Origin of the sequence: Novosphingobium sp. FSW06-99, from assembly GCF_001519065.1 — a bacterium.
GTDB lineage: Bacteria > Pseudomonadota > Alphaproteobacteria > Sphingomonadales > Sphingomonadaceae > Novosphingobium.
In genome coordinates, this window is the sequence record NZ_KQ954260.1 from 47129 (window position 1) to 104661 (window position 57533).

The 57533-nt window shown below is 64.5% G+C and carries 52 protein-coding genes (1 of these 52 cut by a window edge); 36 read left to right on the plus strand and 16 right to left on the minus strand.

All coding sequences use genetic code 11. From position 1 onward, the window contains the following. Positions 1 to 1015, plus strand: a 1015-nt coding sequence (locus AQZ49_RS16210) for a GlxA family transcriptional regulator (RefSeq protein ID WP_369819149.1), incomplete at its 5' end; no start/stop codon positions are given. After that, a complete protein-coding gene (locus AQZ49_RS16215) occupies positions 1015 to 1659 on the plus strand; it encodes a response regulator transcription factor (protein ID WP_067617913.1) in 645 nt (214 codons plus the stop codon). The genes AQZ49_RS16210 and AQZ49_RS16215, both read left to right, overlap by 1 nt. Here the strand turns inward: AQZ49_RS16215 and AQZ49_RS16220 are convergent. Next, a complete protein-coding gene (locus AQZ49_RS16220; protein ID WP_067617916.1) occupies positions 1653 to 2027 on the minus strand; it encodes a response regulator in 375 nt (124 codons plus the stop codon). The two genes, AQZ49_RS16215 and AQZ49_RS16220, sit on opposite strands and share 7 nt — an antisense overlap. 130 nt (positions 2028 to 2157) lie before the next feature. Between AQZ49_RS16220 and AQZ49_RS16225 the strand changes: the two genes are divergently transcribed. Continuing rightward, positions 2158 to 3891, plus strand: coding sequence for a sensor histidine kinase (locus AQZ49_RS16225; RefSeq protein WP_067617919.1), 1734 nt, complete (start codon positions 2158 to 2160; stop codon positions 3889 to 3891). Here the strand turns inward: AQZ49_RS16225 and AQZ49_RS16230 are convergent, their stop codons facing one another. The 3 genes from AQZ49_RS16230 to AQZ49_RS16240 form a co-directional block, all read right to left on the minus strand. Further along, positions 3892 to 4551 carry an HD domain-containing protein gene (locus tag AQZ49_RS16230; RefSeq protein WP_067617922.1) on the minus strand — a complete coding sequence of 220 codons (660 nt, stop codon included), beginning with the start codon at positions 4549 to 4551 and terminating at the stop codon, positions 3892 to 3894. It abuts the gene before it with no gap. Between the two features lie 256 nt (positions 4552 to 4807). Further along, positions 4808 to 7951 carry an efflux RND transporter permease subunit gene (locus tag AQZ49_RS16235; RefSeq protein WP_067617925.1) on the minus strand — a complete coding sequence of 1048 codons (3144 nt, stop codon included), beginning with the start codon at positions 7949 to 7951 and terminating at the stop codon, positions 4808 to 4810. Continuing rightward, positions 7948 to 9060, minus strand: coding sequence for an efflux RND transporter periplasmic adaptor subunit (locus AQZ49_RS16240; RefSeq protein ID WP_067617929.1), 1113 nt, complete (start codon positions 9058 to 9060; stop codon positions 7948 to 7950). The genes AQZ49_RS16235 and AQZ49_RS16240 overlap by 4 nt, the downstream gene beginning before the upstream one ends. 258 nt (positions 9061 to 9318) lie before the next feature. On the opposite strand from AQZ49_RS16240, the gene AQZ49_RS16245 reads away from it, so the two are divergent. After that, entirely contained in the window at positions 9319 to 10770 is a 1452-nt protein-coding gene (locus AQZ49_RS16245) for an efflux transporter outer membrane subunit (protein ID WP_067617932.1), read from the plus strand. Between the two features lie 32 nt (positions 10771 to 10802). Here AQZ49_RS16245 and AQZ49_RS16250 read toward each other — a convergent pair whose 3' ends face one another. From AQZ49_RS16250 to AQZ49_RS16265, 4 genes are all read right to left on the minus strand, one after another. Then, a complete protein-coding gene (locus AQZ49_RS16250) occupies positions 10803 to 12161 on the minus strand; it encodes an Nramp family divalent metal transporter (RefSeq protein WP_067617935.1) in 1359 nt (452 codons plus the stop codon). A gap of 3 nt (positions 12162 to 12164) precedes the next feature. Continuing rightward, positions 12165 to 13571 carry a class II fumarate hydratase gene (gene fumC, locus AQZ49_RS16255; protein WP_067617938.1) on the minus strand — a complete coding sequence of 469 codons (1407 nt, stop codon included), beginning with the start codon at positions 13569 to 13571 and terminating at the stop codon, positions 12165 to 12167. 171 nt (positions 13572 to 13742) lie between these two features. Next, the gene (locus tag AQZ49_RS16260; protein WP_067617941.1) at positions 13743 to 14171 is read right to left on the minus strand and encodes an organic hydroperoxide resistance protein; all 429 of its coding nucleotides are present in this window, start codon (positions 14169 to 14171) and stop codon (positions 13743 to 13745) included. Between the two features lie 26 nt (positions 14172 to 14197). Beyond that, positions 14198 to 15217, minus strand: coding sequence for an alpha/beta hydrolase (locus AQZ49_RS16265; protein ID WP_067617944.1), 1020 nt, complete (start codon positions 15215 to 15217; stop codon positions 14198 to 14200). Positions 15218 to 15331: 114 nt separating this feature from the next. On the opposite strand from AQZ49_RS16265, the gene AQZ49_RS16270 reads away from it, so the two are divergent. Next, positions 15332 to 15778 carry a MarR family winged helix-turn-helix transcriptional regulator gene (locus AQZ49_RS16270; protein ID WP_067617948.1) on the plus strand — a complete coding sequence of 149 codons (447 nt, stop codon included), beginning with the start codon at positions 15332 to 15334 and terminating at the stop codon, positions 15776 to 15778. 348 nt (positions 15779 to 16126) lie between these two features. On the opposite strand, the gene AQZ49_RS16275 is transcribed toward AQZ49_RS16270, so the two are convergent. Next, positions 16127 to 16540 carry a nuclear transport factor 2 family protein gene (locus AQZ49_RS16275; RefSeq protein ID WP_067617951.1) on the minus strand — a complete coding sequence of 138 codons (414 nt, stop codon included), beginning with the start codon at positions 16538 to 16540 and terminating at the stop codon, positions 16127 to 16129. 359 nt (positions 16541 to 16899) lie between these two features. On the opposite strand from AQZ49_RS16275, the gene AQZ49_RS16280 reads away from it, so the two are divergent. The 9 genes from AQZ49_RS16280 (at position 16900) to AQZ49_RS16320 (ending at position 26557) form a co-directional block, all read left to right on the plus strand. Then, positions 16900 to 19704 carry an ATP-binding protein gene (locus AQZ49_RS16280; protein ID WP_067617953.1) on the plus strand — a complete coding sequence of 935 codons (2805 nt, stop codon included), beginning with the start codon at positions 16900 to 16902 and terminating at the stop codon, positions 19702 to 19704. A gap of 178 nt (positions 19705 to 19882) precedes the next feature. Then, positions 19883 to 21010, plus strand: a complete 1128-nt coding sequence (locus AQZ49_RS16285) for a sensor histidine kinase (protein WP_255355428.1) — start codon at positions 19883 to 19885, stop codon at positions 21008 to 21010. Beyond that, entirely contained in the window at positions 21003 to 21434 is a 432-nt protein-coding gene (locus tag AQZ49_RS16290) for a response regulator (RefSeq protein WP_067617960.1), read from the plus strand. Before AQZ49_RS16285 ends, AQZ49_RS16290 begins: the two co-directional genes overlap by 8 nt. 12 nt (positions 21435 to 21446) lie before the next feature. Then, entirely contained in the window at positions 21447 to 23582 is a 2136-nt protein-coding gene (locus AQZ49_RS16295) for a hybrid sensor histidine kinase/response regulator (protein ID WP_067617963.1), read from the plus strand. After that, positions 23560 to 23943, plus strand: coding sequence for a response regulator (locus tag AQZ49_RS16300; RefSeq protein WP_067617966.1), 384 nt, complete (start codon positions 23560 to 23562; stop codon positions 23941 to 23943). Before AQZ49_RS16295 ends, AQZ49_RS16300 begins: the two co-directional genes overlap by 23 nt. Continuing rightward, on the plus strand, positions 23940 to 24251 hold the full coding sequence (locus AQZ49_RS16305) for a hypothetical protein (protein WP_067617969.1): 312 nt from the start codon (positions 23940 to 23942) through the stop codon (positions 24249 to 24251). Before AQZ49_RS16300 ends, AQZ49_RS16305 begins: the two co-directional genes overlap by 4 nt. After that, complete coding sequence (locus tag AQZ49_RS16310; RefSeq protein ID WP_067617972.1) at positions 24251 to 24655, plus strand: response regulator; 405 nt, start codon at positions 24251 to 24253, stop codon at positions 24653 to 24655. The genes AQZ49_RS16305 and AQZ49_RS16310 overlap by 1 nt, the downstream gene beginning before the upstream one ends. A gap of 226 nt (positions 24656 to 24881) precedes the next feature. Further along, positions 24882 to 25970: an ATP-binding response regulator gene (locus tag AQZ49_RS16315; protein WP_197411089.1), complete on the plus strand. Its 1089-nt coding sequence runs from the start codon at positions 24882 to 24884 to the stop codon at positions 25968 to 25970. A 44-nt stretch (positions 25971 to 26014) separates the two neighbouring features. Then, positions 26015 to 26557, plus strand: a complete 543-nt coding sequence (locus tag AQZ49_RS16320) for a response regulator (RefSeq protein ID WP_067617977.1) — start codon at positions 26015 to 26017, stop codon at positions 26555 to 26557. A gap of 22 nt (positions 26558 to 26579) precedes the next feature. Here AQZ49_RS16320 and AQZ49_RS16325 read toward each other — a convergent pair whose 3' ends face one another. Continuing rightward, on the minus strand, positions 26580 to 28901 hold the full coding sequence (locus AQZ49_RS16325; protein WP_067617980.1) for a TonB-dependent receptor: 2322 nt from the start codon (positions 28899 to 28901) through the stop codon (positions 26580 to 26582). A 251-nt stretch (positions 28902 to 29152) separates the two neighbouring features. Here AQZ49_RS16325 and AQZ49_RS16330 point away from each other — a divergent pair, with 251 nt between their 5' ends. From AQZ49_RS16330 to AQZ49_RS16345, 4 genes are all read left to right on the plus strand, one after another. After that, on the plus strand, positions 29153 to 30559 hold the full coding sequence (locus AQZ49_RS16330) for an MFS transporter (RefSeq protein WP_197411090.1): 1407 nt from the start codon (positions 29153 to 29155) through the stop codon (positions 30557 to 30559). 144 nt (positions 30560 to 30703) lie between these two features. Next, positions 30704 to 31648 carry a GlxA family transcriptional regulator gene (locus tag AQZ49_RS16335; protein ID WP_067617986.1) on the plus strand — a complete coding sequence of 315 codons (945 nt, stop codon included), beginning with the start codon at positions 30704 to 30706 and terminating at the stop codon, positions 31646 to 31648. Beyond that, on the plus strand, positions 31645 to 32187 hold the full coding sequence (locus AQZ49_RS16340; protein ID WP_067617989.1) for a helix-turn-helix domain-containing protein: 543 nt from the start codon (positions 31645 to 31647) through the stop codon (positions 32185 to 32187). The genes AQZ49_RS16335 and AQZ49_RS16340 overlap by 4 nt, the downstream gene beginning before the upstream one ends. 167 nt (positions 32188 to 32354) lie before the next feature. Next, complete coding sequence (locus AQZ49_RS16345) at positions 32355 to 33080, plus strand: hypothetical protein (protein ID WP_156428350.1); 726 nt, start codon at positions 32355 to 32357, stop codon at positions 33078 to 33080. Here AQZ49_RS16345 and AQZ49_RS16350 read toward each other — a convergent pair. Continuing rightward, positions 33058 to 33960: a LysR family transcriptional regulator gene (locus AQZ49_RS16350; protein WP_082701847.1), complete on the minus strand. Its 903-nt coding sequence runs from the start codon at positions 33958 to 33960 to the stop codon at positions 33058 to 33060. The two genes, AQZ49_RS16345 and AQZ49_RS16350, sit on opposite strands and share 23 nt — an antisense overlap. A gap of 258 nt (positions 33961 to 34218) precedes the next feature. On the opposite strand from AQZ49_RS16350, the gene AQZ49_RS16355 reads away from it, so the two are divergent. Together AQZ49_RS16355 and AQZ49_RS16360 are read left to right on the plus strand one after the other, a co-directional pair. Beyond that, positions 34219 to 34584: a hypothetical protein gene (locus tag AQZ49_RS16355; protein ID WP_156428351.1), complete on the plus strand. Its 366-nt coding sequence runs from the start codon at positions 34219 to 34221 to the stop codon at positions 34582 to 34584. Continuing rightward, positions 34581 to 35033, plus strand: coding sequence for a MarR family winged helix-turn-helix transcriptional regulator (locus tag AQZ49_RS16360; RefSeq protein WP_067617999.1), 453 nt, complete (start codon positions 34581 to 34583; stop codon positions 35031 to 35033). Before AQZ49_RS16355 ends, AQZ49_RS16360 begins: the two co-directional genes overlap by 4 nt. A 7-nt stretch (positions 35034 to 35040) precedes the next feature. On the opposite strand, the gene AQZ49_RS16365 is transcribed toward AQZ49_RS16360, so the two are convergent. Next, the gene (locus AQZ49_RS16365) at positions 35041 to 35298 is read right to left on the minus strand and encodes a hypothetical protein (RefSeq protein WP_067618002.1); all 258 of its coding nucleotides are present in this window, start codon (positions 35296 to 35298) and stop codon (positions 35041 to 35043) included. Between the two features lie 255 nt (positions 35299 to 35553). Here AQZ49_RS16365 and AQZ49_RS16370 point away from each other — a divergent pair, with 255 nt between their 5' ends. From AQZ49_RS16370 to AQZ49_RS16380, 3 genes are all read left to right on the plus strand, one after another. Then, positions 35554 to 36252, plus strand: coding sequence for a pirin family protein (locus AQZ49_RS16370; protein ID WP_067618005.1), 699 nt, complete (start codon positions 35554 to 35556; stop codon positions 36250 to 36252). A gap of 66 nt (positions 36253 to 36318) precedes the next feature. After that, positions 36319 to 37236 carry a pirin family protein gene (locus AQZ49_RS16375; RefSeq protein ID WP_067618382.1) on the plus strand — a complete coding sequence of 306 codons (918 nt, stop codon included), beginning with the start codon at positions 36319 to 36321 and terminating at the stop codon, positions 37234 to 37236. Between the two features lie 12 nt (positions 37237 to 37248). Beyond that, entirely contained in the window at positions 37249 to 37680 is a 432-nt protein-coding gene (locus AQZ49_RS16380) for an OsmC family protein (RefSeq protein ID WP_067618007.1), read from the plus strand. Positions 37681 to 37726: 46 nt separating this feature from the next. Here the strand turns inward: AQZ49_RS16380 and AQZ49_RS16385 are convergent, their stop codons facing one another. Continuing rightward, positions 37727 to 38596, minus strand: a complete 870-nt coding sequence (locus tag AQZ49_RS16385; RefSeq protein WP_231739278.1) for a VOC family protein — start codon at positions 38594 to 38596, stop codon at positions 37727 to 37729. 547 nt (positions 38597 to 39143) lie between these two features. Between AQZ49_RS16385 and AQZ49_RS16390 the strand changes: the two genes are divergently transcribed. From AQZ49_RS16390 to AQZ49_RS16425, 8 genes are all read left to right on the plus strand, one after another. Beyond that, the gene (locus AQZ49_RS16390; protein ID WP_067618388.1) at positions 39144 to 39980 is read left to right on the plus strand and encodes an alpha/beta fold hydrolase; all 837 of its coding nucleotides are present in this window, start codon (positions 39144 to 39146) and stop codon (positions 39978 to 39980) included. Between the two features lie 63 nt (positions 39981 to 40043). Continuing rightward, complete coding sequence (locus AQZ49_RS16395) at positions 40044 to 40700, plus strand: hydrolase (protein ID WP_067618009.1); 657 nt, start codon at positions 40044 to 40046, stop codon at positions 40698 to 40700. A 61-nt stretch (positions 40701 to 40761) separates the two neighbouring features. Next, positions 40762 to 41028, plus strand: coding sequence for a XapX domain-containing protein (locus tag AQZ49_RS16400; RefSeq protein ID WP_067618011.1), 267 nt, complete (start codon positions 40762 to 40764; stop codon positions 41026 to 41028). Positions 41029 to 41058: 30 nt separating this feature from the next. Continuing rightward, positions 41059 to 42912, plus strand: coding sequence for an amidohydrolase (locus AQZ49_RS16405; RefSeq protein ID WP_067618020.1), 1854 nt, complete (start codon positions 41059 to 41061; stop codon positions 42910 to 42912). Next, on the plus strand, positions 42909 to 43328 hold the full coding sequence (locus AQZ49_RS16410; RefSeq protein WP_067618023.1) for a DoxX family protein: 420 nt from the start codon (positions 42909 to 42911) through the stop codon (positions 43326 to 43328). The genes AQZ49_RS16405 and AQZ49_RS16410 overlap by 4 nt, the downstream gene beginning before the upstream one ends. Then, positions 43325 to 44713, plus strand: coding sequence for an alginate export family protein (locus tag AQZ49_RS16415; protein WP_082701848.1), 1389 nt, complete (start codon positions 43325 to 43327; stop codon positions 44711 to 44713). The genes AQZ49_RS16410 and AQZ49_RS16415 overlap by 4 nt, the downstream gene beginning before the upstream one ends. A gap of 31 nt (positions 44714 to 44744) precedes the next feature. Further along, positions 44745 to 45437, plus strand: a complete 693-nt coding sequence (locus AQZ49_RS16420; protein ID WP_067618031.1) for a YoaK family protein — start codon at positions 44745 to 44747, stop codon at positions 45435 to 45437. A 107-nt stretch (positions 45438 to 45544) separates the two neighbouring features. Continuing rightward, a complete protein-coding gene (locus AQZ49_RS16425) occupies positions 45545 to 46174 on the plus strand; it encodes a response regulator transcription factor (RefSeq protein WP_067618033.1) in 630 nt (209 codons plus the stop codon). A gap of 23 nt (positions 46175 to 46197) precedes the next feature. Here the strand turns inward: AQZ49_RS16425 and AQZ49_RS16430 are convergent, their stop codons facing one another. Further along, complete coding sequence (locus tag AQZ49_RS16430) at positions 46198 to 50319, minus strand: trifunctional serine/threonine-protein kinase/ATP-binding protein/sensor histidine kinase (RefSeq protein ID WP_067618038.1); 4122 nt, start codon at positions 50317 to 50319, stop codon at positions 46198 to 46200. Between the two features lie 261 nt (positions 50320 to 50580). On the opposite strand from AQZ49_RS16430, the gene AQZ49_RS16435 reads away from it, so the two are divergent. Then, a complete protein-coding gene (locus AQZ49_RS16435) occupies positions 50581 to 51180 on the plus strand; it encodes a helix-turn-helix domain-containing protein (protein WP_067618040.1) in 600 nt (199 codons plus the stop codon). A 13-nt stretch (positions 51181 to 51193) separates the two neighbouring features. Here AQZ49_RS16435 and AQZ49_RS16440 read toward each other — a convergent pair whose 3' ends face one another. Together AQZ49_RS16440 and AQZ49_RS16445 are read right to left on the minus strand one after the other, a co-directional pair. Beyond that, positions 51194 to 52375, minus strand: coding sequence for an MFS transporter (locus AQZ49_RS16440; RefSeq protein ID WP_067618042.1), 1182 nt, complete (start codon positions 52373 to 52375; stop codon positions 51194 to 51196). Then, complete coding sequence (locus tag AQZ49_RS16445; protein ID WP_067618045.1) at positions 52372 to 53508, minus strand: alkene reductase; 1137 nt, start codon at positions 53506 to 53508, stop codon at positions 52372 to 52374. The genes AQZ49_RS16440 and AQZ49_RS16445 overlap by 4 nt, the downstream gene beginning before the upstream one ends. 409 nt (positions 53509 to 53917) lie before the next feature. Here AQZ49_RS16445 and AQZ49_RS16450 point away from each other — a divergent pair, with 409 nt between their 5' ends. From AQZ49_RS16450 to AQZ49_RS16465, 4 genes are all read left to right on the plus strand, one after another. Next, entirely contained in the window at positions 53918 to 55351 is a 1434-nt protein-coding gene (locus AQZ49_RS16450; RefSeq protein ID WP_067618047.1) for a PAS domain-containing sensor histidine kinase, read from the plus strand. Further along, positions 55348 to 56004: a response regulator transcription factor gene (locus AQZ49_RS16455; RefSeq protein WP_231739279.1), complete on the plus strand. Its 657-nt coding sequence runs from the start codon at positions 55348 to 55350 to the stop codon at positions 56002 to 56004. The genes AQZ49_RS16450 and AQZ49_RS16455 overlap by 4 nt, the downstream gene beginning before the upstream one ends. A 200-nt stretch (positions 56005 to 56204) precedes the next feature. Continuing rightward, positions 56205 to 57485 (plus strand): cytochrome c, encoded by a 1281-nt coding sequence (locus AQZ49_RS16460; RefSeq protein ID WP_067618049.1) that lies wholly within the window; start codon positions 56205 to 56207, stop codon positions 57483 to 57485. Then, positions 57482 to 57533: the 5' end (the start) of a (2Fe-2S)-binding protein gene (locus AQZ49_RS16465; RefSeq protein ID WP_067618052.1), read on the plus strand. It continues 425 nt past the right edge of the window; the window shows 52 of its 477 coding nt (coding positions 1-52); its start codon is at positions 57482 to 57484; the stop codon falls past the right edge of the window. The genes AQZ49_RS16460 and AQZ49_RS16465 overlap by 4 nt, the downstream gene beginning before the upstream one ends.

The following is a 57533-nucleotide window of genomic DNA, read 5'->3' on the forward strand; positions in this document are numbered from 1 at the left end:
GGCCATGCCTGAAAGAACGATCGCTCTTGTCATACACGATGGGGTTCAGGCGCTTGATGTCGCCGGGCCGCTCGATGTGTTTGTGGAAGCGAACGAATCTGTCGGCGCTGATCAGCGCTATGTGATCCGCGTGGTCGGTCCGGATCGCGGCGTGGTCCATGCCTCCAACGGGCTGGCGATGGTGCCCGATCTGGGCTTTGCCGAGGCCGGTTGCGCGTTCGACACCGTGCTGGTGGCAGGCGGGCCGTCGCTGCCCGCGCAACAATCGACCGATCCGGCCATGTTGGCCTGGCTGTGCGACTGGGCGGTGCGTGCCGGGCGCTATGGATCGATCTGCACCGGTGCGTTTGTACTGGGCCGGGCGGGGCTGCTCGATGGCAAGACGGTCAGCACGCACTGGAAACATGCCGACCGGCTGGCGCGCGAATTTCCCGCCGCGATCGTCGAACCCGATCGCATCCATGTGCGCGACGGGCGCCTGATCACGTCGGCGGGGGTGACCGCGGGGATCGATCTGGCGCTTGCGCTCGTGTCCGAAGACCACGGCGCCGACGTCGCGCTGGCTTGCGCGCGGCAACTGGTGGTCGTGGCGCAGCGCCAGGGCGGCCAGTCGCAGTTCAGCCCGATGCTGGTGCGCCCCGCGCCGCCCGGTTCGGCGCTGGCGCGTTTGCATGACCATGTGCAGCATCACTTGCGCGATGCGCTGCCGATCGAACGGATGGCAGCGGTCGCCGGGGTCAGCCCGCGCAGTCTGGCGCGGCTTTTTGCCGAGGAACTGGCCACCACACCGCACGAATTCGTGTTGAACGCGCGTATCGATCTGGCACGCAATCTGCTGGAAAGCAGCGATCTTCCGCTCAAGCGGATTGCATTCGAGTGCGGCTTTGGCAATGCGGAACGCATGCGTGCGGTGTTCCAGCGGCGGCTGGGTATCAGCCCGTTGGCCTATCGCGGCAGTTTTCCGGCTTCACCGCGCCCGGCGGCGACCCCTCCCTCGAAAATGGCAAGGCCGTGATGGACCAGTTGGCGACGATCCACATCATCGACGATGATGACAATGTCCGCACTTCGCTCGATCTGCTGCTGCGGTCGGCGGGGTATCGCACGCGGCTGTATGGCGCGCTCGATGATTTCGCGCCGGCCGAGGCGGGGCAGGACCTTGGCTGCATCCTGCTCGATGTGCGCATGCCGGGTGCCAACGGGCTGGAATTTCACGAAGCACTGGCGCGGCAGGGCACGCGGCTGTCGGTGATCATGATGACCGGGCACGGCGATATCCCGATGTCGGTGCGCGCGATGAAGGCCGGGGCGATCGATTTCCTGCCCAAACCGTTCGAAACCGACCAGATGCTCGATGCGGTCGCCACCGCGCTGGAACGCGATCGCGAACGGATCGAACAGACCAGTTCGCAGGCCGATCTGCACGACCGGTTTGCCTCGCTCAGCATGCGCGAGCGGCAGGTCATGGCGTTGGCCACGGCCGGGCGGATGAACAAGCAGGCGGCGTTCGAGCTTGGGCTGAGCGAGATCACCGTCAAAGTCTATCGGCGGCTGGCGATGCGCAAGATGAATGCCAGGACGCTGGCCGATCTGGTGCGCATGGCCCAGACGCTGGGCCTGACACCCGAAAGCCTGGCCCGTGAAGTGCCGGATCAATGATCCCGATCGAGCGCGCTTGCGACACATTCGACCAGCGCGTCGGGTTCGAACGGCTTGTTCAGCAGACCCCACGGGTTGCTGGCGCGCGCGCGCTTCAGCACGTGGTCTTCGGCGCGGGCGGTCACCAGGATGACCGGCGTGCCGGGCGCCATCGCGTCGATCCAGTGTTTGAGGTCGACGCCGTCCATCCCCGGCATCTGGATATCGGTGATCACGCACAGCGCCGCGGCTATCGCACCCGACGCCAGAAAATCTTCGGCACAGCCGTGCCCGCTCGTGCAATAGCCGCACGAGCGCAGCAACTGGTCGATTGCTGTGCGCAAGACCTCGTCATCTTCTACAATCGCGATCAACGGCCCGCTGGCCATGAGCCTTTGTCCTTCCAGTCACGGCGGTCCTCCTGCCGTGTCTTGCCGCCCTGCCACCGCCGGGGGCAAAGGCCAATTATACATACGTGTCGCGATTTCGGATCAACGACAGACACCACGGAGCAATCGTTTGGACGCTGATCCCACCGGTGCGCCGGACGACCTGTTGCAGCGGTTGCGCGACAGCGAATACCGCTACGCCAACTTGTTCAATGCGGTCCCCGCCTGTTTCTGGGAAATCGATTTTCGCCAGGGTGGTGCCATGCTCGATGCGTTCGGGCTGACCGATCGGGCGGCCCTGGCGCACTGGCTTGGCGATGGCGCCAATGTCCGCGCACTGCTGCGGGCCTCACGCGTGGTCGATTGCAACCAGCGCGCGGCAGACGTGTTCGGGCGGGGTGACAAGGCCGAATTGCTGGACACGATCGCGCCGTTCTGGCCCGAGGCCAGCTATCCGGTGTATACGCAATCGCTCGGTGCGTTTCTGGCCGGAGAGCCCAGCTTTTCCGCCGAAACGGTGATGACCAACCTGACCGGCGAACGCCGCGACGTGCTGTTTACGGCCTGTTTTCCGGCCGAACTGGCGCGCGATGCGACAATGCTGATCGGCATCGTCGATCTGACGCAGACCAGGCGCGTGACCAACGCCTTGCGTCTGGCCAATATCCGCGCCGAAACGCTGGCCGAGGCGCAGGCCTTTTCGTTCTGGCAACTCGATACCAGCGCCACCAATCGCATGATCGCGGATTTGCGCGCACAAGGCGTGACCGATCTCGGCGCCTATATGCAGGCGCACCCCGAATTCGTCGAAGCCGCGATCGATGCCACCATCGTCACCGACATCAACCAGAAAAGCGTCGAACTCTATGGGTTGAAGGACAAGACCGAGGCGATCGGCAAAAGCATTCGCAGCTATTGGCTGCCGGGCCGGTTTGAAGCGATCATGGGCAGTCTGGAGGCGGGTTTCAACGGCAAGCCCCAGTACCAGAAAGTGACCCAGACCTGCACCGCCGACGGGCGGGTGCTGGACTGCCGGTTCTGGATGGCCGCGCCGATGGAAATGCGCGCCAGCGGGACGGTCATGGTGGCGATCCAGGATCTGACCGAGGAAAATGCCGCGCGCCGCGAAATCGAACGCTTGCGCGAAGGGCTGGCCCATGCCGGGCGGGTGCTGATGCTGGGCGAATTTACCGCCTCGATCGCGCACGAGATCAACCAGCCGTTGACCGCGACGCGCGCTGCGGCATCGGCGGCGCAACGCTGGCTGGCGCAGGACCCGCCCAATCTGGAACAGGCCGCTGCTGCATTGGCCAATATCGCCCAAAGCGCGCACCGCGCCGGGCAGATCATCGATCGCGCGCGGGCAATGGCGATGCGCCATCAACCCAAACGCACGCTGGTCGACGTGCGCGATCTGGTTGCGGAAACCATCGCCTTTGTTGACCGCGAATTGCAGGTGGCAAGGGCGCGCGCGGTGGTCTCGATCGCCCCTGTTATCCCCGATATCGTGATCGACCGCACCCAGATCCAGCAAGTGCTGGTCAATCTGCTGATCAATGCGTTGCAGGCGATGGACCAGGCACAGTCACCGACACGCACCATCGAAGTGACCGTCCGGCCCGAAGGCGTCGACAAAGTCGGCTTTTGCGTGCGCGACAATGGGCCCGGGCTCGATCCCGCCACGATCGACCGCCTGTTCGATCATTTCTTCACGACCAAGCACGAAGGGATGGGGATCGGCCTGACGATCTGCCAGTCGATCATCGAAGCCCACGGCGGACGGATCGTTGCGCGCAATGTGGTGGGGGGCGGGGCGGAATTCAGCTTTGCGCTGGGCACCTCGCCCCCCGCCGGCGACGTGTGATCAGGCCGCCCAGCGCGACCCGCGGATCACGCTGCAGAAGTTGCCCTTGACGAACGTCGGGTCCTTGTCGGCGATGACATCGCCCTTGACGTTGCCAAAGGTGGTGTCGGGACGGTGCTTGATACCGTCATAGAACGCCTGGATGATGTCTTCCTTGAAATGGGCACTGCGCGGAAACGCCGCCACCACGGCTTCGCGCATGGTATCGGCATAGTCCCCGTAAGTCAGTCCGAGCACGTCCATTTCAACCCCGGCGGTGGTGAGCGCGATCACCGGGTGCATGAATTCTGGCACGCCGGGCGTGGTGTGCAGCGCGATTGCGGTCCACACCGTGTCGAGATCGGATTGGGGAATGCCGTGGCTGCGCAGGAAATCGCGCGCGGCGAAGGCGCCGTCGACTTCGAAACGATGATCGTGGCTGGCATGGTCGTGCATCAGGCCCAGATCGTGGAACATCGCGGCGGCATAGAGCAGTTCGGCATCGAAGGTCAGGCCACGCTGTTTTCCGGCCAGCGCACCGAACAGATAGACCCGGCTGGAATGGTTGAACAACAGTTCGGTTTCGTTGTCGCGGACATAGTCGGTAATCGCCCGACCCAGTGCGCTGTCAGGGATTTTCACGCCGTCGATTCCGGCTTTTATGTCAATGTTCGTGGCCATCTTGGTCTCCAATCCTGGTGTGCAGACTGCCGAAAGGTCACCACGTCGGCAGAACGGGCGAAGTTTATCTGTTCGGCGCGATGTTCTATTCTTGCAGATATGCTGAAATGGCTCTGCGCCAACACCGCCGATATTGCGGTTTTCCTGCACGGATACAACGCGGGCGATGCCCCAAATATTGCCAAAGAGCCCAGCTTTCATGCCAACAGCAAACGGGTCGTTCGCGGGGAGCAGGCGCGCCTGCTCCCCGCATGGGTCAGGCCAGCAGCGGCTCGCCGACCGGGGCATGATCGTGGTGCGGAACCGCGCCATCCACGTTTTCGGCCGGGGGCTCTATCCGGAACCACATGGCATAGAGCGGTGGCAGAAAGATCAGCGTGAGCGCCGTGCCGCCGATCGTGCCGCCGATCAGGGTATAGGCCAGCGAACCCCAGAACACCGAGAACGTCAGCGGGATGAACGCCAGCACCGCCGCCAGCGCGGTCAGGATGACCGGGCGGGCCCGCTGGACCGTCGCCTCGACAACCGCGTGATAGGGTGAATACCCGTCATGCTCGTTGGCGTGGATCTGGCCGATCAGGATCAGCGTGTTGCGCATGATGATCCCGGCAAGCGCGATGATCCCGAGGATCGTGTTGAACCCGAACGGCTGGTGAAAGATCAGCAGGGTCGGGACCACGCCAACCAGGGCCAGCGGTGCCGTCAGCAGCACCATGGCCATGGCCGACATCGACCGCAGCTGGAAGATGATCACCACCATCATCAGGATCAGCATGACCGGGAACACGGCCGCCAGTGCGACATTGGCCTTGGCCGATTCTTCGAGCGCGCTGCCGGTTTCGATTTTGTAGCCGTCGGGCAGGCTCTTCACGAGGGGCTGGATATCCTTGATCACCTGGTTGGCCACGTCGGGCGGTTGCAGATCGTCGGCCACGTCGCCTTCTATGGTGATGGTCACCAGCCGGTCGCGACGGTGCATGATCGGGCTTTCGTCACGAATGTCGATATGGCCGATCTGGTCGAGCGGAACGCGCTGGCCATTGGCACCCTGGAATGTGAAGGCGTGCAGCTTGGCCGGATCGAGCCGGTCCGAACCGCCCGAACGCGCAATCACTTCGACCTGGCGGATATCTTCACGCACCACGCTGACCGGAACGCCCGTGAGCAGGAACTGCAATTGCTGGGCGGCATCGTGCGAGGACAGACCGATGGCGTGCAGACGGTCCTGATCGAGCACGAAATGTGTCGACGGTACGCGTTCGCCCCAGTCGGAGTTGACCTGCCGCATGCCCTTGTTGGCCAGCATGATGGTTTGCAGCTTGCCGGCGATCTCGCGCACGGTCGCCTCGTCCGGGCCCATCACCCGGAATGACACCGGGAAGTGCGAATAGGGGCCGAACACCAGCTTGGTTACGCGGATCCGTGCTGCGGGGGCCAGTCCCTGCGCCGCGGCCTGCCGTGCGCGCGCGATCAGCGCCTCGCGTTCCTTTTCGCTGCCGGTCAGGATGACCAGCTTGGAAAACGACGGATCGGGCAATTCGGGTGACATCGCCAGATAGAAGCGTGGCGGGCCCTGGCCGATATAGCTGGTGACAATCTTGGCCTCGGGCTGCTTTTTCAGCCAGGCTTCGACCGCGAGCACGTTCTGTTCGGTCTGGTTGATGCTGCTGCCTTCGGGCATCTGCACTTCGAGCAGCACTTCGGGCCGGTCGGACATCGGGAAGAACTGCTGTTTGACCAGGCCCATGCCTACAAATGCGACCAGAAAGATACCGACCACCCCGGCCACGACTTTTTTGCGGTTGTGGACGGTTCGGGCGATCAGGCGGCGCAACCGCTGGTAATTGGGTGTGCCGTAGATCGCCTCGTGGCCGCCCTGGATGGCCTTTATCGCGGGCAGCAACTTGACCCCGAGATAGGGCGCGAACACCACCGCGACGACCCACGAGGCAAGCAGTGCGAACATCACCACCCAGAAAATGTTGCCGGCATATTCACCGGCGGCCGACTGGGCAAACCCGACCGGCATCAGCCCGATCGCGGTGACCAGCGTGCCCGCCAGCATCGGCGCCGCCGTGGTGCGCCAGGCGCGCCCCGATGCGGCGATCCGGTCGTGCCCTTCTTCCAGGCTGACGACCATCGATTCGACGACGATGATCGCATCGTCGACCAGCAGGCCCAGCGCAAGGATCAGTGCCCCCAGCGTGATGCGATCGAAATCGCGGCCCGAAACCAGCATGATCACAAACACCGCCGCCAGTGTCAGCGGCACTGCCGCGGCCACCACGATGCCCGAGCGAAAGCCCAGGCTGGCCAGGCTGACGATGATCACCACACCCAGCGCGACGAAGAACTTGATCATGAATTCGTTGTAGGATTCCTTGATGTTGACCGCCTGGTCGGTGACTTTGATAAAGGACACCCCGACCGGCATCGCGGCCTGGATCTTCTTTGCCTCGGTTTCCAGATCCTTGCCCAGCGCCAGACCGTTGTAGCGGTCCTTCATCACCACGCCCAGCAGCAGCGCGGGTTCACCCTGGTTGCGCACCAGGAACGTGGCGGGGTCTTCATAGCCGCGATGGACTTGCGCGATATCGGCCAGTTTGACGGTCTTGCCACCCACCGCGATCGGTGTGTCGCTGATCTTGGCGATCTGGTCGAACGCGCCGTCGAACCGCGCGACCACGGTGGGGCCACGTGTTTCGATCGACCCACCCGGCGTCACCACGTTCTGGTCGTTGAGCGCCTGAAAGATCTGTTGCGCGGAAATCCCCAGCGCGGCCAGTTTCTGATAGTTGAATTCGACGAAGATCTTTTCGGGCCGTTCGCCGATGATGTTGACTTTCTTCACCCCCGGGACGTGCAGCAATTGCTGGCGCAGCAGTTCGGCCTGGCGCACCAGCTCGCGCTGCGGGACGCCGCGCGCTTTCAGCGCGTAAAGGCCGAAGGTGACGTCGGAATATTCGTCGTTGATGAACGGTCCGAGCACGCCGGGGGGCAGCTTGAGCTGTTCATCGCCCAGCTTTTTGCGCGCCTGGTAGAATTCCTCCGGCACTTCCTTGGGCGGGGTGTTGTCGCGCAAGGTCAGCGTGGTGAACGCCAGCCCGGGCCGGGTGAACGTTTCCGAACGATCATACCATTTGAGTTCCTGCATGCGCTTTTCAAGCGGTTCGGCCACCTGGTCCTGCATTTCCTGCGCGGTCGCGCCAGGCCAGACGGTGTAGAATGTCATCGCCTTGATGGTGAAGCTGGGGTCTTCGGCGCGACCCAGCTTGTTGAAGGCAAAGAAGCCCGAGATAAAGATCGCGATGATCAGGAACAGCGTGACCGAACGTTCCCTGACCGCCAGCGCCGACAGGTTGAAGCCGCCGCTTTTCTGAATGGGGGTTGGCGCGGTCATTGCAGTGCTCCCAGCTTGGTGTTGGCGATCACCACCGGTTCGCCTTCGTGCAGCAGGTGTGCGCCCAGCGCGACGAAGCGCTGACCGGGGGTCAGACCGCCTGCGACAGTGGCGGTTTCTTCGCCCAGCGCGGTGACCGTGACCGGGGTCCAGTGCACGGCCTTGCCCGCTTTGCCATCGACCACGACCCACACGCCGGGGCCGTGGCCGGTGTCAAAGAGCGCGCTCAGCGGAACTTCGCGGGCGGTCACGGCAACCTGGCCTGGGCTTGCCAGGGCGATGCTGACGGTCGAGCCGAGCGGGGCATTGGCGGCGGCCCCTTCGAGCACATAGCGTGCATCGAACGTGCGGGTCAGCGGGTCGGCGGCATCGGACAACTGGCGCAGCCGCGCCGTGCCGGTCACGCCCGACCCGCCGAACAGCACGGCGCTGGCGGTCGAACCGATTGCCGGGCGGATCGTTTCGGGCAGGCTGATGGTGGCTTCGCGCGGACCGGCATGGGCCAGCTTGACCACGACCTGACCCGCCGCGACCACCTGGCCGGGCTCTGCCAGCGTTTCGACGCCAACGCCGTCGGCATCGGCGACCAGCACCGAATAGCTTGCCTCGTTGCGTGCCACGCCGGCCTGGGCAACGGCGGCATCGAGTTGCGCGCGCGCGGCATCGGCATCGGCCTTGGCCTGGTCATAGCGCGATGCGGAAACCGCACCGGCGGCGACCAGATCGTGATAGCGCTTTTCATCGGCGGCGGTCTGCGCCGCGCGGGCCTTGGCCGCCGCCACGGTGTTGGTCGCGGCCGTGGCGCCAAGGGCGTAGTCGGTGCGGTCGATCCGCATCAGCGGCTGCCCCTTGTGAACGGTCTGGCCGGTGTCGACCAGGCGTTCGATGATCTTGCCCGGAACGCGAAAGCCAAGGTCGCTCTGGACCCTGGCCGACACCACCCCCGTGAAGGTGCGTTGGTCACCGGCACGGGTTGCGGAAATCGTGGAGGTTTCAACCAGCGCGGGGCCTGTGCGCGGATCGACGGGTTGCTGGGTGCACGCCGCCAGGGCCAGCAGGCCGGTCATGGCGAAGGCGCGCGTCTTGGTTCGATTGAGCGGCGAAATCATAGGGTCCTCCCGTAAGCGGGATTGAAGTGGGTTCGAGTGACCGATTCGTCAATTGGTCACTAATCCGTTTTCTGGAATCCGGCTTGCAAAAACCACCTTCAAGCTAACAAGCTCGCGTCCTTGCCGTTTAAATGCCATCGCAGGCATCGTGAAAAACCGGCCGGGCAATTGACATTTAATGACCAAAATATACATTGGTCACAAGCGGCTCATGCGAGCCAAATCCAATGCCATTTCGTCCCAGGATCGAGATCGACCATGCGCCTACACCCTGTTTCAACGCCTCTCGTGCTCGCGATCGCGCTGGGCGGTTGTGCGGTCGGGCCGAATTACGTTCGTCCCCAGCTCGATGCGCCAAAGACCTTTGTCGGCAGTGCGGATATTGTCGCCCGCCAAGGGGTGCAACCGGTCGACCTGACGCGATGGTGGGACGGCTTTCATGATCCCTTGCTGACCAGCCTGGTCGATGAGGCCGAACGCAACAATCTTGACGTGGCGCAGGCGCTTGCCCGCGTGGGGCAGGCCAAGGCCGGGCTCAATGCCGCGACGGCCACGCTGTTGCCGTCGGGCGGGGTTCAGTCGGATGTTACCCGCACACGCAATTCCGACGATGTCCCGCTTGGTGCGGTGGGGCGTGAACTTGGCTTTGCGCGCGATTATACCACGTATGAAGGCGATCTGACCGCCAGTTGGGAAATCGACGTGTTCGGCGGTTCGCGGCGCGGGCAGCAGGCCGCCGCGGCCAGCTATCAGGCATCTTCGGCAGGCGCGGTTGCCGCACGGCTGGCGGTCGCTGCGCAAGTGGCTGATACATATGTGCTGATCCGCGGCTTGCAACAAAGGCTGGCGATCGCCCGCGAACAGGTCGACACCCAGCGCAAACTGGTCGACACGGTGCGCCTGCAATACAGCAAGGGTATCGCGGCGGATCTGCAGGTGCATCAGGCCGAAGGCGCGCTGGCCCAGGTCAAAAGCACCATTCCCGTGCTCGAACAGGGGCTGATCGATGCAATGAATGCGCTCGACGTGCTGCTTGGCGCGCAGCCGGGCACCATACGCACGCGGCTGGTGGCGGTGCAGCCGATCCCGGTGGCCCCCTCGATTGCCGATGCCGGCGGGCCTGCCGACTTGTTGCGGCGGCGGCCCGATATCATCATCGCCGAACGCCGTCTGGCCGCAACGAATGCGCAGATCGGGCAGGCGATGGCCGAATATTATCCGAAAATCTCGCTTTCCGGTGCGCTCGGAACGGCCACCTCGATCGGCAGCGGCAGTCTCTTCAGCGCCAACGCCACCCAGGCCCAGGGTACCGCCGGGCTGCGCTGGCGGCTGTTCGATTTTGGCCGCATCAATGCCGAGATCAAGGCCGCACGCGGCGCCAATGCCGAAGCGCTGGCATCCTATCGCCAGACCGTGCTGCGCGCGTCGGAAGATGTCGAGGATGCGTTCACCGCGCTGGTCAAGCGCGATAGCCAGCAACAGGTGCTGGCCGACGGGGCGCAATCGCTGGCCCGCGCGCGCGACCAGTCGGAGATCGCGTACAAAGGCGGCATTGTCAGCCTGATCGAAGTGCTCGACGCGGATTCACGCCTGTTGCAGACGCGCGATGCCCAGGCCCAGGCCCAGACAGAAGTGGCCCGCGCGGCGATATCCTCGTTCCGCGCGCTCGGTGGTGGCTGGAACCCGCCCGCGCAACTGGCGCAAAAATGAGGCGCGGCTGATCCGGCGTCCCGGTCCGGTTGTCAGGCCGGCACCAGCCAGCCCCACACCAGCCACAGATTGGCCGCGCTGATCAGGGCAAACAGCGCCCAGCCGAGCGCCTGCATCACCGGCCCGCTGGCATGGCGGCCCATGATCGCGCGATTGCCGGTGAAGCGCAGCAGCGGCCAGATCGCAAAGGGCAATTGCAGCGACAGCACCACCTGGCTGAACACCAGCAGCGTGCCCACGGCGCGGTCGCCCGTCCACATCAGCCCGGCCAGCGCGGGCACCAGCGCCAGACCGCGCGTGATCACACGGCGCTGCCAGCAGGGGATCTTCAGATCCAGAAAGCCTTCGAGCACGACTTGCCCGGCGATCGTGCCGGTAAACGTGGCGCTCTGGCCGGATGCGAACAGCGCGATGCCGAACAGCATCGCCGCCGCGCCTGCGCCGGTGATCGGGGTCAACAGGCGCCAGGCGTCGTCGATCTGCGCGACATCGGTATGGCCGGTGGCGTGGAACGCGGCGCCCGCCACCACCAGGATCGCGCCGTTGACCAGCGTCGCCAGCGCCAGGGACACCGTGGTGTCGAGCCCGGCCAGCCGCAATTGATCGGTCAGATCGGCCTGCGTGGTGCCATCGCGCCGGGTCTGCACCGCGCTGGAATGCAGATAGAGATTGTGCGGCATCACCGTGGCGCCCAGAATGCCGATTGCCAGATAGAGCGCTTCATGATCGCCCAGACGGCGCGGCGCGGGGATCATGCCGTGTGCCACCGCATGCCAGTCGGGATGGACCAGCGCCAGTTGCGCGACAAAGCAGACCGCGATGGTGGTCACCAGCCCCAGCACGATCGCCTCGATCTGCCGGAAACCATGGCCTTTCAGCCCCAGCACGATCAGCGTGTCGAACCCGGTCAGCACCACGCCAGCCCACAGCGGAACGCCGATCAGCAGATGGAACGCCAGCGCCGCGCCCAGCACTTCGGCAATGTCGGTGGCAACGATCGCCAGTTCGGCCAGCAGCCACAGCACCAGTCGCGCGGGCCGCGGATAATGGTCGTGCGCCATCTGCGCCAGGTCGCGCCCGGTCACCAGCCCCAGCCGCATCGCCAGCGCCTGCAACAGCAGCGCCGCCAGCCCGGTTCCGCCGACCACGAACAGCAGACCATAGCCAAAGCGCGATCCCGCCTCGATGTCCGTGGCCCAGTTGCCCGGGTCCATATAGCCGACCGCCACCAGCAGGCCGGGCCCGGCCGACAGCGCGGCGCGTTTCCACAGTGGCGCGCCTGGGGGCACGCGGATGCTGCCCTGGACTTCAGACGGGCAGAACGGGGCCGAGGCGACTTGTGGCAATCGGCTGGTCAGCCATTGCCACGGCGCAAGGGAAACGGTCGGCATCCGTCAGGTGCGCGGGGCGACTTGGGGCCGGGTCATCGCGCGCGGATCGACTACGCGGTCAAATGCCTCGGCACTGATCGCACCCAGCGCCAGCGCCGCCTCGCGCAGCGACAAGTCGTGTTCGCTGGCGTGGTGGGCAATCGCGGCGGCCTGGTCATAGCCGATCACCGGGGCGAGCGCGGTTACCAGCATCAGCGAACGATCGACAAAAGTGGCAATCCGCGCGCGGTCAGGCTCGATCCCTTCGACACAGAAGGCGCGGAAATTGGCGCTGCCTTGCGCCAGCAGCGTGATCGATTGCATGATGTTGTGGATCATCAGCGGTTTATAGGCATTCATTTCAAGCGTGCCGCCCGCACCGCCGATCCCCACCGCGACATCGTTGGCCATCACTTGCGCGCAGATCATGGTCATCGCCTCGATCTGGGTGGGGTTGACCTTGCCCGGCATGATCGACGATCCGGGTTCGTTTTCGGGCAGGATCAGCTCGCCGATGCCGGCGCGCGGACCGCACGCCAGCAGGCGGATGTCGTTGGCGATCTTGCTGAGCGAGACGGCCAGCGTGCGCAACCCGCCCGACAGGTGGACAAGGGCATCATGCGCGCCCTGGACCGCAAACTTGTTGGGCGCGCTGACAAACGGCAATCCGGTAAACGCGGCGATTTCGGCGGTGGCGGCTTCGGCAAAGCCGGGTTCGGCGTTGATGCCGGTGCCCACCGCCGTGCCGCCCAGCGCCAGTTGCGCGATCCCGCCCAATGCCGCCTCGATCCGGGCGATGCCATCGGTCAGCATCACGGCATAGCCCGACCATTCCTGCCCCAGTGTCAGCGGGGTGGCATCCTGCATATGGGTACGGCCGATCTTCACGATATCGTCCCACGCCCCGGCCCGGTCGGCGATGGTATCGCGTAGCGCGGCAATCGCCGGGACCAGCTCGTGCGTCACGCCCAGCGCTGCGGCAATCGACATCGCGGTGGGAAAGCTGTCGTTGGAACTTTGCGCCATGTTGACGTGATCGTTGGGGTGCAGCGGGGTCTTGCTGCCCAGCGGCGTGCCCGCAATCTGGCTGGCACGGTTGGCGATCACTTCGTTGACGTTCATGTTGAACTGCGTGCCGCTGCCGGTCATCCACACGTGGAGCGGGAACATGTCGGCATGCTGCCCGGCCAGCAACTCATCGCAGATCTGCTCGATCAACGCGGCGCGCGTCTCGTCGAGCCGTCCGCTGGCGTGGTTGGTGCGGGCGCAGGCGCGCTTGATGATCGCAAAGGCACCGATCAGCGCGCGCGGCATTAATTCGACGCCGATGCTGAAATAGCGCAGGCTGCGCTGGGTCTGCGCACCCCACAGCCGGTCGGCGGGCACGTCGATCGCGCCCATGCTGTCATGTTCGGTGCGGAACTGGGGCATTGTCGAGGCTCCTGCCGGATTGGGGGGCGGGCGCTGGCGGCCACACGCCATCGCTGCATGCCCCCGGATCACCAACCTTGCGATCTATATCTGCGTATAGGGCAGAGCTGTTGAGGGCAATTGCCGAACCGCCACCCGGGGCGGCAACGCCCCGGGTGGCGGTGCATGGCGTCAGGCGACGTTGATCGTGACCGTGATGTTGCCGCGCGTGGCGTGGCTGTACGGGCAGATCGTGTCGGCTTCGGCTACCAGCGCTTCGGCATCGGCGCGTTCCACGCCGGGCAGGGTGATGGTCAGTTCGACTTTTAGGCCAAAGCCCTTGTCGGCGCGCGGACCGATCGACACCGTGGCACTGACGGTGGTGTCGGCAGGCACGCGCGGCAGGGCCTTGTCCTGCGAGGCGGCGAATTTCATCGCGCCCAGGAAACAGGCGGAATAGCCGGCCGCGAACAGTTGTTCGGGGTTGTTGCCCTTGCCGGTGCCGCCCATTTCCTTTGGCGTGCCGAGCGTGACGTCGAGCGCACCGTCAGTGGTGGCTGCATGGCCATCACGGCCGCCGGTTGCAGTGGCGGTGGTCGAATAGAGGATCGTGTTCAACATGGGATATGTCCTTTTGCTTGGGGGGATCAGTTGGCAAAAATGGTACGGAGGAAATCAACCGACTGTGCGACCGCACCACGCACGGCAGGTGTCTGGGCAATGGGGTTCAACAGCAGAAAATCGTGGATCGTGCCGTTGTACCGCACCGATGTGACAGGTACGCCTGCTGCGGCGAGGTGGCGGCCATAGCTTTCGCCTTCATCGCGCAGCACGTCGTTTTCATCGACGATCAACAAAGTCCGGGGCAGGCCGCGCAACTGGTCGGCGCTGGCATTGATCGGCGAGACATGGATGTCGGCGCGGGCGGCATGGTCGGGCAGATAGGCATCCCAGAACCATTCCATCGCCTTGCGGGTCAGCCAGGGTCCATCGGCGAACTGCGTGTACGAACCCGAAGACATCGACGCGTCGGTGACCGGATAGATCAGCAACTGTCCGGCCAGGCGCGGCCCGTGGCGGTCCTTGTCCAGCAGCGCGGTTACCGCGGTCATGTTGCCGCCCACGCTGTCGCCGACCAGCGCGATGCGGCTGGCATCGGCGCCGAATTCATCCGGGTGCGCCGCCACATAGGTCAGCGTGCCGTAGACTTGTTCGATCGCGACGGGATAGCGCGCTTCGGGTGAGCGGTCGAAATCGACGAACACGATCACCGCATGCGCGCCGACCGACAGTTCGCGCACCAGCCGATCGTGGGTGGTCTTGCTGCCCAGCACCCAGCCACCACCATGCGAATAGATCACCACCGGCAACGCGCCGGTCGCGCCTTCGGGGCGATAGATGCGCACGCTGGTCTTGCCCGACGGGCCGACCGGCAGGACGCGGTCTTCGAAGCTGGCGGGGGCGAGCGCAACGGTCACCGATTTCTGCGCGCCTTCGAGCACGTCGCGCGCGGCAGGCACTGGCAGGGTATAGATCGGCTTGCCGCCCGCCAGGCTGTCGATGAATGCCTGCGTGGTGGGTTCCAGCTCGGCGGCAAAGGCGGGAACCGCAGCCAGCGCGGCGGCGGCAACGGTCAGGGTGGTGAGGGTCTTGGGCAGTTTCGGCATGGCTTGTCTCCGGTTAAACATCGTACACGACTAGATCGTGTGCGATGTATATAGGCCGATTCGCTGCAGATTGCAACGCTTGCGATTAAGTCGGGTACGATATATATTGCAGGCATGGATCAGACCCCACCCCCACCGGCCCCGTTCGAGGGCTTTGCCTGCTTTTCGGTCTATGCCGCCGGGCTGGCGTTCAACCGTGTCTACAAACGCCTGCTCGACCGGTTCGGGCTGACGTATCCACAATATCTGGTGCTGGTCGCACTGCGCGGGACCAGCGGGCGCACGGTTGGCGAACTCGGCGATGCGCTGTTTCTCGATTCAAACACGCTGACCCCGATGCTGAAGCGTATGGAAACGACCGGCCTGGTGGCGCGCAACCGTGACAGCGTCGATCAACGCGTGGTGCGGGTCAGCCTGACCGAGCAGGGGGCGCAAGTGGCGCAAGAGCTGACCTGCATCCCGCACGACGTCACGGTGGCGTCGGGCATGACACCCGAAGCCCTGTCGGCGCTCGAAGCGTCGCTCAACGTGCTGACCCAGCACTTGCGCAATTCCGCCTGAGCGCGGGCGCGGCTTCTGCGATTGTCGCGTGCCAGGAAAAAAGGGGGCGCCAATGAATCGGGACAAGCTTCATTGGCGCCCCCCTGTCAGCCGCACACCGGGGCAGGGTGGGGGGGCGTCGGGGCGGCTGAGTGTGACTGCAGGCCAGACCGCAGATAGGCAGGCGCCGGGGCGGGCGCTTGCGCACACGTTTCTTGGGATACCTGCCGGTTTGGGGTGGGGTGGGGCGCCGGCAGGTGCTCCGTGAGATTGGATCTACGCCGATGTCGCGCCGCGATCTTTGCAGAAACCATCAAAATTGCTGAAAACGGCTGCGGACTGGCGCTCGCCTTGTCGGGGTGGGCGGCGTCAGAAACAGTTGGGCGCGTTTGCAAGCTGTGCGACCAGCAAGCCGGGATCGTAGAACGCGATGCGCAGCCGAACCACCCGCGCATCGACAAAATCCCAATGTTCGAAAATCATCGTGGTGCTGGTGGTGCCGGCAATGCCGATCTCGATCGGTACGCCGACATGGCCCCCCTCGGCGGCCATGCCGAGGTAATCAAGCCGGGCGAAATCCAGCACATCTGGCAAGTGATCCAGCAGTGCAAGAAACCGCGCTTTGCCGAAGATGCCGCCCCACGGCAGGAACGCAGGCAGGAACAGTTCGAAATCGTCGGAGAGATGTTCGGCAAGGCGGGCAATCGAGCCACGTCCGGCGCCGTCATGCAGGGCTTTTACAATCGCCTTGCACCGGGCAGCCGTGTCGGTCGATTTCGCCATAGCGCGCATCCTCTCCTGCTTGACCTGCCCGTCAGGGACGGCCGCACGCCGATCGCACCGATCTGTGGCGCGTGCGCGGCATAGTAGGGCAGACAGGGCGATCTGCGTGAGGTCAAATATGCCACCATTTCAGCCATGTGCCGCTAACAGCCGGTCGCATGCTGGATCAGCCCCGGGCCGGGCCCGTATTCGCTCGGCAGGGTACGGGCGGACAAATCCGCCAGAAACACATTGCGAACGTGTGTAATCGGCTGTAAAACCGCGGTCTTATCTGTCATTTCTGCGCAACCCGTTGAACAAGTGACTGTTTGCGGGGGGCATCGCGCTTTTATGACAGACTTACGGCGCTGAGGGGGCAAGTGGCCGACCAGAAATCCTCGGTAGTCGAGGAAACATTCCGTTTTGGCCCGTTTGCGTTGTTCCGCGGATCGCGCGTACTGATCAGGGAAGGGCAGAAAGTCCGGATCGGGGGCAGGGCGCTCGATATCCTGATCGCGCTCGTCGAAAAGAGCGGCGAAGTCGTCTCCAAGGAAGACCTGATCACCACGGCGTGGCCCCACACATTCGTCGATGAAAGCAACTTGCGCGTCCATATCGCCGCGCTGCGCAAGTTGCTGGGCGAAGGATTTGGCGGTGATCCCAGTCTCGTCAACGTCGCGGGGCGCGGGTATCTGTTCACGCCCGCCGTTGATCGCTCGCTCGTTGCGGAAATGCCGCCACCGGCCCTGGCCTCAGCCCCTGCTGCACCGGACAAAGTCCACCGCCTGATCGGTCGCGACGAGATTGTCCAGTCGATCGCCGCACAGGTCGGCCGGCACCGCCTGATCACCATCGCCGGTCCCGGCGGGGTCGGCAAGACTTCGGTGGCCCTGGCGGCAAGCGCGCTTGTGGAAGAACGGTCACGACCGCATTGTTTCGTCGATCTTGCATCGATCAGCAGTCCCGACCTGCTGCCGTCGGCGATTGCCGGCGCGCTTGATGTGGCGGTGCTGACGCGCGATCCGGTCAGCAATCTGGTGGCCTTTCTCGCCGACAAGTCGCTGCTGCTCGTGCTCGACAATTGCGAACACCTGGTTGATGCGGTGGCCGCGCTGGTTGAATTGTTGATGCCCCGCGTGCCGGGCATCGCCTTCCTGCTGACCAGCCGTGAACCGCTGCGGGCGAATGCGGAGCTGGTCGTGCGGTTGCAACCGCTCGAGGTGCCGGGGGCGGATGTGGTGCTCGATGCGGCGAGCGCGGTCGGCTATCCTGCAATCCGGTTGTTCGTAGAGCGAGCGACCAGCAGTTCGGACAGCTTTGAATTCGGTGACGGCGAAGTGGCCTCCGTCGCGGAAATCTGCCGCCGCCTCGACGGGTTGCCGCTGGCCATCGAACTGATTGCCGCACGTGTCGACTTGTTCGGCATCCGGGCACTGGCGACCGATCTGAGCGCCCGGCTGATGCTCGGCGCGCGCGGTGAGCGCGGCGCCCAGCCGCGCCAGCAATCGATCCGTGCCGCGCTCGATTGGAGCCACAACCTGCTCAGCCCGGTGGAAAAGCTCATTTTCCGGCGGCTGTCGGTTTTTCGCGGGCTGTTTTCGCTCGAATCTGCGGTTGAAGTGATCGCCGACGCAGCGGTGACGACGGACGAAGTGCTCGACGCCATGGATATCCTGACGGCCAAGTCGCTGGTCGGCACCGACACGGGCGGCGCCCGTCTGCTCTACCGCCTGTTGCACGTCACGCGCATCTATGGCGGCGAAAAACTGACTGAAAGCGCCGAAACCGAGCTGATGGCCCGCCGTCACGCGCGCCATTTCCGCGATCTGCTGACCACCGCCGAAGCGCAGTGGGAGACTTTGACCCGCCAGCAATGGCTTGATGTCCACGGCTATGTGATCGAGGACGTGCGCGCCGCGCTGGACTGGGCGTTTGGCGCGTCGGGCGATCTTGAAATCGGCGCGCAACTGATCACCGCGTCGCTGCCGTTCGGCTTTCAGTTGTCACTGATGGACGAATTCAAGGTCCGGGCGGAACGCGCGCTCACTCTGCTCGACACCGGGCATTCGGCGGTCTCACGGCTGCGGCTGATCACTGCACTGATCCAGTTCGCGCTGGGCTCGGCGGTGGACGAGGCGACGCTGCAGGCGCTGTTCGATCGTTTTGACAGCCTGAGCGTCGATGTCAGCGAGACCAAGTTCAAGATCGAACCGCTGCTGGCGCGCGCGATCTACCTGATCGAGCGCGGCGAAAACGATGCGGCGCTCGACGAAGTGGTGCGTATCGGGCACAGCGCGCGCGAGGCGGCCGATCCGCTGGGCGTGCTGGCGACCGAACGGATCGAGGCCCAGGCGCAGTTTTTCGTGGGCAATTTTCCGCAGGCGCGCGCGACGGCCGAACGCGTCATTCGCCATCCGGCGCGCACGATCCCGCTGCTGTACAGTTCGACCACGGTCGACCGGCAAATTACCATGCGGATCATCATCGCCCGCGCGCTGTGGATCGAGGGGCATGTCGATCAGGGCATCGATCTGATGGCCCAGACGATGGACATGGCCTATCGCGACGGGCCCTTGCCGATCACATTTGCGCTGGCGATGGGGGCTTGCCCGATTGCATTGTGGTCCGGCGACCGGGTGGCGGCGCAACGCTATACCGACGAACTTCTGACTTATAGCCGCCGCTACACGCTCGAACGCTGGGAACGGCTGGGCGAAGGGTTTGCAGCGACGCTCGACCGCATCGACACGCCACCGCGCAACGATCACGGTCTGGGCCTGTCGATTGCCGAGCCGGTCAGCGAACTGCATCGCATGCAACTGGCCACCATCGATGCGCACTATCTGAACGATGCGCTGGCCGCGCAAGCCGAGCAGGGGCTGTGCGGGTGGTGCAATTCCGAAATTCTGCGCCTGTGCGGCGAGCGGGCGCTGCAACGTGGTGGCGCCGGGGCGCGCGAAACGGCGCAGCGCTATTTCGAAAGCGCGATTGCCGCAGCCACCAAGCAGGGCGCGCTGTCTTGGCAATTGCGCGCAACCATCAGCCTGGCCATGTTGTGGCAGGGCCAGCACCGCGCCGCCGCGGCCGGCGCGGTGCTCAAGGCGACACTGGCGCGCTTTTCCGAAGGCTTCGGTACGACCGACCTGATGCGGGCAAGGGCCTTGCTCGATCAATTGGAGCCCTGAGCGGCTGCAGTCCCTGCCCAGCTAGGTAATCATTCTTATGAATGATCCTCAGTATAACTGGCGATATGATTTCGGGATGAAATTTATCATGGGTGTGCAAGACTGAGCACCGCTCTGATCAAATATCGCGAAATTAATAAAAGGTTTAGCATATCGACAAATTGGAAGGTGTTTGAATGTGAAGCAGGCGCGCCATTCCAGTCCGGAACCCGATCAAATATTGTCTGATGAGCTGAGCCGGGATGGTTTCGGCACCATCTTTCACACGGCTCCGTGCGGAATGTTGCTGGCCAATGGCGGTGGTTGCATCATCGCGGTCAATGAACGTCTGACAGATCTGTTCGGATATTCCGAAGCCGAATTGATCGGGCAACCGATCGAGATGCTGTTGCCGCAGCGGTTTCGTGCCGGGCATGTCGCGCAACGCGACGGCTATGCGGCGGCACCCACGGCGCGCGCGATGGGCCAGGGCCGCGATCTGACCGGGCGCCGCAAGGATGGTGTCGAATTCCCGCTCGAAATCGGGCTCAGCTCCATCGCGATCCCGACCGGACAGGTCACTTGCGCGTCGATCATCGACATCACCATGCGCCTGAAAAGCGAACTCCGCCTGCGCGAGGCCAATGCCCAGCTCGAAGAATTCACGTATGTGGCGTCGCACGATCTGCGTTCGCCCATTCGCGGCATTGCCAATCTGATCGAAATGGTCCGCGAAGATCTTGGCGAACAGGCTGGTCCGCTGGTCCTGCGCAATCTTGTGCGGATGGAAGAGCGGGTAAAGAGCATGGAATTGCTGATCCGCGATCTGCTGACATATGCGCGGGCGGGCAATCAGAAAGGCAAGAACGAACCGATCGATCTGCGTGAACTGGTGCTCGAGGTGATCAAGATGGAGGCGCCGCACGCCGACTTCACCATCATCCTGGATATCACCGACCAGATATTCGAAGGGCCACGTTCGCCACTGTCCACCGTCATTCGCAATCTCTTGTCCAATGCGATCAAGCATCACGACCGGCCCAACGGCACGATCACCATCCGCTGCGCGCTTGACGATGCGCAGTGTACCATCGACGTTATCGACGATGGGCCCGGAATACCCGAATGCGCCCACGCGCGGGTGTTTCGCCTGTTCCAGACATTGTCCGCATCGCAACGGCAGAACAGCGGTCTTGGATTGGCGATGGTCCAGCGCCTGGTCGAGCGGCATGGCGGCAAGGTTCAGCTCGAAAGCAATGACCAGGACCGCGGCGCGTGGTTTCGCGTGATCTGGCCGCGCTTTGCAAGGGCCGACCGGGATGATTAATGCCGGTCTCGACATTCTGGTGGTCGACGATGACGATCTTACGGTCGAAATGGTCGAGCGATCGGTGGCCCGGATCACGGCCGGCAATTCCGCGTTGCGGTTCTGCTTTCATGCCGCCAATGACGGCACGCAGGCGCTGGAAATGTTGCGCGACAATTCGGTCACTCGACCGAACATCATCCTGCTCGATTTGAACATGCCCAGGATGAACGGGTTCGAATTTCTTGACGAAATTCGAAAAGATCGCAAACTGTCCGATAGCGTCATATTTGTCATAACCACATCCGACAGCGATTATGACCGTGCCCGCGCCTATCGCGAACATGTTGCCGGATACATCGTCAAATCCTTTGTCGGCCCGCAATTCAACCGGGTCGCCAACCTGATCGCCACGTACAATTCCGCCATACGATTGCCGGAATGAAGGGGCCGGATCATGACGATGCACCCCTTGCGGATACTTGCAGTCGATGATGACGATGTCGATCGGGATTTCATGGTGCGTATGCTCAATCGCACCGGCAAAGGCTATCTGGTCGAGACCGCGCAATCGATCGACGATGCGCGCAGCGAGTTGTCGCAGTCGGAATTTGACTGTGTCTTGCTCGATTACAATCTGAATGGCCTGAAGGGTCTGGATCTGATCCCGGATATTGCCACGCATCGACAGGAAATCTGCCCGATAATCCTGATCACCTTGCACGATGAAGATGAATTGATTGTCGAGGCGATCCGTTGCGGTGTGGATGATTACATCCCGAAACCCCGCCTGCATCCGCGCCGTCTGCAGGAAGTCATCGACAAGGCCCTGGCCCGGTCGGTCAAGGAGGACGAGCGTCGAAGGGAGGAAGCGCGCTTTCGCGAACTGACCGACACCATCCAGCGCGATTATGAACAGACGTTGCTGAGCGCGGCGGAACGCGCCGAAAGCGCGATGCGCGCAAAGACCCTGTTTGTTGCCAACATGAGCCATGAAATTCGCACACCGCTCAACACGATCATCGGGCTGGGCTATCTCCTCAAGAAGACTGTTCTGGACGATCGGCAGGACGATCTGGTGGATCAGATCAAGATTGCCAGCAAGTCGCTGCTTTCCATCGTCAACAACGTGCTCGATACGTCAAAGCTCAGCTCGAACAGCATGGCGATCGAAAATGTGGCCTTTTCGATCCGTGGCCTGGTCGAGGATTTGCGCAAGATGGGCGAGGTCCAGATCGGGGCCAAGCCAGTCACGCTTGTCACCGATGTGGCCGCGTCGGTTCCCGCACGGATCATGGGCGATCCGATGCGGTTGCACCAGATCCTGCTCAACCTGCTGACCAATGCCATCAAGTTTACTGCAGCGGGCGAAGTCTCTGTCACGATCGACCATGTCGAGGCCGGGCCGTCGGGCGAGGGCGCGGACGATGCCCCGGGCCTGCACCCGCCGATCCTGCGGATCGCGGTGCGCGACAGCGGCATCGGCATCGATCCGGCCATACTCAACCAGGTGTTCGAACCGTTCAGCCAGGCGGACACGTCGACCACCCGCAAATACGGGGGGACCGGGTTGGGCCTGTCGATCGCCCGCGATCTGACGCACCTGATGGGGGGGACGATCGGGGCCAGCAGCCAGCCGGAGGTGGGCAGCGAATTCTGGCTGGAAATGCCGTGCGTCTGTGCCAATGCCAGCGACGTTCCGGCGGTGATCGGCGAAGCCACGCATGATCCGGACGAACGGCTGGCCGCCATGCGGATATTGCTGGTCGATGACTGCGAAATCAATCTCGACATTGCCGCGCAGATCCTGCGTCTGGAAGGCGCGGTGGTCGATACCGCCGTCAACGGCCAGCGCGCGGTCGAGGCCGCGCTGGCGCCCGACGCACAATTCGACATTATCCTGATGGATTTGCAGATGCCCGTGCTTGATGGCGTCGATGCCTTCATGCGCATCGAGGGCGTTCTGGGCAATCGGCGACCGGTCGTTCTGGCGCTGACCGCGGCGGCGCGCAGCGATCATGGCGCGGTAGCCCCCCAAGGCATGGACGGCGTCATCTGCAAACCTTTTGATGTCGACGATCTGATCACGACCATTCAGGAGTCCGTCGTCAGCCGCAAACGGCAGGTCCAGGGTCGGCAGCCCGCGCCGCGAGTCCCTGTCCTGGTCGATTGCGCGCAGGAATGGCCGTCGATGACCTGTATCGACATTCCCGACGCCAGGCGGCGGTTTGCCGACAACTGGCGGCTGTTTCGCCTGTCTGTCGACAAGCTGTGTGACGAATATCGCGATCTGCCGGGGCTGCTCAACATGGTCGACATGACCCGGGCCTGTCAGCGCATGCATCGGCTGAAGGGCACTGCAGGCATGATCGCGGCAACCGCGTTGCAGGCCGCCGCGCGCGATGCCGAAATGGTCTGCCGCGAGGGATCGCGCCAGGCGCTTGTCGAACCCCTGGCCAAAGTGCTTGGCCAATTACAGAAATTGCAATCCGAACTGCATGCGGTTCAGCGTCAGGGCGCGCGGCCGGGCCGGATTGCGCTTGCTTCGGACGATTGCGGGACATTCGATCATGGCACGCATCATCTACATTGAGGATGATCCTCTGGCCGGCGAAGTGGTGACCGGCATCCTCAACGATGCCGGGCATCACTGTGGCACGATCCCCGATGGCAAGCTGGCGCTCGACACAGTGCGGTTCAAAAAGCCCGAAATGGTGATTGTCGACCTGCAGTTGCCCGGCTTGTCGGGTTGCGAAATCCTGCGCAAGTTGCGGGTCGAGCCAGGCATCTACTGGATGCCGATCCTGGTTCTGACCGGTGCGATCGACGATCATGCCCACCAGCAGGCGCTGGAAGCCGGCGCCAACGCGGTGCTGACCAAGCATGCCACGGCGCAGGAACTGGTCGATCGCGTGAATTGTGTTCTGCATTCCAATGCTCTGGCCAGAAAATGACCCGGTCGGGCGTCTTGTCGCAACTGACCGGAACGCCCGAGATGCAGGCGCGCTTCCTGGCGCGCAAAGCGGCCTTTGCCGACAGCCTGATGAATTTCCGGGCGGAATATTGTCATGACCAACAGCGCTTTGCCGATCTGCTTGGCAACCTGCACAAATTTTCGGGCATCGCGGGGCTGTTCGGTGCCGGGCGGCTGGGTGTGCTGGCGGCCGATGGTCATGAAACGCTGCGCTCGGCCGCGCCCGGGCAGCGCGCGACCCTGATCTGCGCGCTGCAGCGGGCCGTCCAACAGGAACTGGAACGCTGATGGCGCATATCCTTGTGGCCGATGATGACGATATCGTCGCGGACATTCTACTAAGGGCGCTGGAAAGCGCAGGCCACCTGGCCGCGCGGGTGGACAATGGCCCCGATGCCGTGCGGGTGGTGCAAAGCCGGTGTCCCGACCTGATGATCCTCGACTACGACCTGCCGCTGCTGCACGGGTTGGGCGTCCTGCGGGCCATCCGCAACCGGCACGACACACGGGCTCTGCCGGTGGTCATGCTGACCGCCAGTCGCAGTCGCGAGGACGAGAATATCGCGACCTATGTCGGCGCAAACGCTTATTTGCGAAAGCCCTGCGATCCCGACTATCTGATTTACAGGGTAGAGGACCTGCTGGACACAATTCATGCCAGAAATGCGATGAAAGATAAAAAATCGATTTAAGGAATATATAATTTTACCGATATTTTTAGATAATATTAACCAGAAAAATATGTATTTTCCTGCTTTGTGACAGCGGATTTCGGAACGTATTTTTGTCAGTCTGATGAAAGGAACGCAGTGTCTTGAACATCATCACTTGATCGGCGGGTCTCGCGGCCCCTGAATGTCGGGATTGTCTTCGATGGGTCTGCCGCACATATTCGACGATGGCACGCAAACGCGCCCTTTGAAGGTTTTGATCGTCGATGACGATCCGCTCGCGATGTTCATGACCTCAAGCATGGCCGAAATGGCCATTCCCGGTATGGCCATCCAGACTGCGGCCTGCGCGCAAGATGCCTTTGACCTGTTTGCCGCCGACCGGTTCGACTGTGTGTTGATCGACTACGAAATGCCCGGCGCCAACGGGCTGGAACTGGCAAGCCGGATCCATGCGCTGGACCCCGCCGTGCCGATCCTGCTGTGCACCGGGGCGGGCAACGAAACCCTGGCCGCCGACGCGATCAAGCAGGGCGTCAGTGACTATCTGCCAAAGGCGACACTGTCGGCCGACGGCCTGCGCCGCGCGATCCGCGATGCCATCGACAAGGCAAGGCAGGCGCATCTGATCGCCGCACAGCGCAAAGACATCGAAATGTTTGCCTTTGCCCTGGCGCATGACTTCAAGCAGCCCAGCCGGCAACTGGTGACCTTTGCCGAGCTGGCACGGCAAGAAGCCCCGGTCGCCGATGGCAGCCAGCTCGACCAGATGCTGCAGTTCATCAGCGCCGCTGCCGGGCGACTGAACCGGCTTGTCGACGGCATGATGGAATTCATGCTGCTGAGCGCGCCGCCGCCGCTGCGGCCGGTCGAGGTTGACGCGATTTTTGCGGGGATCTGTCTGGCGCTGCAGGATTTTCTGCAAGAGCGCGGCGGCGTGCTCGACCTGGTCGGTTCGGCACGGGTGATGGGGCATGAGGCCTTGCTGGGGCAGGTCTTGCAGAACATCGCCATCAATGGCTTGACCTATAACGAAAGCGCCCTGCCACGCGTCGAGATTGCCTGTGCCAAAGTCGCTGCGGGCATCGAAATACGCGTCTGCGACAATGGCATCGGCATCGATGCCTGCGACGTCGATCGCATCTTCGAACCGCTGGTGCGCCTGAACGGGCGTGAGGCGCATGACGGGTCGGGCATCGGGCTGACCCTCGCGCGCCGGGCGATGGCCGCCATGCAGGGCACGATCCGGTGCGAGCCGCGCCCGCCGCCCGATCGCGGCACGGTTTTCGTCCTTATGCTGGGGGACGCTGCCGCAAACAGCGATCTGGCCGCATGAACCCATGTCTGCACGTTTGGGACTTCGCAAGAAAGGATATCACGATGAAGGTCAAGGCCCAGTTGGTGTCGAACGTATTGTCTCAACAACCCGCCGAAAGCGATTGCTTTACGCCAGTAAAATTGATCGGAACGGCGACCGGTCACAAGAACATGACCGTCCTGCTGGTCGAAGATGATGAAGCGGATGCCTACCTGATTACCGAATCGCTGCGCAAATGTCCGCCGGTCGACAAGATCGTCCGGTCTTCCAATGGCGGTGAAGCACTTGGGCAATTGGCGATGGGGCTGTACCCCGATGTTGCGATTGTCGATCTGAACATGCCCAAACTGGATGGCTTCGGCTTTCTCAAACAGCTCCGCAGCGTTTACGATCAGGATCTTCCGGTGATCGTGATGACATCATCGAAAGCGTCGGAGGACGCCTATCGATCTTATCGTCGCGGGGCCTGGCTGGCCGTTTCCAAACCCTTGCGGGCGGAAAAATACGTCAGCTTTTTCAACACGATCTTGTCGCAACTTGCGATCGACCCGCAATCGATCCGAAGCAAGGTTCCGCCATGGTCGCATTTCCTCGACGCGGCCTGAGGCGGGCCCGAAGGCGCGCGCCTCAGTAGGCGAGGTTCAGCGTGAGCGTCGCGGTTCGCGGGCGCGCGGCCACCAGGGTGTGTGCATAGTTGGAATCGAGTGCCTTGGCCGACTGCGGCGCAAAGGCATTGAACAGATTGTCGATATCGATACCCACACGCCAGGCACGGTGGCTGTCGAGCGCCAGGTGCAGCGCGAACAGCGTTGCCGAACCGATCGTGAAATAGGCCGGGTTTTGCGTGGTCACCAGATCGGCGCGGCCCGACTGGTACGACCCGTCGACCCGCAGGCTGGCGGTTGAACCATTGGCCAGATCCCGCGCGTACGTGGCGCTCCAGTTGGCGGTCCAGGCCGGCACGTTGGCCAGCTTGTCGCCCGCCTGCACGGCCAGCGCCGGGTTGGTCTGAACCGGCTGATTGCCCACCAGTCGTGCGTCGTTGTAAGTCAGCCCGGCATTGACCGACAGACCGGTGGTGGGCACCACGTTCAATTGGGCCTCGAACCCGTCGGAATGCGCGCTGCCGACATTGGCGATATAGCTGAACACCTGGGTGGGGATGAGCTGCTGCAGGTTGTTCCACAGGATATGGAACACCGCGCCCGACCAATAGACTTTGCTGTCGAGCAGGCTGAACTTCCACCCGATCTCATAATCCCACACCGAATCCGCCGAATAGGGCGGGGCGGTCACCGCAAACCCGCCGGGATAGTTGGGACCGCCCGCGCGAAAGCCTTGTGCCGCCTCGACATAGATCAGGCCGGTATCGGGCAGCTTGTACGACAGCTCGTATTTCTGGAACAGCTTGCCCTGGGCAAAACGCTGAAACGGCTCGGGGCCGGTAGGGGCACCGGGAAAGAATTGCTGGACGATCACTTGCTGGTCGGTCCGGTCGGAGTGGAACCAGCGATAGCCGACCGTCGCCACCAGTGCGTGCGTGATATCGTAGGATACCTCGCCGAACAGCGCATACTGGTCAAAACTGTCCTGGTTGTCGCGCTCGAAGAGCCGGCCCATGGCGTCGTTCGTCGCGTCGAAGACGACATTGCCTTGCGCGTCGACCACTGCAATCTGGCCTCGGCGCGTGGTCGCGGTGTCCTGCAACGAAGCCCCCACAGTCCATTGCAGAGGCCCCGGCGCCTTGGACACCAGGCGCACTTCGCCCGACCACGAGTTGACCCCTTCGATCGAATTGCTGGCCGCCGGGATGATGCCGGGCGTGAAGCAGGTCTTGTCGTAATTCTGCTCGGTGCAGCCATAGATCCCGGTGAGCAGATAGCGCGTCGTGTCGGTGGTCCTGTTCAGCTTGCGATACTGGTAGGACCCCGTCGCGGTCAGTTCGGCAAAGCCGAAATCGGTGGTCGAGATGAGGTTGGCCATGAAGATCTTGTCGAGCCAGGGTTCGCGCACATAGCTTTTCGACACATAGCGATCGGTCGGCGTGGCATAGGCCGGATAGAGATCGAACGCGGTGGTTTTCATGTCCTGGTAATAAGCGATGCCGGTGATGTTCCAGTCGCTGGTCGGCTGATAGCTGACCGAAGCCCGCCCGCCATACGTGCGTTCAGTGTTGATGTTGTTCTGGTTGATCTGCGGCAGCGCGATCTGGCTGTTCGCGACTTCGTCGATCCAGCCGCCTTCGTGCCGGTAATAGCCGGTCAGACGGATCGCGAGGACATTGGACACGATCGGCGCATTGACCATGCTCGACAATCCGAACGACGGGGCGCCACCTTGCGTCGCGCCGACCGACGCGCTCTGGTCGGTCTCCAGTTTGTCGAGGTCGGGCCGTTTCGAGATGATACGGATCGCCCCGCCCATCGAGCCATTGCCGTAAAGCGTGCCTTGCGGTCCGCGCAGCACTTCGACGCGATCGACATCCCACAATTTGATGTCGGGCTGGCTGTCGCCGGTGTCGAGCGAACCGCCTGGAACGCTGCTGACGGGTATTTCGTCATAGTAGAGCGCCACTTCGGGCTCGCCTGCCGACTGCAGCCCGCGCAGGGCATAGCGTTTGTTGTCGGGTCCGGAATCCGTATAGCTGAGCCCCGGCACCAGCGCGGCGAAATCGGAAAACTGGTCCGCATGGATCGCCTTGAGCGTCGCTGCGCTGACCACGGTGACGCTGAGCGGGGTGTCGAGCAGCGTCGTCTTGTGCCGGATTGCGGTAACGACGATGTTCTGGGTATCGTTTGCCGGATTTGTGTCCGCAGGCGCTGCCTGTTGCGCAAGCGCCGCCGTCGACAGCCACCAGCCGCACAGCGCCGCGCCGACCCGTATTGTCGTGCGGCGATCGAGCCGGCGACCGCGCCTTGAAATATGCTGTTTGCGCCGCCGATCGACCATGGTTCCGCTCCCCTTGTCCCGCTCCCATTGTCCGGGCACGATGGGGGAGGTCCTGAAAACGATCGAGATAATTGGTGTTAATGTTGTGAATCCGGGACCGATCCCGGGGGGATTGTCGCGCGCTTGCGTGTATGAGCGCCCGGATTACAGTTCGCGGTTGGGTGAATTTCGCGGTGTCGATCCAAGTGGTGTCGATCCTCGTCGTGCCGAAATCTCGAAAGTCCAGCCAGTGGGAGTGCCCGACCGTGCCGATGCCTGATGAAACCGGACACGGGTCCGGCACCGTTCACCCTGACGGTGCGCCGCGATCGGTCGCCGGTGGTCCGGCGGGCATGCTGGAGCGGGGTCCGCTGACCCGGTTGCATCTTGCCATCATCGCACTGTGCGCGTTCGGGTTCGCCATCGACCTTGCCGAATTGGCGCTGGGTGGCGCGCTGTCATCGATCTTTTCCGCCGCGCCCTACCATATCGATGCGGCCAGGCTGACCTGGCTGGTCACGTCGGCATATGTGGGCGCGCTGATCGGTGCGCCAACGTTTGGCTGGCTTGCCGACCGGATCGGCCCGTTGAAAGTGCTGTGCCTGTTGACTTGCTGGATCGGGATCTGGTCGATCCTGTCGGCGGGCGCGCCGACGGTCGACATGCTGGCGATATGCCGCCTGTTTGCAGGCGTGGGGGTTGGGGCGTTTCCGCCGATCATGATCGCCTATCTGACTGACATTGCCCCGCGCGAACAGCGTGGACTGGTGATCTTTACGGCTTGCGGTGCCGCCTATCTGGCGCCGCCGCTGGCGATCTTTGCGGTGCGCTGGCTCACCCCGATCGCGCCGCTGGGGATCGAGGGATGGCGCTGGCCGTTTGCTGTGGGCGGGGTCTTCGCCTTGCTGGCGGGGGGCGCCATGACCCGCTTGCCCGAGGCGCCGCACTGGCTGGCGGCGACCGGGCGCGCTGCGGCGCTGCGGCGCGTGGCCGATCGCATCGCGCAATCGAAGGCGCTTGGCCTGCGCGTGCGGCCGGGGGAGGCAGCGAACACGTCAGCGGACGGGCGCGAAGACCCGCGCATCGACGCCCGTTCGGCATCATGGCGCCTGGTCGTGCTGTGCGCGATCAGTTTTACCGTGCCGATTGCCACAGTGTCGTTTCCGTTGCTGACCGGACCGATCCTGTTGGCGCGGCATTTCAGCCTGTCCGATACCCTGTTCTATATCGGGTTTGCGACCTTCGGGCCGGTTGTCGGCACGTTGCTGGGCGGTGTGCTGATCGACGGGATCGCGCGGCGGATGGTCATGGCGTTGTGCGCGGGTGGCATGCTGGCCTCGGTCGGGCTGTTCTTTCTGGCCAGTGCGCCCGTTGCGATCGCCGTGGCGCTGGTCGGTTTTGCGCTGTTCACCTCGCTCTATATGCCTGCCATGACGCTTTATGGCGCCGAGCTGTTCACCCCGTCGATGCGCGCGCGCAAAACGTCGATCGCCTGGGTCGCTAACCGGATCGCCGCGGCAGGCGCCCCGGCGGTGCTGGTGCCCCTGGTGCACCAGCAGGAAACACTGGCCATTGCGGCCGTGCTGGCGGTTGCCCTGCTGGTCAATCTGGCGGTTGTCGCCTGCCTTGCCCCGCACGAGCGCGACAGTGCCGACCCCCTTGCCGATGGCGTCGGATAAGCGCCAGGCCGGTCTGCGCGGCGTCGTGATTTCCATTTTTTAACATCCGCTTCCCGGCGATTAACTCGCCCAATCGGTGCGGACGACGCACTCTCCAACGGCCCGCCGCGTGTTTTGCGCGCGTCACCAAGTTGGAGATCGCCCATGCCTTTGATCGGTCTGCTGCTCCCCGACGGGTTCGAGGTTTGCAGTCTGACGCCGGTGGCGGTGTTCGAAGCCGCCAATGCCGAACTGGGCGAGCCGTTCTATGACGTGCGTGTCCTGTCCGACCGCGGCGGACGGATTACCGGATCGTTTGGCGTCGCGATTGCCACACAGGCGTTGGGTGGAGAGGCCTATGACACGTTGCTGGTTGCCGGGGCGCCCGACGTGGTATCGACCACCCCCCTGGCGCAAGCGCGCCTGCGTATGGTTGCGGCGCGGTCGGGCCGGGTGGCGTCGCTGCGCCTCGGTGCGTTTGCGCTGGCCGAAGCAGGCCTGCTCGACGGTCGGCGGGCGACCACCCATGCCACCCATGCGCACGCGCTTCAGCAGCGCTTTCCCGCCATCCGGGTCGATGCCGATTGCCTGTTTACCCAGGAAGATCCGGTGTGGACATCGGCCGGGATGACGGCGGGCGTCGATCTGGCGCTGCACCTGATCGAACGCGATGTCGGCCGCGGCTGCGTGCAGCGCGTGGCGGCCCGGCTGATGATCCCGATGTTGCGCAGCGGTGCACATCCGCAGCATTCGGCCGCGCTCGATTTGCAGGCGACTTCGGACCGTGTCGCGACAGCTCTCGAATTCGCGCGCAACAACCTGCGGCGGAAACTGACCGTCGAGGATCTGGCCGAAGTTGCGCGCTTGAGCCCGCGCCAGTTCAGCCGCATCTTCCGCAACCAGACCGGCTGTTCGCCCGCGCGCGCGATCGAAAAGCTGCGGCTGGAGGCGGCCTGCGTGTTGATCCGCCAGGGGCGGTTGCCGTTTGAAACGATCGCCGGAGAGACCGGCTTTGGCGATGAAGAGCGGATGCGGCGCGCGTTCACCCGCGATGTCGGTCAGGCGCCGCGCGCCATCCGCCGCATGGCACAGATGGCGAGGGCAGCATGATGATCGTCACGGATTGTGCCCCCGGCGCGCCGGTCGATGATCCCGTCATCAATGCCCTAGGGAAACGCAGCGAGGGGCTGCGAAGGCTTTCGTTCGATGGTCTTGATGCGCAGGCCGATCGGGAGAGCGAGGCGTTCAGCGCCCATCCGGCCGATGGCGGCATGCCCAAGCCGGCCGGCACGTCGAAGGGCGGGCTGGCGCCATGGCAATTGCGATTGGCCCGGCGCCTGCTCAACGATCTTGATTCGAGTGCATCGCTGGCGCGGATTGCCGGTGAATGCGGTCTGTCGGCCGGGCATTTTGCGCGGGCGTTCAAACACAGCACCGGTCTGACACCGCATCAGTGGGTGTTGCGGCGCCGGGTCGATGCGGCCAAGGACATGTTGGACGCGGGCGTTCCACTGGCCGAAATAGCGGTGGCGTGCCGCTTTTCGGACCAGAGCCATCTGACTCGCGCCTTTGCCCATGCGACGGGGGTCACGCCAGGCAGGTGGCGAACGTCGCAAGGTCGCCGCCCATCGTCGATCGCATCGGATTAAGGTGGCGAAATTGTTGCGTTTCGCGTTGCGATCAGAAATGTTCAATATTGTCCGGTCGGGACAGCTTAGGGTTGCTGCAACGGCAAATCCTGCCGCCGATTGTGGAATTGTCGTTGGGGATTAGAGGTATATACAACGTCGAAATCGGGGAAAGGCCGCGCGCTGCTGTGCGCAGGCTTTACGAAGAGACGTTGGGGCTTGCCGGCTTGGCCGATGTCTGCCCGCTCGGCCGGTTCAGCCTGGCGGTCGGGCCATCGGCTTCACCGCTGTCGGGTGTTCTGACGTTCGCCGGTGCCGGCGGGTCGATCCGCGCGGTCACATTTGCGATCGGCCGCGGGCAAATGGCGAACTGGCGCGCCCGCCTGGTCCACAGCGGCACCCGTGTGGTTGGTCGCGCATGGCAATTCGATGAAGAGCACTTGTGTTTCGTCGACGATGCCGACTTTGACCTCGCGCTTGTGGAAGTGGCCGAAGACAAGGCGTGGTACGGGACGGGCGCGTCCGACGCGATCCTGGGGTTTCGCGGGGTCGAGGTTGCCGCAGGCCCGACCGGTGAACTGGAAAGCCTGTTCGCCGCCATCAACGTGGTGCCGGCCCGGCTGGAAAAGCCGCTGGCGCGGTTCGAATTCGCCAGGGACGGCGGGCGCTTCGCGCTCGATGTGCTGCGTTCGGACGACACCCCGGCCCAGCCCGACGGCACCGGTCAGCCGCCGCAACGGCTCAGCTTTGAGGTGACCGATCTGGCCGCGCTGGATCACCTGCGGCGGCGGCTGGGCGCGGCAGGGTTTGTCGTGGCGCCGATCGTCGGGCGCTCGGCGGGGTTCCATGTGCGGCTGCGTTCGCTGCGCGACCTCGAAATCGGGTTTTTGGTCAATGACCGGCTTGCGCCTTGATCAGGCGGTCGAGTTCGTCCCTGATCTGGCCCACGATCGGCGCGTTCCAGCCTGCGGCCGTGTTCAGATAGATCGTCGAGACCGCCCCGGCTTCGTCGAGCGGCTTGTAGACGACATCAAAGCTGCGCATGCGCTGAACGGTTGCGGGCACGATGCATATGCCGGATTCGGCCGCCACCATGCCCAGCGCGCCCAGCAGGTCGCCGACCGCAATGCGGTCGGCGGGGGTAAAATTTGCCTGCTCCATCAATTGCGCTACCGGGTCGCTGTGGCGGCCGGTGGTCCGGTTGTGATAGCAGATCAGCGTTTCCGCAGCCAGGTCGGCAAAGCGCAAGCTTGACCGATCGCCAAGGCCCAGCCGATGACCGAGGCCCAGCGCCACCAGATAGGGCTCCTGCCGGATCGCGATCTGGTCGATGGCATCGTCGTGCGACACTTCGCGGCCAACTCCGATATCGACTTCGCCATTGCGGATGCCGAGAATCTGGTCGGGGCCGGTCACCACCTTCAGGTCGATGTCGAGATGCGGGTTGAGGTCGCGCAGATGCTTGATGACCGGTGGCAAATGCCCATAGAGCACCGACACTTCGAACCCGATGCGCAGGATCTGGCGCCCGCCGCGCCCATGGCGGACGGCGTCGTGCTTCAGCCGGTCGATCCGCGCGATGATTTCCTGCGCGCGTTCGCGCACGAACAGGCCGGAACTGGTCAGGCGCATCGGGCGCGAATCCCGGTCGATCAGGCGCACGCCAAATTCATCCTCCAGATTGCTGATCTGGCGGCTGAACGGCGGCTGGGCGATGTTCACCTCTTCGGCCGCGCGCGTGAAATTCATCGTTCGGCACAGGGCCAGGAAATAGCGCAGTTGTCGTAGTTCCATGTCCCACCATACCGCAAAAGTTGGGTAACCAAGGTCAATGATCTTGGACTGTTGCACCGGGCAAATCTAGAAAGATCCCAGCAGACGCGAAGTCGGCGCAAGCCCCCCCCCGGCGCCGACTTCTGCTCCGGTCCGTGCCCCACATTTGCCCCCCCCCTTGATGTGGGCACGGACCGGTCACTTTCGATTTCAGCGGTCGGCTTTGTCGCGCCCGTCCGGCGCGGTGCGGCGGTGCGTACAGACCAGAGGATAGCGACGATGACCCAGATGATCAGCCTGACGGACCACGGCGAACCCGCCTTTTCCCATGTCGAGCACGTGATCCTGGATATTGCCGGTCGCGAGAGCCGTGATCTGCAGCGTCGACAGGGGTTGCTGCCCCGCGTGTCGGATTTCTTCCTGGGGCGGCCCGACCCGATGCCGCTGGCCAACGAAAAGCTGGAGGCGCTGCGCCAGTACGCGATGCGGCTCTATCGCTATGGTGTGGACAAAGTGCCCGCCGCGACCACCGCCGCATTGAATGCCGCCGGGTATGATGCGCAGCAGATTGCCTTGCTCCACGCCGCGTTCACCACGCTTCGCCATCAGCCGTTCGGCTTTGGCCGCAAGGACAGCGTGCAGTGACCGGCCCCAAATCGTGCAGTGCCATCACGCTCGGTCGGCGACTGCGCCGTGTCGGTCGCAAGATGCAAGTCAGCGTCGAGGCGCGGTTTGATGCGGCCGACATCAACTATACGCAGTGGTGCGCGCTGCACCACGTGCGCGACGGCGCCACGCTTGATTCGCGCGCCCTGGCGGCAGAGCTGGAGATCAGTCCCGCTTCGGCCTGCCGGGTGATCGACGGGCTGTTGGGGCGGGGGCTGGTCAGCCGCCACCGCGATCCTGCCGACCCGCGCGCGACAGTGTTTGCGCTGACCAATGCGGGACTGGTCACGCTGCAGCACGTCGGGCCGATCATCGATTCGCGCAATGCACAGGCGCTGTCGGGCCTGTCGGGTGACGAGATGGAGACCCTGCTGCACTTGCTCGACAAGCTGACCGCGTCGCTCGAACTGCCGGTGAGCGCCGCCTGATCGGCCCTTAGCCGCCGGATTTATCCAGCAAGTCCATGAAATTGCGCGCCGCGTCGCGGTCGGCCGGGTCTTTGAAGGCGACATCCAGATCGGGTGCTTCGCCCAGCATGTGGAGGATCGTCCACATCGCAAACCGGTGCGCCTTGTCGGTTTCCAGCCCGAAGGCGACTCGCATCTGCTCGATCCCGCCCGCCAGCGCCGCTGGACTGAGTGTCTCAAGATCACCGGTCCCGAAGAAGCGGCGGAGCTGATCGTCAAAATCCATGGCGGTAACCTTTGACCACGCGGATGCGTTGCAACGGTCCGGCCGATGCGGCACGTTCGTGCCCGCTGTCAATCGGTTCGGCCGCAACCCGGTCTGTCTGCCGATCCGGGCCGCGCGACAAGGGGCTGGAACCAATCATTGATAAACATTTTTCACCGATGTGTTTCAATCAATTCTATTTCGTTATCTCCGGCACGCCCTAGATTGGCCCCAACAGCCGCACGATCCCTGACTGCGGCGACCTGGAGAAAGTCGATGATCGAACTGCGTCCATTTGGTGGAATTGGCCATGCCAACCACGGTTGGCTCGATGCCCGCCATCATTTCTCGTTTGCAGATTACTACGATCGCGAACGCATGCACTGGGGCAACTTGCGCGTGTGGAACGACGATACGATCGCCGCCAAGAGCGGTTTTCCGCCGCACCCGCACCGCGACATGGAAATCATCACTTATGTACGCAGCGGCGCGATCACCCATCGCGACAGCCTGGGCAACCAGGGCCGCACGGCGGCCGGCGACGTGCAGGTGATGAGCGCGGGCACCGGCATCACCCACGCCGAATACAACATCGAGGATGAAACCACCACGCTGTTCCAGATCTGGATCCAGCCGACCCGCACCGGTGAACAACCGGGCTGGGGCGCGCGGGCCTTTCCCAAGGGCGACCGCTCCGGGCAACTGGTGGTGCTGGCCAGCGGCTATGGCGAAGACAGCGATGCCCTGCCGATCCGCACCGAGGCGCGGCTGGTGGCAGGCACGCTGCGTGCGGGCGAAACCGTCGACTATGCGCTGGGCACCGAACGCAAGGGCTATCTGGTTCCGGCAACCGGCCGGATCGTGGTCAACGGGGTCGAGGCCAACGCCCGTGACGGCGTGGCCATTGCCGATGAAGCGGTGATCACGATCACCGCGCTCGAAGAAGCCGAAGTGGTGCTCGTCGATACACTCTGACCCGCGATCGGCGGCGGGGGCCGATGGTTCGCCCCCGCCGCCGGATTGCCCATGAAAGGCCAAGTCATGACATTTGTTTCTTCCCAGACCCCCGTCGATGCGGTGATCGTTCCCCCCGTGCGCGATCTGGGCGATGGCTTTTCCGTGCGCCGCGCCTTGCCCAGCGCACATCGGCGCATGGTCGGCCCGTTCATCTTTCTTGACCAGATGGGCCCGGCCGCGTTCACCGGCGAGCAGGCCCTCGACGTGCGGCCCCATCCGCACATCGGCCTCGCCACGGTGACGTTCCTGCTGGAAGGTGAAATCATGCACCGCGATTCGCTGGGCAGCGAACAGGTCATCCGCCCCGGCGAAGTGAACTGGATGACGGCCGGGCAGGGCATCACCCATTCCGAACGCACGCCCGATACCGCACGCGGTACCGGCGGCAGCCTGTTCGGGCTGCAGACCTGGGTCGCGCTGCCCACTGCCCACGAAGAAGTCGCCCCCGAATTCAGCCACTACAAGGCCGATGCCATTCCGGTCGCCGAAGATCGCGGCGCGCGGCTGACGCTGATCGCGGGCAGCGCCGACGGGCTGGTTTCGCCGGTGCGGACGTATTCCGACATGATCTATGCCGATCTGACCCTGGCGCCGGGCGCGCGCTATCGCTTTGCCGCCGATCATGTCGAACGCGCGATCTACGTGGTAACCGGGCGCTTGCGCGTCGAAGGGCAAGAAGGCGGGTTTGATGCCGCGCAACTGGTGGTGCTGAAGCCCGGTGCGGAAATCGTGCTGACCAGCGATGAACCCACCCGCCTGATGCTGGTGGGCGGCGAACCGTTCCCCGAACGGCGCTTCATCTACTGGAACTTCGTGTCGTCGCGGGCCGACCGCATCGAACAGGCCAAACTGGACTGGCGCGCCGACCGGTTTGCCCATGTGCCGGGCGAGCACGAATTCATTCCGCTGCCCGACGACGTCCCCGGCGTAAAGCTGAAGTGAGGAGCAAGAGCCATGCCTGCCACGCACACCGCAACCGCCACTGCCACCAGCACCGGCCTGGGTACGTTCCAGTCCCGCGTTGAACTGGCCGGACAGACGCTGATCGCCGATGAGCCGGCCGACGCCGGTGGGACCGATAGCGGACCCACGCCCTATCACATGCTGGCGGCCGCGTTGGCCACGTGCACCACGATGACCTTGCGGGCCTATGCCGCGCAAAAGGGTCTGGAAATCGGCCTGGTCAGCACCGAGGCCACCCATCACCGCGCGCCAGGCCAGACCCCGTCTGACCGCTTCGAACGCACCATCACGCTGGATCCGCGCCTGGACGAGGCCGTTCGCGCGAAATTGCTGGCGATTGCCGAACGCTGCCCGGTGCACAACACACTGACGATCGGGTCGCTGGTCGTCACACGGCTGGCCGAGGGGGAAAGCGACACTTGATGCCGGGCCCCTTCGGTCTGTGCCGACCGAAGGGGATCGAGGCGCGTCAATTGGCGCTTTGGTGGATTTCCGCGATATAGCCGCCGGGGAATTCCACTATGGCAGAGCGTCGGTGATCAGCCTCGACCGGGGCCACCACCACGTTGGCGCCCGATCCGGTGGCGCGGGCCAGCGCGGCATCAAGATCGCCGACGGCATAGCCGGTGGTTTCGTGGCCATAAGGATAGGGCTGATGCCCGTCGGTCACCAGCAGCACGTGGTGGCCATATTTCGACGCCAGGCGGATGCGGCGATAAGTTTCGCCCGCGCGACCGATTTCGATGCCCGGTGCCTGGGCGTTGTCTTCCACCACTTTGGCATGGGCCCAGCGGGTAAACCCGGCCAGGAACGGTTTGACCGCGTCGGCTGAAACATAGATGCGGTTTTCCGGCTGGGTGGCGAACGGCGCATAGTTGGGCGCGGTGACATGCCAATAAAGCTGCATGTTGACCCCGCCCGGCCAGCGGATCACCACATCGCGCCCGATCGGATCGTTGAACGGCGTGACGATCACTTCGGCGCCATCGGCGCGCGCGGCGGCGGCGGCCTTGTCGAGATCGGTCACCAGCCAGCCGGTGCGCTCGCTGCCAAACGGCCAGGGCGTGCCGGTGCGAAACCCGAACAGCGAAACCGTGCCCGCCGGGGTCTGGACCAGTTGGGTCGACGTGCTCGACGGCGTCGGGGTGACTTGCGCAATCCCCTGCTTGGTCGAGGCGCCGCCGAAGGTCGCGACGAAGCTGGCGACAAAGGCATCGACTTCGGGCGGTTGCACATAGACGTGGGTGGTGTCGTATTGCGCGCCCACCGCGAAATCGGGGGTCGCAGCCGGCGCGGGGCCGGCCGGCCGTGCGCAGGCCGGTGCCGCGATGCTGATCAACAGGCCAAGGGCCGTTGCGCGCAGCAGGACGGCTGAGGATCGAGATTGGGACGATCGGGTGGGCATGCAGGCAAACTCCGTTGGTGGTCCCCGGCAATGGACCACAGCCAGACGCCGGGTGCTTGAAGGAACCTGACACGAATTGCACCGGCCCGGCCCATTGCGGCACGCGGCCCGCGCCGCTGCGTGCAACAGGAAATGCCCGGATCGTTCCAATCATCGCGTGATCATTCAAGCGTTGGGGCTGTCACTGTCGCTAACCAGCATTGTCCCGACGGCAACTGCGCCGCGACATTGAACCGCAGCGATGCGGCCGATGTTTGATCGCGAACGGGTCGGATCGATCGCCAACCCGTTTCCCAACTGTACAGGAGATACCCGCATGGCCGCAAACCGACCGGACAAAGGCCAGCAGGCCGGGCGTGTGCGGGCAAATCGTCGCGATGTGCTGGCGGGCATGGCGGCGGCGACACTGATCGCCACGGGCCCCGAGGCCATCGCCGCCTCGCTTTCACCCCTCCCTTCGAATCCCAAGGAGCGCAAAGACATGGCTACCATCACCACCAAGGACGGCACCGAGATCTTCTACAAGGACTGGGGTCCGAAAGATGCCACGCCGCTGGTGTTCCACCATGGCTGGCCACTGAGTTCGGACGACTGGGATGCGCAGATGCTGTTCTTTCTGGCCAAGGGATATCGGGTGGTTGCGCACGATCGGCGCGGGCATGGCCGATCGGCACAAGTCGGCACGGGCCACGACATGGATCACTATGCCGCCGACGCGTCCGCCGTCGCCGAGCACCTCGACTTGCGCAATGCCGTGCATATCGGCCATTCGACAGGCGGCGGTGAAGTCGCCCGCTATGTTGCGCAATATGGTCAGCCGCAAGGGCGCGTGGCCAAGGCGGTGCTGATCAGCGCGGTGCCCCCGCTGATGGTCAAGACCGCTGCCAATCCGGGCGGCACGCCGATCGCGGTGTTCGACGGATTTCGCCAGGCGCTTGCCGCCAACCGTTCGCAGTTCTTTCTCGATGTCGCCTCGGGGCCGTTCTACGGTTTCAACCGGCCCGGCGCGACAGTGTCGCAAGGCATCATCCAGAACTGGTGGCGCCAGGGCATGACAGGCGGGGCAAACGCCCATTACGAGGGCATCAAGGCCTTTTCGGAAACCGACCAGACCGAAGACCTGAAGGCGATCACCGTCCCCACGCTGATCCTGCAGGGCGATGATGACCAAGTCGTGCCCTATCAGGATGCCGCGCTGCTGCAGGCCAAGCTGATCAGGCACGCCACGCTCAAGATCTATCCCGGTTTCCCCCACGGCATGGCCACCACCCATGCCGACGCGATCAACGCCGACCTGCTGGCATTCATCCGCACCTGATGTTCACGGGCGCAAAATCGCCCCTCCAGACATTTCCTCATCACGCAAGCAAAGGAATTGCCAATGCCCATCGCCACCCCGACCCCCGGCAGCGCGCTGCTTTCGCCCACCGATCACGCGCTGATCATGATCGATTTCCAGTCGCAGATGGCGTTCGCCACCAAGTCGATCGATACCACGCTGTTGCGCAACAACGCCGCGCTGGTGGCCAGCGCCGCCGCCGAGTTCAAGGTTCCCACGATCCTGACGACGGTTGCCGAAAAGAGCTTTTCGGGGCCGATGTTCTACGAAGTGACCGATCCGTTTCCGGGCCAGGCGCTGTTTGACCGCACCAGCATGAACACTTGGGAAGATGCCGCGGTGATCGGCGAAGTGAACCGCATCGGCAAATCGCGGATCGTGCTGTCCGGTCTGTGGACCAGCGTGTGCATCGTTGGCCCGGCCTTGTCGGCGATCGACCAGGGCTTTGAAATCTATGTCATCGCTGATGCCTGCGGCGATGTGTCGAGCGAAGCGCACGAACGCGCGATCGAACGCATGATCCAGGCCGGAGCGCGGCCGATGACCGCGCTGCAATACCTGCTGGAACTGCAGCGCGACTGGGCGCGCAGTGAAACCTATGATGCCACCACCGGCGTCGCGCGCAAGCTGGGCGGGGCCTACGGCCTTGGCGTGACATATGCCAAGACGATGTTCGGTGCGTCCGAAGGCGCCCATTGATCGATTGCGGGGGGCGGGGCACCACACGTGTCCCGCCGCCTGGCTGGCTGGAGGCAACGCCATGAAATTGTATATCTATTCCCTGGGCGCAGGCCTGCTGGTGGGTGTTGTCTACAGCCTGTTGGGGGTCCGTTCGCCCGCCCCGCCGATGATCGCGCTGATCGGTCTGGCCGGCATGCTGGTTGGCGAACAAGTCGTGCCGACGCTGCGCCAGTACTGGCAGGGGCACAATGTCGGCGTGTTCGTGCGCGACCATTGCGCGCCGCAAGTGCTGGGCACCGGCACCACCCATGCTGCGCCCGCCAAATGCGACACACCCCATTCCTGATCCGACGATCCCATCTTGCGGAGTAGCCCGATGCCCTCGACCGACCTGCTGATCGTCAACGCGCGCATTGCGACGCTCGACCGCGCCAATCCCCAAGCCGAGGCCGTGCTGATGCGCGATGGCCGCTTTGCCGCCGTGGGGCGCGAGGCCGATGTGCGCGCGGCCGCTGCACCCGACGCGACGGTGATCGAAGGCAAAGGCCTGCGCGCCATTCCGGGGCTGATCGACAGCCACATGCATATCATTCGCGGCGGATTGAACTACAACCTCGAACTGCGCTGGGACGGGGTGCCCACGCTGGCCGATGCCATGGCGATGCTGAAGGCCCAGGTGGCGCGCACGCCCAGCCCGCAATGGGTGCGTGTGGTGGGCGGGTTTACCGAACACCAGTTTGCCGAAAAGCGCCTGCCCACGCTGGCCGAACTGAACGCCGTGGCGCCCGATACGCCGGTGTTCATCCTGCATCTCTATGACCGTGCGCTGCTCAACGCCGCGGCCTTGCGTGCGGTCGGTTACACCAGGGATACGCCCAATCCGCCGGGCGGCGAGATCGTGCGCGATGGCGCGGGCAATCCGACCGGGCTGTTGCTGGCGCGCCCCAACGCCACGATCCTCTATGCCACACTGGCCAAGGGCCCCAAGCTGCCGCCGGAATATCAGCGCAATTCGACCCGCCATTTCATGCGCGAAATGAACCGTCTGGGCGTGACCGGGGTGATCGATGCCGGGGGCGGATTCCAGAACTATCCCGACGACTATGCCGTGATCGAGGACTTGCACCGCGATGGCGAACTCACCTTGCGGATCAGCTACAACCTGTTCACGCAAAAGCCCAAGGAGGAATTGGCCGACTTTGCCGGCTGGGCCAAACAGGTCACACCGGGGCAGGGCGATGATACCTATCGCCACAACGGCGCGGGCGAAATGCTGGTCTATTCCGCCGCCGATTTCGAGGATTTCCGCGTCGAACGCCCCGAAGTTCCGGCGACAATGGAGGGCGATCTCGAACCGGTGATCCGCCTGCTGGCCGAGAATCGCTGGCCCTGGCGCCTGCACGCCACTTATAACGAGACGATCACGGCGGCGCTCAACGTGTTCGAAAAGGTCAACCGCGATGTCCCGCTGACCGGCATCAACTGGTTTTTCGACCATTGCGAGACGATTTCGCAGCGCAATATCGATCGCGTCGCGGCGCTTGGCGGCGGCATCGCGATCCAGCATCGCATGGCGTACCAGGGCGAATATTTCATGGAACGCTATGGCCATCGCGCGGCCGAGACGACCCCGCCGATCAAGGCGATGATCGCCGCCGGGGTTCCGGTCGGCGCGGGCACCGATGCCACGCGCGTCGCCAGCTATAACCCGTGGGTGTCGCTCAGTTGGCTGGTGACCGGCAAGACGGTTGGCGGCACCAGCCTGTATCCGGTGGCCAACCGTGTCTCGCGCGACAAGGCGCTGGCGCTGTGGACCCATGAAAACACCTGGTTTTCCAGCGAAGTGGGCAAAAAGGGCCAGATCAAGGTCGGGCAACTGGCCGATCTGGCGCTGTTGTCAGCCGATTACTTTGCCGTGCCCGAACCCGAGATCGTGCATATCGAAGCGGTGCTGACCGTGCTGGGCGGCCAAGTGGTGCACGGCGCGGGCGATTTTGCGGGCCACGCGCCAAAGCTGCCGCCCGCACTGCCCGACTGGTCGCCGGTCAATGGCAGGGGTGGCTATTACCAGTCGCCCGAAGCCGCGGCCAAGCTCGCCGGCGCCTGCGGCTGTGCCAGCGCATGCGGCGTGCATGGCCACGATCACGCCGCGGCGTTGGGCGCAGCGGCACCAACGCGCGACGCGCAAGGGTTCTGGGGCGTGTTCGGGTGCGGGTGCTGGGCGGTATGAACCAGCCCCGCGCGATTGTCGCGATCGACAGCATGCCGGCCATGCATGTCCTTGCGCGCCTGTGCCTGGTGGCGCCGTTTGCGGTCAGCGGCGTGGTCAAACTGGCCGACTTTCACGGCGCCATCGTCGAGGCGGCAGGTCTGGTGCCCGACGCACCCGCACTGGTCGCGGCCACGACCATCGTCGTGCAACTGGTCGGCTCGGCGCTGGTGTTCTCGCGCGGGTGGAGCTGGCTGGGCGCGGGGATGCTGGCGGTGTTCACCGCGATCGCCACGTTGCTGGCACATGCCTTCTGGCTGGTCAGCGGGCCCGAGCGCGCGGTGCAGATGGCAGGCTTTTTCGAACATGCCGCGATCATCGGCGGGTTCATGCTGCTGGCGCTGGTCGATGGCATCCGCAGCGGCGCGCGACCGTGAAACGGGTATGGGGGGCGTTGCTGGCGTTGTGTCTGCCGCATCCGACAGTGGCCCAAAGCACCGCAAATTCTGAATCGTGGCAACCTCCCACGCTCAGTTCCGAACGCTATGATGAAGACTGGAGCAGCCTGGCCGATCCCGACTTGCGCGCGGCGCACTGGACCGGCGCGTTCAAATATATTCCGCTGGGCGACGATACGCACCTGATCACCGGGGCCGAACTGCGTTCGCGGTATGAAGCGAACCTCGATCCGTTGACCGGCGGGCCGGGCGACAACGATTATCTGTGGCTGCGCGCAATGCCCTATTTCGACTTGCAGTCGGGGCCGGTGCGCGCCTTTGTCGAACCGATCGCGGCCTATGCGATCGGGGTGCGCGGCGGGCCGGGGCCGACCGATCAGACCGGGCTCGATATCCTGCAGGCGTTTGCCGATGTCGATGTCCATCTGAACGATACCACGACGGTGATCTTTCGCGCCGGGCGCGAACAGATGGCGCTGGGTGCGGAACGGCTGGTCGGCACGCGCTATGGCCCGAACGTGCCGCTGGCCTATGACGGGGGGCGGGTGATCGTCCATGCCAGCCATTGGCGGGCAACCGCGTTCTGGGTGCGCCCGGTGCAAAGCCGGCTGGGCAATTTCAACGACCGGTCGAACCCGAACGTCGCGCTGTGGGGCGTCTATGGCAACGATCAGATGACCGACCGGATCGGTCTCGATCTCTATTACCTGGGGTTTCACAACGATCTGGCACACTATGCCAAGGGTGCCGGTACCGAACTGCGCCAGACATTGGGCACGCGGTTCTATGGCGCCAGCGGCGGCTGGTCGTGGAATTCCGAGGTGATCGGCCAGTTCGGCCAGTTCGACGCGCAACCGATCCTGGCCTGGAGCACCTCGCTCGAAGCCGTCCACGCCTGGGCCGAGGCGCCGCTGGCGCCATCGCTGACGGTGCGCGCCAATCTGATCAGCGGCGACGGCGGCCCGACCGACCGTCATCTCGGCGATTTCAACGCGCTGTTCCCCAAAGGCAAATATTTCGGCGAATTGTCGCCGGTGGGGCCGCGCAACCTCAAGAACGTGCATGCCATCGCCAGCGTGCATCCCGATCCGCGCCTGACCACCAGCCTGTCGCTGCTGGCCTATTGGCGCATGCGCACCACCGATGGGGTCTATGACATTCCCGGCAACCTGATCGGCGTACCGGCCCGCGGCAGCGGGACATTCATCGGCCGACAGGCCGAAATGAAGGCGGTCTGGCGCGCCACCCAGGAACTGACGCTGTCGGCCTCCGCCTCGATCATGCAGCCGGGCAGCAGCTTGCGTGCGCTGGGCCACAACGGCAACCTCGGGCTGATCGGGCTCGAAGCGAGCTTTCGCTACTGACAAGTTCGCCATTGAAAAGGGAGATCGCGCGATGCCGTTCAAGGTCCCTACCAGCCCTTTGCCCGCGCTGTTGGTGCTGTTGTCGGGCGTGACCGGGCTGGTCGATGCCGTCAGCGTGCTGGGGCTGGGCAAAGTGTTCACCGCCAACATGACCGGCAATGTCGTGTTTCTGGGCTTTGCGCTGGTCGGCACGGCCGGCTTTGCCGCGTTGCCGCTGGTGCTGTCGCTGATCGGGTTTCTGGCGGGATCGCTGGCGGCCGGCATTCTGGGACGGCACGCGGCCGCGCGCCCGCTGCGCCATTGGCTGATGCACGCGGCGGTGATCGAGGCGACGCTGTTTGCGCTTGCGGCGGCCTGCGCGGCCGGTCCTGCGGCCAGCGCGGGCGATGGTCTCTATCCGATCATCATGCTGACCGCCGCCGCGATGGGGCTGCGCAATGCCACCGTGCGTCAGCTCAAAGTGCCCGATCTGACCACGACGGTGGTGACGCTGACGTTGGCGGGTCTGGCGGCGGATTCGCGGCTGGCCGGGGGGCATGACCCCAATCTGGGACGGCGGATCGCGGCGGTGCTGGCCATTCTGGCCGGTGCGGCGATCGGCGCGGCGCTGGTCAGCCGGTTCGGGCTGGTGGTGCCGCTGGTTTCGGCAGGCCTGATCACGGTTGCCGCAACGGCGCTGTGCAGCCTGCATTCCAGCACGGCCAGACCCCACGCGGTGGAGTGATGGCGCACGGACGAAAGTTTGATTTTGCCAGGTGGCCGCACTATTGCCATCCCAGGGGCGACGGGCGGCGGGCGATGGCGCTCATCCCCGGTGTGCGGGGCTAGCTAATGGCGGTATCGCTGGGGAATGCTGATCGGGAGACCGTGGTCGTCATCGACGATGACGTGCACACGCGCGGCAGCATCGACAGCCTGCTGCGATCGGTCGGGATTGCCACCCTGGTGTTCAGTTCCGCGCTTGAGGCACTGGCCAGGCCGTGGCCGGACGGCGCATTTTGCGTGATTGCCGATGTCCGGATGCCGCAACTGGGCGGGCTGGAACTGCAAGAGCGGCTCAACGCGTCGGGAGAAGCGATCCCGATCATCCTGATCACCGGGTTTGGTGATATCCCGATGAGCGTCAAGGCGATGAAAGCCGGTGCGGTCGATTTCCTGACCAAGCCGTTTCGTGAACAGGATCTGCTCGACGCGGTGCGCGCCGCGCTGACGCAGGCGCATGCCGCCAATCAGCGGCGCAACACCCGCTCGCGGGAACGCGATACACTGGCCTTGCTCACCCCGCGTGAACGCGATGTCTTGGCAGGCGTGGCGCGCGGACTGATGAACAAGCAGATTGCCGGTGAATTGGGTCTGAGCGAAATCACCGTGAAATTGCACCGGTCGAGCCTGATGAAAAAGCTCGGCCTGCGCAGTGTGGCCGAACTGGTCCGCTTCAACGATCGCAGCCAGCTCGATTGATCGCGATCATCCGCCAGCGCCGGTCAGGCCGGGCGCTCAAGCGGCAACTCCACGACAAAGCTGCAACCTCTGGCCAGCCGCGGGACCAGCCGGATATCGCCGTTGTGCGCGGCCATGATCGATTTGCAGATGGCCAGACCCATGCCGGTGCCTTTGTGTTTCGATGTCACCAGCGGCATGAAAATCCGCTCGACCAGGGGATCGGGTATGCCCGGACCATTGTCGTCGATGCGCAGCGACACGGTGTCGGGGCCGGTCAGCACGGCCAGGCCGATCCTGCGATCCTCGACCGGATTGGCCTCCAGCGCATCCATGGCGTTGATGAACAAGTTCATGATGACCTGCTGCAACTGCACTTTGTCACCGATCACGCACAAGTCTGTGTTGGCGGTCTCGATCGTGACGACGACCCCGGTCTGGAGAATTTCGTTCTCGAGCATGGCGCAGACGTCCGCGACAAGGTGGTTGATATCGACTTTGCCGGGAGAGGGCGGTTCCTGTCTGGTCAGCGCCTTGGTGGCGCGGACGATATCGGCGGTGCGCGCGGCGGCGCTGGCAATGGCATCGAGTGACAGCATTGCCTCGGCAATCACCGGCGCGTCCTGGCGCAGCCAGCGGCGTGCCGCTGCGGCGTTGAGCACGATGCCGGACAGCGGCTGGTTGATCTCGTGCGACAGCGTGGCGGCGAATTCGCCCAGCGCGATCCAGTGGCTGTTGCGGGCCATTTCGATCCGCGCCGCACGCAACGAATTCTGCACCGCGACTGCCTTGTCCGCCTCATGCGCCAGTTGGGTGTGCAACCGCGCGCTGCTCAGCGCAATTTCCGCCTGGGCCGACAACAGTTTCAGCACATAGACTTGTCGGGCCAGCAGCGGGCGATCCAGCCGATGGTCGCGCAGATCGACCGCGCCGATCAATTCGCCCCGCTGCAACAATGGCAACGTCAACCGGCGCGGCGGAGCGATCGACATGGTCGCCTTGCGCAGCCGGGCGATGTCGGCCAGCCAGTCCGGTTCGTGCGCATCCTCGCACGCGCCGATCTGCGCGACGCGCTCTACCCCGCCGTCATCCACCGCAAAAATCGCCGCCGAGCGTGCCCGGCACAAGTCCATCAGGCATTCCAGGATGCGCATGCGCAGCGTGGGCAGGTCGGTTTCGTCGAACCACGCGCGGGACAGCGCCATGGCCGCCTCGGACGTCAGGGTCAGGATCGCCGGGCGCTCGCCTGCTGCCGGATCATCGGGCAGGGCACCTTCCAGTACATCGGCCCTGGCCTTGGCGCCCCAGCGGACATAGTTTTCAATCGCCGCCTTGCGATGAAGATCGGCCGTGGCATGCAGACCGGCCCCGGTTGCAAGCGCTGCGGCAAGGTCATGCGCGATCGCCTGGTTGTGCGGCAACCCGGCGCTCAGCCGGGCCGAAGTGTCGAACGCGGCAAGCGCACTGATGCCGTCGCCAGCAATCCGGGCCAATTCGCCCTCGACCAGCTTGAGCTTGGGCACAAAGGTATCCGGATTGATCCCCGCCCACAGCCGCAATTTGGCAAGATGCGGCGCGATGGCATCGGGGGCCGCGTCCGCCGGCAGCATGCGCGCTATTGCGAGCGCGGTGAACAGCGTGCGGCTGGCAGTGTCGATATGCGCGGGCACCGACCATTCCACCGGCTCCAGCGCGGCAAAGTGGCGCAGGGCGGCGGCATCGTCGCCGGTCATATAGGCGCCGACCGCGCGGTTGAGATGCACCCAGTACAATGTGGCGGGCGACCGGATGGCCGGGTCGACCGGTGGCGGCGCTTCGCCAAACCGCAGCAGGCGGACAAACGCGCGCTGCGCCGCGATCAACTGTTCGATGTCGGTAAAGGCGATCTGCCGGGTCAGTTCGAGCGCGCTGTCAGCCTCGCGTTCGACTTCGTCAAGCGGCGCGCCGACAAACAACAGATCGGAAATCAGATGGTTGCGTGCATAACAGGTCATACCCAGATCGAGCGAGGCCTGCCCGGCCTTGATCGCGGCATCGACCCAGTCAAGACAGGCTGCGGCGGGTTCGACCCACGGGCTCAACTGGTCGACCGCCACCAGTGTTTCGGTCCGGCTGGCCTCGAACCCGTGCCAGTCGATGATGGCGAGTGCGGCGCGGCCCAGCGCCATGCCATCGGCATAGCGATGGTAGGCATCGGCGACTGTGACCCCGTACCAGCTCAGACCATATGGCGAGGCGGGACAGATGCCGTGGAGCAGGGTGAATTCGACCAGCAGCGCCACGTGGTAAAAGCGGATGTTGGGGCTGTCGAACAAGGCAGGCAACAGCGCGGCCAGCAATTGGCTGATCAGCAGCGCGCGCGGGTCTTCGCACGGGGGCAGGTCGACCAGTGTGGCGACATCCTGCCGCGACAACAGATGGTCCAGCCGCCGTTGCACGGCATCGCATTGCGCGCGGGTGGGATGGCGCGGCACATGCACCCCCAGCAAGTCCAGTCCGGACAGTGCGGCCTGGATCGCGCCGTCATAGTCGGAACGGACGGTCAGCACGCGGGCCAGATACTGCAAGGCCTGGGCGCGGTCCTCGTCGGTGCGTGCGCGGTGTTGCAGCAATTCGATCCGCTGGCAGGCCAGTTCGACCAGGCCATTGGCCAGCAGAATATCGATTTCCAGAAATTCGCCATCGATCATCATGGCATAATGGGTGTCCCACCATCGGGGGTCGGCGATCGCGCGAAACGCATTGGTCAGCCCCGCCGCAATGTCGAGCGCTCCGCACTGGCGATTGATCCGTGCAATCGTCAGCAAATGGCTGGCACCGGCCAGGCGCTGCGACGGATCGGGCAGGACGCCGCTGACGATCGCATCGCGCATCAGACTGGCCGCGCGAAAGTGCCAATCCGGGGCCAGCGCGTCGCTGTGTCGGACGATCGCGCAGGCTCCGGCGATCTGGATCTGCGCCTTGTCGGTCATCGACAGTCCGCCGACCACGGTATCGAGCACCCGATCATGAAACATCGCGAAATCGTCGTCCGACCGACGCAGGATCTGCATGTCGGCCAGCGCGATCAGCGCGTCGATGATCGCCGTCTGTGCAAGGCCGGTCATTTCGGCAATCAGCCAGGGCGGCAACGGGACAGCCAGCACCGCCAGCACCTCGATCAGGCCGCGCTGTATCGGGGTGAGGCGGGCGATCCTGCCCTTGACCGGATCGTCGGCCGCGTCGCGTTGCACCACATCGATGATCACGCGCCGCCGTCCGGTCCAGTGCTGGCGGCCCTGATCGAACACGATCGCGCCTTCTTCGCGCAGCCAATGCAGCCGCTGCACCAGCGCCAACGGATTTCCGCCGGTCATCTCGCCCAGGCTGTCGGCCAGCCACGCAATGCGCGGATCGATGTCTCCAAGCCGTGCGGCCAACAGATCGCCGATTGCGGTCTGCGGGATCGCGCGCACCGGCACGTCGTGTGCCAGGGGCCGGATCTGGTCGATCAGCGTGACGAAATGGGGGTCGGGCGCGGTGCCGTCGCTCCACGGATCGCGAAACGACAGGATCAGCATCAGGTTGGCGGGCATGCACCGTGCCAGGCTGGCGATGAACGACAGGCTCAGACTGTCGGCCCACTGGATATCGTCGATGGCCAGGATCAACGGCCTGCGCGGGTGGGCAAATGCGCAGAACGCCTGCGCAAGTGCCGTGCAAATGCGCGTTTCGATCAATTTCAGCGGCAAATCCGGCCTGCGCCAGCCTTGGCCGATGATCTGGTACAATTCCGGGATATGGTCGGCCACGATAGTCTCGTTCCCGCGCACCGCCGCCAGCAGGGTTTCACGCAAATGGCGCAGATCGCACGCCTCGCTGACCAGCGCTTCGCCGATCAGGTGCGCCATGGCCGTGCCAAACGGGAACAGTTGTGGCTGATTTTGGGCTCGGGTGCATTTTCCCGCGGCAAAGCCGTGGCGGTCGCCACCAAGGGCGCGCTGAAACGATTGGATCAGGGCCGATTTGCCGATGCCTGCCGGACCGTGCAACATGACAATGCGTCCGGCGTTGTCCCGGGTCAGTTGGGAGAACTGGTTCAGGAGTTCGCGATGCTCGCCATCCCGGCCAAACAATCGTTTGTAGGTAAACCGATCAGGGTCCGTACCAGGCAATGTCCCGGTCATCGTGGCCCGCTGAGCAAGGATAGGGCGGAATGGGCTGGCATGGTCCCTGTTGCGGTTGGACCGGTTCGCATCGTGCCGAACCGGCTCGGACGAACCGGCGTTGCGCGCGCGTGGCGGTCAATCGGTTCGATAGCGCAGGAGTGCCGCCCGGGGCCAGCCATACCAAAGGTTGGGGTTGCGATAACCAGTGGCTGATTTTCGCCCCCGTTCGGCAGGTGCATAGGCTGGCACGACGGCAATCCTGCTTTCGAAAGGACCGGTATGATTTCGATCCAGTCGCTGCGCGAGCCGACCCGTAACTTGTCTTCGGCCCAACTGGCGACTTTGTGCGCGCTGCTGCACGAAGCGCGCGAGACCATTCCGGTCGCGCCGTGGCGGACGCACGCCTGTCTGGACGAGATCGCCACGATGCTGGGCGCGCCACCGATGCCCCGGCGGACGCCGTCGCTGCAACTGGTACCGCGCCTGACCGAAGCGGCCAATCTGCCCGACGGCGGGCTCGAGACAGGGGCAACCTGCATCAAGGGCGGCCTGGCGCCGTGGCAGATCTTTCGGGTGCGGCGCCATATCGATGCGCATATCGATGCGCCGCTGCCGATCGAACAGCTTGCCGATCTGGTGCAATTGTCATCCGGACATTTCTGCCGTGCGTTCAAGGCGAGTCTGGGCGAGCCGCCGCATGCCTATATCACCCGGCGGCGGATCCGCCACGCGCAGCACCTGATGATGACCACGACCGATACCCTGGGTACGATCTCGATCGCCTGCGGTCTGGCCGATCAGGCGCATCTGACCCGGCTGTTCCGCAAGCTGGTCGGAACCACCCCGCTGACCTGGCGGCGCGCCAGGCAGCAGGGCTGAACCCGCTGCGCACCTAGTGCGCAGGTGATTTTCCGATATCGACAAGCAGGGCCAGCACGGCCAGCGCGGTGCCCAGCCCCGACACGCCGACCCATCCCCAATGCGTCCACAGCACCATGGCGAGCGCCGACCCGGCCGAACCGCCCATGAACATGCCACCCATGAACAGCGTGTTGAGCCGCGCGCGCGCCTCTGGCCGCAGGGCATAGACCACGTGCTGGTTCGACACGAGCGCGCCCTGGACCGCGAAATCGAGCACGATGCACCCCGCCACCAGTCCGGCGATCGACAGCCAGAGCCCGAACAGCGCCCAGGCGACGATGGCCAGGGCCGCGCACAGCCGGATCACCCGGTGCGGCCCGTGTCGGTCGGCGATGCGGCCCGCCACCGGTGCGGCCAGCACGCCAACCGCACCGACCAGCCCGAACAGACCCGCCGCGCTCGCCCCCAGACTGTACCGCGGTTCGGCAAGATGAAGCGCGAGGATCGTCCAGAACGTGCTGAACGCGCCGAACAGCAGCGCCTGCGTCATCGTCGCACGGCGCAGCGCGGGGAATGTGCGCCACAGATCGAACAGCGATGCCATCAGGCTGCGATATGTGTGGTCGCTGTCGGGGCGGCTGTGCGGCAGGATCGTCGCCATCAACCCCGCCGTGCCGAGCGCCAGGGGCACCCCCAGCCAGAACATCGCGCGCCACCCGGCGGTGTCGGCAACGAACCCGGCCAGCGTCCGGCTGAGCAGGATGCCGCACAACAGCCCCGCCATCACCGTGCCAACGGTGGCGCCGCGCCGTTCGGGCGAGGCCAGGTGCGCGGCAAACGGCACGATCTGCTGCGCGACGGTGGCGGCCAGACCCAGCAACAACGAGGCCGCCAGCAACGCCACACCGCCCGGTGCCAGCGCGGCGACCGTCAGCGCCAGCGCCAGCGCGACAAATTGCACGACGATCAGCCGTCGACGTTCCACCAGATCGCCCAGCGGCACCAGCAGGAACAGCCCCGCCGCATAGCCGAGTTGCGTGGCCGTGGGTACCATGCCGGTCACGGCGCCGGGCAGATCGCGTTCGATCTGCCCCAGCATGGGCTGGTTGTAATAGATGTTGGCGACGGCAAGCCCGGTGGCGGCCGCCATCGCCAGGGTCACACCCCCGCCGACCTGATCGACGGGGGTTGGGTTGGTGGTGGACGTGGTCATGACTCGGCCTCTTGAAGCGCTTGGCTGGCGAGCGCCGGATAGTCGATGTAACCCCTTTCGTCGCCACCGAAAAAATGTGTCGGGTCGGGTTCGTTGAGCGGGGCATTGAGGGCCAGGCGGGCGGGCAGGTCGGGGTTGGCGATGAACGGGCGGCCAAACGCGATGATGTCGCCGCGCCCGGAGGCCAGCGCTTGTTCGGCCAGCGCGCGGGTATAGCCGCCTGCCAGCATCAGCGGCCCGCGATAGGTGGCGCGGATGGCGGCCATCAGCGCCTCGGCGCGGGGATCGACGTCAGTCAGGATTTCGCGATCGCGCACGGTGGGTTCGACGAGGTGAAGATAAGCCAGCCCGCGTCGATCGAGTTCGCGCGCGACCAGGCCAAAGATCGCCTCGGGGGTGGCCTCGTCCATGCCGAAACTGCGGCCCATCGGCGACAGGCGCACCCCGACCCGCGCGCTGCCGATTTCGGCGCAGACGGCATCGACCACTTCAAGCAGCAACCTGGCCCGGTTTTCAACCGACCCGCCATAGCGATCGTCGCGCAGGTTGCTGGCGCTGTTGAGAAACTGATCGAGCAGATAGCCGTTGGCGGCGTGCACCTCGACGCCATCCATCCCGGCGGCAATGGCGTTGCGCGCGGCCTGCGCATAGTCGGCGATGATCGCCCGGATGCCGGCCTGGGTCAGCGCCTGTGGCTCGGGAATGTCGGCGTAACCGCCTTTGCCATCCTCGCCCGGCACAAATGCCCGCGCCGGAACCGGCATCACGCTGGGCGCGACCGGGCGTGCGCCGCCGGGCTGGAACACCGGATGCGACACCCGCCCGACATGCCACAGTTGCAGGACCATGCGTCCGCCGGCCTGGTGGACGGAGTCGGTGATGCGTTGCCAGCCGGCAATCTGTTCGGGCGAATGGATCCCCGGTGTCCAGGCATAGCCCTGGCCCTGCTGCGAAATCTGGGTGGCCTCGGTGATGATCAACGCGGCGCTGGCGCGCTGGCGATAATATTCGATCGCCATGTCCGACGGAACGTTGCCCGGCGCGGCGCGTGACCGCGTCAACGGTGCCATGACGATCCGGCTGGGCAGGGCAAGATCGCCAATCCGGATGGGGGTGAACAGGCGCGAAGACATAACGGGTGAGGGCATAATGGGTGAGGACATGGGTAACATTCCTTTCTTGCAGTCTGGCACCCGCGCACGCACCTTGCGCGCACGGTGGCGTGGGGATCCTGATCGGGCTGCGGTTCGTGGTGGCGAGAAGGGGGCCGGTTGATCCCGACCTGCGATCATGCCGTGCGGACAGGCGGCGGCATGGGCGGTTTTATAAACCGCGTTCCCATCGCCGTAATTCATACGGGAGTATTAGCGCGCCCTGGTACGCGCCGACCATGCCGATGCATGGGTGGCCCATACCCACGTATGGTGGCCAGATACGCTGAAATAACAGCATATCGCAGTCTCGATGGCGGCGTGGCCAGGCGGACCGACGCTTGTGCAAGGACAACCGTGACAGCACTGGATGAGGTGGCCGGAGATGCGCATGAAGCGCGACATCACCCTGCTGGTTGCGGCAGTCCTGGCGCTGGGCATCTTCGTCATCGATGCATTTACCCCGCTGAACGGTGCAATTGCGGTGCTGCAGATCGCGGTCATCCTGCTGGTTGCGCCGGTGGGGCAGCGCGCCTTGCTGATGTGCGGTGCGGCCTGCGCAGGGCTGACGGTGGCGTCGTTTGCCATCGGGCACGGTCTGGGCGGATGGAACGGCGCATTGGTGCGGCTGATCGTCAGCCTGGTCGCCCAGGCGATCACCGTGGTGCTTTCGCTGCGCGACCGGTCAACCCGTCGTTCGCTCGACGAACAGGCGCGCATTCTTGACCTGTCGCACGATACGGTGATCATCCGCGATCGGACCGACCGCATCATCGACTGGAATCGCGGTGCCGAGACGCTTTATGGCTGGACGCGGGACGAGGCGATCGGCTGTGTCTGCGCCGACTTGCTGCAATCGCACATTCCCGATGGCAAGGCCGACCTCGCGCTGTGCCGCGAGGGGAAATGGGCCGGGCATATCGAACGAACGTGCCGCGATGGCCGCCGCCTGACGCTGGCCAGTCGCTGGCTGGTGCGCACCGATGCCGCGGGCGAGCCGATCGGGGTGATCGAATCGAGCATCGATCTGACCGAACAGATCGCCAGCGAGGCCGAGCGCAATCAGGCGCGCATGCAACTGTCGCACTTGTCCGCCGAACTGGCGCATGCCGCCGGGGTCGCCACGCTGGGGCAGATGTCGGCGTCGATCGTGCACGAAGTGAACCAGCCGCTGACCGCGATCATCAATTATGGCAATTCGACCCGGCGCTGGCTGAACCAGCCCGAACCCGACATGGCCGAAGTGCGCCAATGCATCGATCGGATCATTGCCAGCGGCCAGCGCGCGGCCGATGTCATCCGCCGGGTGCGCGACATGGCGCGCAAAGTGCCCGCGCGGCCCGAAGCGCTGGATCTGGCCGATCTGACCGCGCAAGTGCTGGCGCTGCTCGAAACCGAGGCACGGCGCGGCAAAGTTCGCCTGACCCAGACGCTGGCGCCCGGTTTGCCCCGGGTTGTGGGTGATCGCGTGCAAGTGCAGCAAGTGCTGGTCAATCTGGTGATGAACGCGATCCAGGCGGCGCGACCCGACGGCAGCGCCGAAGTGAAGATCATGGCCGAGCCGACCGGCGCCGGCCAGTTGGCGGTCACGGTGTGCGACAACGGACCGGGCGTGCCGGCCGATGCGATGGGGCGCCTGTTCGAAGCGTTCTATTCCACCAAGGCCGACGGCATGGGGATCGGCCTGTCGATCTGCCGATCGTTGGTGGAAACCCTCGGTGGCACGCTGACCGCGCAAAACGGTGTGCCGCATGGCGCCAGTTTCACCTTCACACTCCCGCTGGCTGGCGATGGCTGCGCCGGAACGCACGAGGCACTGCGATGATGACCGAACGAACCGGCGCAATCCGCCCCCTGGTCTGCGTGGTCGATGATGATGACGATGTCAGGCTGTCGACGGAAACCGTGCTGCGCAGCCTCGACTATCATGTCGTCGGATTTGCCGATGCGGAGGGCCTGTTCGGCAGCCCCCTGCTGGATCAGGCCGCGTGCATCCTGCTCGATTTGCGGCTGGGCGAGCGCAGTGGCCTCGATGTGCAGCAGCAGTTGGGCAGCCGCCAGATCGCGGCAGGGATCGTGTTGTTCAGCGGCCATGGCGATATCCCCAGCACCGTCGCGGCAATGAAATCGGGCGCGATCACGTTCCTGGCCAAGCCGGTGGCGGAAACCACGCTGATCGCGGCGGTCGACGAAGCCCTGGCGCACGGCCTGCAACGGCGTGCCGCGCAAAGCGATCGCGATGCGGTACGCGCCCGTTATGACAGCCTGACCCCGCGTGAACACGACGTGCTTGACCTGGTGATCGCCGGACTGATGAACAAGCAGATTGCCGGGCGGCTGGACCTGAGCGAGATCACCGTCAAGATCCATCGCGGCAACCTGATGCGCAAAATGCAGGCGCCATCGCTGGCTGATCTGGTGCGGATGGCGGAACTTCTGGGAATAAAGCCAACCACATCACGCTATGATCGCGGCTGATCGGCGGGTCCAAACCATCGGTGGGCCATCCCATACTTGTAGATGAGTGACCGCGCCGGCGCGGCAGTCCAGATGGATCACGTCGGCAGGGGCAACCCATCCCCCCCTCCCACCGGGTCCTTGCCGACACCCAGCCCGGCGGCCATGACAGCAGGAGTGAGAACGCGATGCGGGCGTTTGGCGGCACAGTATCAGGACTGATGCAAAAGCGTTCGGTTCGCCTTGCGGCGATCATCGCCGTCCTGGCCGCCGGGGGTGCGCTGGCATCGACCTGGCGCCCGGCGATTGCGCCGATCGCGCCACCTGAGCCGGCGTCATTTCCAGCGCAAGTGGTCGCGCGCGGTGCGGTCCTGGCAAAGCTGGGTGATTGCGCGGTGTGCCACACGGCCGATGGCGGACGTCCGCTGGCGGGCGCGCGACCGCTGGCGACGCCGTTCGGAACGCTCTATTCGGACAATCTGACTCCCGATCCCGAGACCGGCATCGGGCAGTGGTCGGCGGCGGCGTTTCGTCGCGCCATGAAGGATGGCGTCGCCCGTGACGGGTCGCATCTCTATCCGGCGCTGCCCTACGAGCATTTTACGCATGTTGCCGATGCCGATCTCGACGCGCTTTATGCCTATCTGATGACGCGTGCGCCGGTCCATCAGGCCGCGCCCGCCAATCGGTTGATCCCGCCGCTGGGTTTCCGGCCCCTGCTGGCGGGGTGGAAACTGCTGTTCCTGCATCACGGGCCGGTCCCGGTCGACCCCGCGCGGTCGGCGCAATGGAATCGCGGCGCATATCTGGTCGAAGGGCTGGGCCATTGCGGCGGGTGCCATACCCCGCGCAACCTGGCGGGGGGCGAGGAAGGCTGGCATGCCTATGCCGGGGGACTGGCCGAAGGGTGGCACGCACCCGCGCTCGATGCCGCCAATCCGGCGGCACGGCGCTGGACGCCCGACGCGCTCTATACTTATTTGCGGACCGGGATCTCGCCCGATCACAGCGCCGCCGCCGGGCCGATGGGGCCGGTGACCGAAAGCCTGTCGACGGTGCCTGACGCCGATGTTCGCGCCATCGCGACTTATATCGCCGCGCGCATGGCGGGCCATGAGACCGGGGACGGAACGCCCCGCCCGATCGATGCGCCCGCGCGCGCGGCGGCGGTCGCGCCTGCCGGGGCGGTGCTGTTCGCCGGGGCCTGCGCGGGATGCCACGGGTCGGGCGCGCCGATGCTGGCGCAAGGCCGTCCGCAACTGGGGCTCGCCAGCAGTCTGACCGACCCCGATCCGACCAGCGCCAGCCAGGCCGTGCTGCGCGGGATCGAGCCGCCGGTCGCCGGACGCGGGCCAAAGATGCCGCCGTTTGCCGACAGCCTTACTGACGCCCAAGTGGCCGAGGTGTTGGCCTATGTGCGCGCGCGGTACACCAACCTTCCCGCCTGGACCGGGCTGGCGCAGCGTGTGCGCGCCGCCCGCAAGGAGAGCGCACAGCCATGACCACCACCCTGACCGTGAACGGCACGACACACACCGTCGATGCCACAC

Coding starts and splice junctions, on each gene's coding strand:
- AQZ49_RS16215 (WP_067617913.1), top strand. CDS start 1,015: ATGGACCAGTTGGCGACGATCCACATCATCGACGATGATGACAATGTC.
- AQZ49_RS16220 (WP_067617916.1), bottom strand. CDS start 2,027: ATGGCCAGCGGGCCGTTGATCGCGATTGTAGAAGATGACGAGGTCTTG.
- AQZ49_RS16230 (WP_067617922.1), bottom strand. CDS start 4,551: ATGGCCACGAACATTGACATAAAAGCCGGAATCGACGGCGTGAAAATC.
- AQZ49_RS16235 (WP_067617925.1), bottom strand. CDS start 7,951: ATGACCGCGCCAACCCCCATTCAGAAAAGCGGCGGCTTCAACCTGTCG.
- AQZ49_RS16240 (WP_067617929.1), bottom strand. CDS start 9,060: ATGATTTCGCCGCTCAATCGAACCAAGACGCGCGCCTTCGCCATGACC.
- AQZ49_RS16245 (WP_067617932.1), top strand. CDS start 9,319: ATGCGCCTACACCCTGTTTCAACGCCTCTCGTGCTCGCGATCGCGCTG.
- AQZ49_RS16250 (WP_067617935.1), bottom strand. CDS start 12,161: ATGCCGACCGTTTCCCTTGCGCCGTGGCAATGGCTGACCAGCCGATTG.
- fumC (WP_067617938.1), bottom strand. CDS start 13,571: ATGCCCCAGTTCCGCACCGAACATGACAGCATGGGCGCGATCGACGTG.
- AQZ49_RS16260 (WP_067617941.1), bottom strand. CDS start 14,171: ATGTTGAACACGATCCTCTATTCGACCACCGCCACTGCAACCGGCGGC.
- AQZ49_RS16265 (WP_067617944.1), bottom strand. CDS start 15,217: ATGCCGAAACTGCCCAAGACCCTCACCACCCTGACCGTTGCCGCCGCC.
- AQZ49_RS16270 (WP_067617948.1), top strand. CDS start 15,332: ATGGATCAGACCCCACCCCCACCGGCCCCGTTCGAGGGCTTTGCCTGC.
- AQZ49_RS16275 (WP_067617951.1), bottom strand. CDS start 16,540: ATGGCGAAATCGACCGACACGGCTGCCCGGTGCAAGGCGATTGTAAAA.
- AQZ49_RS16290 (WP_067617960.1), top strand. CDS start 21,003: ATGATTAATGCCGGTCTCGACATTCTGGTGGTCGACGATGACGATCTT.
- AQZ49_RS16295 (WP_067617963.1), top strand. CDS start 21,447: ATGACGATGCACCCCTTGCGGATACTTGCAGTCGATGATGACGATGTC.
- AQZ49_RS16300 (WP_067617966.1), top strand. CDS start 23,560: ATGGCACGCATCATCTACATTGAGGATGATCCTCTGGCCGGCGAAGTG.
- AQZ49_RS16305 (WP_067617969.1), top strand. CDS start 23,940: ATGACCCGGTCGGGCGTCTTGTCGCAACTGACCGGAACGCCCGAGATG.
- AQZ49_RS16310 (WP_067617972.1), top strand. CDS start 24,251: ATGGCGCATATCCTTGTGGCCGATGATGACGATATCGTCGCGGACATT.
- AQZ49_RS16320 (WP_067617977.1), top strand. CDS start 26,015: ATGAAGGTCAAGGCCCAGTTGGTGTCGAACGTATTGTCTCAACAACCC.
- AQZ49_RS16325 (WP_067617980.1), bottom strand. CDS start 28,901: ATGGTCGATCGGCGGCGCAAACAGCATATTTCAAGGCGCGGTCGCCGG.
- AQZ49_RS16330 (WP_197411090.1), top strand. CDS start 29,153: ATGCCTGATGAAACCGGACACGGGTCCGGCACCGTTCACCCTGACGGT.
- AQZ49_RS16335 (WP_067617986.1), top strand. CDS start 30,704: ATGCCTTTGATCGGTCTGCTGCTCCCCGACGGGTTCGAGGTTTGCAGT.
- AQZ49_RS16340 (WP_067617989.1), top strand. CDS start 31,645: ATGATGATCGTCACGGATTGTGCCCCCGGCGCGCCGGTCGATGATCCC.
- AQZ49_RS16350 (WP_082701847.1), bottom strand. CDS start 33,960: ATGGAACTACGACAACTGCGCTATTTCCTGGCCCTGTGCCGAACGATG.
- AQZ49_RS16355 (WP_156428351.1), top strand. CDS start 34,219: ATGACCCAGATGATCAGCCTGACGGACCACGGCGAACCCGCCTTTTCC.
- AQZ49_RS16365 (WP_067618002.1), bottom strand. CDS start 35,298: ATGGATTTTGACGATCAGCTCCGCCGCTTCTTCGGGACCGGTGATCTT.
- AQZ49_RS16370 (WP_067618005.1), top strand. CDS start 35,554: ATGATCGAACTGCGTCCATTTGGTGGAATTGGCCATGCCAACCACGGT.
- AQZ49_RS16375 (WP_067618382.1), top strand. CDS start 36,319: ATGACATTTGTTTCTTCCCAGACCCCCGTCGATGCGGTGATCGTTCCC.
- AQZ49_RS16380 (WP_067618007.1), top strand. CDS start 37,249: ATGCCTGCCACGCACACCGCAACCGCCACTGCCACCAGCACCGGCCTG.
- AQZ49_RS16390 (WP_067618388.1), top strand. CDS start 39,144: ATGGCTACCATCACCACCAAGGACGGCACCGAGATCTTCTACAAGGAC.
- AQZ49_RS16395 (WP_067618009.1), top strand. CDS start 40,044: ATGCCCATCGCCACCCCGACCCCCGGCAGCGCGCTGCTTTCGCCCACC.
- AQZ49_RS16400 (WP_067618011.1), top strand. CDS start 40,762: ATGAAATTGTATATCTATTCCCTGGGCGCAGGCCTGCTGGTGGGTGTT.
- AQZ49_RS16405 (WP_067618020.1), top strand. CDS start 41,059: ATGCCCTCGACCGACCTGCTGATCGTCAACGCGCGCATTGCGACGCTC.
- AQZ49_RS16410 (WP_067618023.1), top strand. CDS start 42,909: ATGAACCAGCCCCGCGCGATTGTCGCGATCGACAGCATGCCGGCCATG.
- AQZ49_RS16420 (WP_067618031.1), top strand. CDS start 44,745: ATGCCGTTCAAGGTCCCTACCAGCCCTTTGCCCGCGCTGTTGGTGCTG.
- AQZ49_RS16425 (WP_067618033.1), top strand. CDS start 45,545: ATGGCGGTATCGCTGGGGAATGCTGATCGGGAGACCGTGGTCGTCATC.
- AQZ49_RS16430 (WP_067618038.1), bottom strand. CDS start 50,319: ATGACCGGGACATTGCCTGGTACGGACCCTGATCGGTTTACCTACAAA.
- AQZ49_RS16435 (WP_067618040.1), top strand. CDS start 50,581: ATGATTTCGATCCAGTCGCTGCGCGAGCCGACCCGTAACTTGTCTTCG.
- AQZ49_RS16440 (WP_067618042.1), bottom strand. CDS start 52,375: ATGACCACGTCCACCACCAACCCAACCCCCGTCGATCAGGTCGGCGGG.
- AQZ49_RS16445 (WP_067618045.1), bottom strand. CDS start 53,508: ATGTCTTCGCGCCTGTTCACCCCCATCCGGATTGGCGATCTTGCCCTG.
- AQZ49_RS16450 (WP_067618047.1), top strand. CDS start 53,918: ATGAAGCGCGACATCACCCTGCTGGTTGCGGCAGTCCTGGCGCTGGGC.
- AQZ49_RS16455 (WP_231739279.1), top strand. CDS start 55,348: ATGATGACCGAACGAACCGGCGCAATCCGCCCCCTGGTCTGCGTGGTC.
- AQZ49_RS16460 (WP_067618049.1), top strand. CDS start 56,205: ATGCAAAAGCGTTCGGTTCGCCTTGCGGCGATCATCGCCGTCCTGGCC.